Genomic DNA, 56,636 nt, shown 5'->3' on the forward strand with positions numbered 1-56,636 from the left:
GCTGGTGCCGGCCGCGCGGTTGCCGCCGTTGGCGGTGGCGATGTCCTGCAGGGCCTGGAGGTGCTTGTGCACGTTCGTGCCCTTGACCTGCTGGACGAGCAGCTTGGCGAACGCGTCGTCCAGGCCGCCGGCGTTGGCCGGCGCCGCCATGGCCAACGGTAAGGCGAGCGCGGTCATGAATGCGATCACGATTCTGCGCATACGGGTACTCCCTGTGAACAGAAAAGCGAGGAATGTCCCCCGAGCCTCGCCGAACGCGAAACTAACCCGGCGCCGTGCCGCTGAGAAGACCTACCAATGCGGCAATATCAGGACATTTACTCCACTGCGCGGCGTGCGCGAGCCGTGCCGTCGCCACGCGACTGCCGCGAGCTGGGTGCCGAACTCATTGCCCCATCTGCAGGGCAATGAGTTCGGTGAACCCCGCGGCCCGAGTCCCCGTTGAGGGGTAAGGAGGTGCTGCGGATGGTGATCACGAGACGTGACTGCCTGGCGGGACTGCTCCTCGCCGGCCTGTCGGCGGGGTGTGGAACGACACCCGCCACCCGGGCCCAGCGCGCGGTACGGTCTCCACGAGTCATCGCTCCCGCCCCGATCAAGGGACGAGTGGGGCATCGCGCCCTCTGGACCGGGACCGAGATGCTCGTCTGGGCCGGCCTCACCCGCGAGGATCAGGCCATACAAGTGCGAGCCGTGACGGACGGCGCGGCCTACGACCCGGCGAGCGACAGCTGGCGGCGCATCGCCGACATGCCGCTGTCCGGGCGCGAAGGCATGGCGGCCGCCTGGACCGGACAGTCGGTCCTGTGCTGGGGCGGCAGGGCGATCGGCGAGCGCGAACAGCTCTTCGGCGACGGCGCCGCCTACGATCCGCAGACCAACCGATGGACCTCGCTTGCCGAAGCTCCCATAGGAGCTCGCACGGGCGCCGCCGCGGCATGGACCGGACGCGAGATGGTGGTGTGGGCGGGCCAGGGTGAGAGCACCGAGACACACGCCAAGGACGGCGCCGCTCATGACCCGGCCACAGGCTCCTGGCGGCCCATCCCGCCCGCACCGCTGCCCGACTTCTACGAGCACGCCGTCGTCTGGACCGGCCAGGAGTTGGTGGCCTTCGTCGGCGCCTTCGGCGACGATCGGCCTGCGGTGATCGCAGCCGCGTACGATCCCGCCCGTGGCAGCTGGCGGAAGCTGCCGGCCGCGCCGGTCGCACGCGGCTCAGGAACCCCGGTGTGGGACGGTCGCCGGATCCTCCTGCTCGCGACCGGCCCCGACATGATCACCGGTGGCGAGGTGAACCCCTTCCCCACTCCCCTGGCGCCGATCGGCGCCTACGTCCCGGACACCGACTCCTGGACGATGCTCACCCGTGCCCCTGCCATCCACAACGGCAGCTTCACCTGGACCGGCAGGGCCGCCGCGTTCTGGAACGGCGACCCGACCGGCGGACTGGCCTACATCGCCGATCAGGATCGCTGGGTTCGGCTCCCGGCCCACGACGGGTCGCTTCGCGAATCCCCCAGCTCCGTGTGGACCGGCACGGAGCTCATCGTGTGGGGCGGCAACCACAGCTACGGTCCGACCGCGGACGGCCCTCTCCGACCACTGAACGACGGCGTCGCCCTACGCCCCGATCTGTCCGGCTCTTGAGCGGTGGCCATCGACAGCCGCCCAGAAATTGTGTCGACTATGCACCACTGGCGGCTGTTAGTGCGGAGGCGTGGAACCGCCGCCAGATGCCCAGCCTGATCGTGCCGCTTTCGGCGAGTTTCAGGATCATAGGTAGTCGAAGAATCGAATCCACCAGCTCGGAGGGTGCTCGGATGGGTAGTAAGAGGCGAGCCCGCTCACTCCGTCATACCTCGTCCAGAGCAGATGTTGCGGGATCGAGAGGTAGCCCAGTTCTTCGAGTTCGGCTTCGAGTTCAGGGCTGGCTGCGGCCGTGGAGCCGGATGCCCCGGATGAGGGGTGACCAAGGCCCCTGACCAGGCAGATCCTATGCGCGGACCACTGCCACCGGGCAGCGGGCGTGATGCAGCACGCCCCGGCTGACCGAGCCCAGCAGCATCGACCCCAGGGCCCCGCGTCCGTGCGAACCCACCACCAGGAGATCCGCCTGCTCAGAGGCCTCGGTGAGCGCGTCCACCGGATGCGCCGACACCGCCGCCTCGACGACACGTACATCGGGGTAGTCCTTGCTCAAGGCTTCCACCCGGTTCCTGATGATCTGCTGCTGCGCCGCACGGACCTCGTCCATGTCGTACGCGGCCTCCGGCGCGAACGCGTGCACCGGCAACTGCCAGGCGTGCACCACCCGCAGCGCCGCACCGCGCAGCTTGGCCTGTTCGAAGGCGTAGGCCAGCGCGGGCTCGCATTCAGGCGAGTCGTCCGCCCCGGCCACGACCTCGCCGTGCACGGACCGCGGCTCGCCCCGTACCACCACGACCGGGCAGTGCACGTGACCGGCCACGTGCATGCTGACCGATCCCAGCAGCGCGCCGGCGAACCCGCCCAGCCCGCGGCTGCCCACCACCACCTCGGTGGCATCCTCGGCCTGGTCGCGGAGGACCACGGCGGGCGTGCCCTCGACGTTCTGCGTCTCGACCTCGACTGTGGGCTGGCACTCGCGGGCGAGCGCCTCGGCCTCGCGCAGAACCCTCTGCCCCTCGCCCAGCAGCACATCCGGCAGGGCGACGTTGGGGTATTTGCCGATCTGGTACGGAGAACGGTCCACCGCGTGCACGATCCGCAGCGGCAGGCGCATGCGGAAGGCGTCGCCGGCCGCCCACTCGACGGCGGCTTGTGAGGGCGCCGAGCCGTCCACTCCTACGATGATCATGATGTTCTCCCTCCTGTTCCCAGACTTATCGCACCGTGCTCACGTGCGTCGGCGCGGGGTAGGAGGTCAGCGGCTCGCGGGCCGAATGGCCCCGTCCGCCGCGGGCTCGGGGCGGCATCCTGTACGCCGGATGCTTACGGCCAGCCGGCATTCGGGGCGGGCGCGGAGGCAGAGAGCAGCTTGCCGGTCCGCGGTTCCGTGGTCAGGCGACGAATGTTGTCCTCGAAGCCTTCGTCCGCGCGCCAATCGGCAACGAGCATGAAGAGCGTTCTGCCGTCTTCGCCTCCCAGCATGCAGGCGAAGCAGGGCAGGTCGAGCTCGATCCGCTGCAGGATGTCGCCGCCTTCGCGGACGCGTACGACGCTGTGCTTGTCGCCGTCCATGGCCGAACACCAGATGGCGCCTTCGGCGTCCATGCAGATTCCGTCACCCGGACGATCGGCCCACACGCGGCGATGGGACAGAGTGCCGTCGGTGGCGATGTCGAAAGCCGTGAGCCTGCGCGCGAACGACTCGGCGACGATCAGCGTCGAGTTGTCGGGCGTCACCACCATGCCGTTGGGGAAGGCGATGTCGTCGGCGACCTTGCGCACCGAGCCATCGGGGGCGACGAGAGCGATGACCCCCGGCGCGATGCCCTCACCGGGGTGGAAGTCGCACCCGCCATTGACGTAGATGTTGCCGCGGCCGTCGACGACGATCTCGTTCCACCCGTCTGCCAGCCCTCTCAGGTCGGCGTGGGTGACCATCGACCCGTCCGGTTCGCGGCGGGTGAGCTCCTCGCCGGTCATGAGCAGCCGCCCGTCGGGCAGCCAGTCGATCGACCAACCGAGCCCGGGCCGTCCCCGCCCGACGACCTCGGTCTTGCCGTCGAGATCGACCGCCAGGATCTCCTGCGCACCCCAGTGCGCGAACCACAGACGACCGTCGTGCCACCGCGGCGACTCGCCGATGACGAGTCCGGTCGCCAGCGTGCGTGGTTCAGTCATGCGGAACCCTCCCATGCCACAGAGTTTTCGCCGGCATGTGGCCGGCCTCTCAACGCCTATACGAACGACGCTGAGCCGGATCGACATTCGCGGCTTGAAAAGAAGTAGCGAACCTGCCTCGAAATTCGAGATCATCCGCCCATGTCAGACGGCACTTCAGGAGCGTACCGAGCAGGTGAGACGGCCTTGCTGGCCACGGTGAAGGAGGCCGAGCCAGTGGTCGAGCACTGGCGGCGGCGCTACGACTCCTCCGCGTCGGCCGGGATTCCCGCGCACGTGACAGTGCTGTTCCCGTTCCTGGACTTCGATCGCATCGGCGCCGCGGTGGTCGACGATCTCAGGACAGTGATCGGCGAGCACAGCCCGTTCACCGTCCGGTTCGACAGGTGCCGGCGTTTCCCTGACGTGCTCTACCTCGCGCCGACGCCCGACCGGCCGTTTCGCGCGCTGACCGAGGCGCTCGTGGCGCGCTGGCCCGAAGCACCGCCCTATGGCGGCCAGTTCGCCGAGGTCATCCCGCATCTGACCGTCGTGCATGGCCAGCTGCCTCACGTGTACGACGATGCGGAGACGGCCCTGGCCGCTGAACTGCCCGTCACCGCCGACATCTCATCGGTCAGCCTCTTCGTCAGCGACGGCACCCGCTGGCACCAACACGCCGAGTTCCCCCTGCTTGGATGATCTCCCGGTCGAGGGCGCGGTCAGCGCGCACCCCGAGGCGTTCGTCACCTTGACCGCCCACCTCCTTCGACCCGGTAAACGTCACGCCGGCGGTGGTCAGGCGTGGACGGCGACGGCGACGTTCGCGTGATCAGGAGGGTGCCGGTGATCCGGAGGGCAGCAGGGTGGAATGAACCGATGAGGCAGGTGGGCGGATTTCTCCGCTGCCACGCGGCACGAGCGTGGGGCGGATGACACGGCGGGCCGGTGGCCCGCTCCACCCGTCGATCCTGGCGAACAAGGTCTGCGCGGCGGCCGTGCCCAGGCTGACCGGATCCCCGGCGACGACGGTCAGCGGGACCGGAAGCATGTCGGCCAGCGGGAAGTCGTCAAAGCCGGTGACTGCGACGTCGCGACGTGGCCCCAGCGCACGCAGCAGGCCCTGGGTCATGAAGCCGGTGGTGGTGAAGACGGCGGTCGGGGGGTTCGGCATCGCCAGCAGTTCGCGGCCCGCCCGTTCCGCCTCGGCGACGGAACCGGTGGACAGGCGCCGAATCAGTGCCGAGTCGACCGAGCCGGCTTCGGCGCGCATGGCGTCCCGGAAGCCGCGTAGGCGCTGCGTGGTCGTCCAGCGGCTCGGCGCGACGATGGCACCGATTCGGGAGTGCCCGTACGAGAGGAGGTGCCGTACGGCCATCCGCGCCCCGGCGGCGTTGTCCAGCACGACCTCGTCGGCCTCCACTCCGGCGCCGGGGCGGTCCACGAAGACGACCGGTGTGCCGCGCTCGATCTCCGGCTGCAGGTAGCGGTAGTCCCGTCCGCCGGGAACGATGAGGAGCCCGGCCACCTGGCGGCCCAGCAGTCCGTCGATGGCGGCGCGCTCCGCCTGCGGGTCCTCGTCCGCGCTGGCCAGCACGACGGCGTAGCCGCGCGCCCGGGCCACGCCGATCACCGCCGAGGCGACGGCCGCGAAGAACGGGTTGGTGAGATCTCCGAGCAGCAGGCCGATGTCTCCGGTGCTCTGCCCGGATCGCATGCCGCGCATGCTCCGGGCCACCTCGTTGCGCCGATAGCCGGTCGCGGCGATGGCCGCCTCCACCTTCGACCGCGTCTCGCGGCTGACCCGCCCCTCTCCGTTCACCACCCGGGACACCGTCTTCATGCCCACCCCGGCGAGTTCGGCCACCTGCTTCATCGTCGGCCGAGTCACGGTCCGTCCCCCTTCCTGCGGCTTGTCGATCACTACAAGGCCGCGGGCACGTCGGCAGGGCCGGTCACGCCTCCATCCCGCGGTTTTCGCCGACGCCGCCGGTGCCGTCCGCCCTGGCGTTGAGCCCGTTACCGATCATCGTATCGGGGCCGGCACCGGCCGGGTCGCCGATCGCGGTACCGGCCGGGGCCTTGGCAGGATCGTCTGGCGGCACCTCGGCCAGCGCGCCGGTCATGGCGCCGAGCACGCGTTCCGCCGTGGCCTCCGCCCGCGTGAAGGCGGCCACGCGCCGCCCCAGCCGCAGCACCTCGATCCGATCCGCCACCTCGAAGACAAAGGGGAGATTGTGGCTCACCAGCACCACGGACACGCCCTGCTCCCGCACGGATTCGATCAATGCCCGGACGCGGCCGGTCTGGACGACGCCCAGGGCGGCCGTCGGCTCGTCCATCAGGACCAGCCGGCTCGCCCACAGCACCGCTCGCGCCACCGCGATCCCCTGCCGCTGACCACCGGACATGGTGCCGACCGTGCTGCGGGTGTCCTGCAGGCCGACGCTGAGGCGGGCGAACGCCTCTTCGGCCTGGCGCCGCATCTTCGGTTTGTCCAGCATGCCCAGCCTGCCGAGCAGCCCACCGCGCATCATCTCGCGGCCGAGGAAGAGGTTCGCGGCGGGATCGAGGTCGGAGGCGAGCGCGAGGTCCTGATAGACGGTCTCGATGCCATGGCGGCGCGGATCGAGCGGGCTGGAGAACGTGACGGGCCGGCCTTCGACGCGGATCTCGCCCTCGTCCGGCTGGATCACCCCGGAGATCACCTTGATCATGGTGCTCTTGCCCGCGCCGTTGTCTCCGACCAGTGCGACGACCTCGTTCGGGCGCACGGTGAGCGAGGCGCCCTGGAGGGCCCGGACCGTCCCGTAGTGCTTGACGATCCCGGACAACTGCAGGAGCGGGGTGTCAGGACTGCTGCTCATCAGCGCCTCCTCGGATCCCGTTCCGGCCAAGGGATGCCGGAGATCCATCGTGGGGGGTGACAACGTTGTCGCATCTGACAGTACTAGGGTAGCGTGCGCCGGCAAAGTGGTCCGGGGTGCGGATATCCCACCGCCCACCCATGACGCAGAGCCGGTTCCGCCTATCAGCCGAGGGGTGCGTTCTCTTGCCAGCTGACGTCCACGCAGCGCACTGGGCCGTTCTCGCCGAGAGCCTGGCCTCCGTGTCCTCCCGGGCGGCGGCTCGGCTGGAGGCGGAATTCGGTGCCGGTGAGATGTTCCGGCGCTGCTTCGCCAACGCCTGGACGACCACGCTGCGCGGGGACCCGGCCGAGCCCTTCGTCATCACCGGCGACATCCAGGCCATGTGGCACCGGGACACGGTCGGCCAGCTCCGGCCGTACTTGACCGGGCTGCCGGACCCGGCCGTGCTGCGTGTCCTGACCGGGGTCGTCCGGCGGATGGCCCGCGCGGTCCTGGCCGATCCCTACGCCAACGCGGTGAACGACGGGCCCACCGGCGGCCACGCGGACGAGCACGACCGGCCGGCCCCGCCCCCGGAGGTGTGGGAGCGCAAGTACGAGGTGGATTCGCTGTGCTCGTTGCTGTCGTTCGGCTACGAGCTGTGGGCGGCCAGTGGATCGGCGGCGCATCTGGACGGCGACTTCGCGGCGGCGGCCCACCTGGTCCTGCGGGTCTGGCGGGTCGAGCAGGACCATGAGCGGGCCTCGCCGTACCGGTTCGAGCGCGTGGCCGGCCCGTTCCAGGGCGACACGCTGGACCGCGGCGGTCTCGGGTCGCCGGTCGGCCGCACAGGGATGACCTGGTCGGGATTCCGGCCCAGCGACGACCGGTGCGAGTACGGCTACCTGATCCCGGCCAATGCGGCGGCCGTGGTCGCGCTCAACGGCGTCGTACGGATGTGCGACGAGGGACTGCTGGAGCCGGCGCTCCGCACCCCAGCGCTGGAGCTGGCCGTCGAGATCGCGGGCGGCATCGCCCGCCACGGGGTGGCGCAGATCGACGCCGGCCCCGTCTACGCGTACGAGGTGGACGGCCTCGGCAGCGTGAACCTGATGGACGACGCCAACGTGCCCAGCCTGCTGTCCCTGCCCTATCTTGGCTGGTGCGACCGCGACGATCCGCTCTATCGGCGGACCCGCGAGTTCGTGCTGAGCGAGCGGAACCCGCACTACTACGGGGGCCGGGCGGCGGAAGGCGTCGGCAGCCCGCACACACCCGTGCGGCACGTCTGGCCGATGGCGTTGTGCGTACAGGCCCTCACCGCCGGGTCGCGGCAGGAGTCGGCGGACGCGTACCGTGTGCTCCTGGCCACAGATGCCGGCACTGGGCTGATGCACGAGAGCTTCCACGCCGACGACCCGGCCACCTTCACCCGGCCGTGGTTCGCCTGGGCGAATTCCCTGTTCGCCGAACTGTCGCTCTCCCTGGCGGGGCTTCCGGTCCCGCGTCCGATCCCTCCTGTACCGGCCGAGGTGGCCGACGCCGTACGGGGAGCGGATTCGCCGGTGGTCCTCGGTCGGCAACAATTGGGCCACCGGCGTTGACGGCCAGCGGCGACTAGGGTTACCGTGCCTCATCCGATGTGACAACGTTGTCACCATAGGCGCACCCCATAGAGGTGAGCGATGTCAGACCTTGAGACAGCGCCGACGAACGCCGACGCCGCACGCCCGGTTGCCACCGTCGACGACGCCCGGCCGGGATCGCGGGTGTCCGGCCGGCTCCGTAACCTGCACCGGACGCAACGCAGCTGGTCGGTGCTCGTTCTGCTGGCCCTGATCATGATCTTCTCGGTGATGCGCCCGGAACAGTTCGTGTCCTGGTTCAACGCCAAAAGCATCGCCGTCGACGCCTCTAGCTATCTGCTCATAGCGGTCGGGATGACCTTCGTCATCACGATCGCGGGCATCGACCTCTCGGTCGGCTCGGTGCTCGTGTTCTCCGGCGTCGTCAGCCTCAAGGTGATGCTCGCGATCGGCGGCGACGGGCCACTCGTCCTGCTGGCCGGACTCGCCACCGCGCTGCTCTCCGGGTTGGCATGGGGGCTGGTCAATGGGCTGGTCACCACCCGCGGCGGCGTCTCTCCGCTGATCACGACGCTCGGCAGCTTCGCCGCCGCCACCGGTCTCGCGTATCTCCTGGCCGGTGGGCAGGACATGCACGGGGTGCCGCGCACGCTGGCCGACACACTCGGCTTCGGCGACTTCCTCGGGGTGCCGTACACGGTGCTGGTGGCTCTGGCGGTCGCCGCCGCCGGGGCCTTCGTGATGTCGCAGACCCGGTTCGGCCGCTACACGTCCGCGATCGGATCCAACGAGGAGGCGGTTCGCCGGGCGGCGGTCAACGTCAACCGCCACATCGTCAAGGTTTACGTGCTCTCCGGCGCGCTGGCCGGGCTGTCCGGGTTCGTGAGCCTGGCCCGGTTCCAGACAACGACGCTCAACGGCCACCAGACCGACATGCTGCAGGCGATCCTGGCGGTCGTCATCGGGGGCACGAGCCTGAGCGGCGGCATCGGCACCGTACTCGGCACCGTCGTCGGCGTCATGATCCCCTCGGTGCTCACGGACGGCTTCGTCATCCTCGGCTTCGAGCCCTTCTGGCAGCAGGTAGCGCTCGGGGCCGCCCTGGTCGCGGTCGTGATGGTCGACCAGCGCCGCCGGCGGCGCGATGCAGGAACATAGCGCGGTCTCCGCGCACGCTTGCCCGCACCACGACGCGTCCCCCACGGGACTCATCCCCGCAGGCCTCCGCAAGCCTCCGCAGGACCACGGGACCTCCACAGGATCCTCATGGACCGTCACAGGATCCATCCCGCTCACCCCCCGCGCATCTCCTCACGCCCTGCGCCGCCCACGAGGCTTCCTCCGCCGACGACGCACGTTTCACGCCATCGCCTGCACACACCGACCGTGTGCGGCCGCATCAATCAGGAGAGTCGACGATGCAGAGAACACCCATGGCATGGCTGGCCGTCGTCGCCGGTCTCGTGACCACGCTCGCCGCCTGCGGTTCCTCCGCTTCCAGCGGCACGGACACCGCTTCGAATGCCGGCGCATCGGCCGCGTCCACCGAGGCGGGCGCCAAGAAGGTCAAAGTGACCTTCATCGAAGGGGTGGCAGGTGACCCCTTCTACGAGACCATGGCTTGCGGCGCCAAGGAGGCGGCGGCGCAGCACAACGTGGACCTGAACATCCAGGGCGCCAAGAACTGGGATGTGAGCCTGCAGATCCCGATGGTCAACTCGGTCATCGCCGCCCGGCCGGACGCGATGTTCATCGCTCCCAACGACTCCGAGGCCCTGGTCCAGCCGTTGAAGCAGGCGACCGAGGCCGGTATCAAGGTGGTGCTGGTGGACACCACCCTGTCCGACACCAGCTTCGTCTCCTCAGCGATCGCCAGCGACAACGTCAAGGGCGGCCAGGTCGCCGCCGACGCGCTGGCGAAGCTCATCGGCGAGAAGGGTAGCGTCCTCCTGGTCGGCGGCCAGCCCGGGGTGACGACGGCCGAGGCTCGTCAGAAGGGCTTCGAGGAGGGGCTCAAGAAGTATCCCAACATCAAATATCTTGGCAACGTGTTCACCTCCAACGGTGTCGCGAAGATCTCCCAGCTGGTCTCCGCCCAGCTCGCGGCCCATCCCGACCTGGCCGGCATCTTCGCGCTCAGCACGGACCAGAGCCAGGGCGCCAATAACGCGGTGAAGGCGGCGGGCAAGGCCGGCAAGATCAAGCTGGTCGGTTTCGACGCGGGACCCGCACAGGTCGAGCAACTGCGCGACGACGTGGTCCAGGCCCTGGTCGCTCAGCAGCCGGCGCAGATCGGCGCCGACGGCGTCGCCCAGGCCGCCGCGGCGGCGCGCGGCGAGCAGGTGCAGAAGCAGATCGGCACCGACTCCACCGTCATCACCAAGGAGAACGTCGACGACCCCGAGGTGGCGAAGTACCTCTACACCACCACCTGCAACTGACATCGGCTTCACCACCGGCGTCACAACGGCCGGAAACCCCTCGCACGGGTTTCCGGCCGTTCCGGCTCCAGCCACCGCCCGATATTTCAGGGCGGCGGGGTCACCGCCACCGGGCATCGGGCTTCGGCCAGCGCGGTCTGAGTGACCGGTCCCAGCAGGAGACCAGGGGGTGCATCGGTTCCCCGATTGCCGAGCACGAGCAGCGTCGCGTCCTTCGTCGCGTCGATCAGTGCCCGCTGTGGTCGCTCGGCCACGAATTCTGTAGTGACAGAAACCCTGGGGTGTCGGGAGGTCAGATGGGACGTCACTTCGTGGAAACGAATCTCCGCTCCCTTTCGGATCGCCCGGGAGTCGACGAATGGCTGCCAGTCCGGCCCGGCCGGTGGCCCGTAGTCTCGCCAACAGCAGATGGCTGTCACGGCGTCGCCGCGGAGCGCGGCCTCCTCCAAAGCGAAACCGAGCGCCGCCAGGCTGGCGGGCGAACCATCCACACCGACCACGATCCGCGCTCCGTCACCAGCCGGCATCGCGTCAGGCCGGACGACGATGACCGGCCCGGCACTGTGCGCGGGCACCTGCACGGCGGCCGATCCCACCTGCAGGTCTTCGAAACCACCTTGCCCCCGCGAGCCGAGCACTGTCAGCTCAGCCTCGCGTTCGGCCTGCAGCAGCACCGTTGAGGCCGTCCCCCTCGCCAATCGCGGCCGGACGTCCACGTCGGGGGCCAGGCTCTGAGCACGGCGTACACCCTCCTCCACCACATGGGCGGCAACCTGCCGGATCTGTGCCAGGACCTCCTGCTCCACAGGCCGCAGCTGATACGGCCAGTGCCAGGCATGACAGACCAGAACAGAGGACTCACGTAGGCGCGCCTCCTCGACCGCCCAGCGCAACGCCAGTGTGCTCGCGGGTGACTCGTCGTAGCCGACCAGTATGGGCCGTCCCATCATGCCTCCCCGGTAGAAGGGTTCTCCCTTCTAGTCGCATGGGCTTTTCCCCGGCCTACGAGACGAGACCATGGGTGATGAAATCTTGGTGGTCCCCTGGCGTTTCCAGCCCTAATGATGACGAGCCGCTGATCGCATACTTCGCTCCGATAGGGCAACGGCGGTCAAGGGTGTACGTGGATGGCGCTCATGGTCGGGGGAACCGAGAACGGCTCCCTAGCGGACGATCGCAACCGGGCAGGGTGCATGTCTCAGCAGGGCTGCCGTCACGGAGCCGAACCGTCCGTGCGGGCTCCCGACGACCACCAGGGTCGCGTCGGGGACGGCGGCGAGCGCCTCGCCTGCTCGTGACTGCGGCGTACGCACCTCGATGGCGACCTTCGGGTGCTTCTCCCGCCACGGCACGAGGACTTGGGTCAGCCACTTCTCGGCAGCGTTGTGCACGGCCAGCGGATCCATGGCTGGCTGCGCCATGCCTCCCCAGGCCGCCGGAGGCTGGTGCCAGGCGTGCACGACGGTCAGCGGAAGGCCGCGCATGGCCGCTTCCGTAAAGGCGAATCCGAGCACCGCATCAGCCTTGTCGTCGTTCGCCAGACCCGCCACGATCGGCCCCGGGTGGGACCTTCGTGGCAAAGCACCCCGACCGCGGACGACGATGACCGGGCACTGCGCGTGGGCCGCCGTATGCGCCGCCACGGACCCGATGATCGCCCGGGCCATCGCGCGCAGTCCGCGGGAGCCGACCACGAGCAGTCCGGCATCGGCCGACAGTTCCTCCAAGCGCGTGGTCGTCGAGCCCTCGTACAGGTCGGTTCGTACGTGCAGCCCAGTGGAACTGGCTCGTGCGCAATCGGCGCCGTGCCACAGCACGTGCTCGGCCGCGCGGCGCAACGAGTCACGGGCCGCCTGATCCCCGTCGTCGTACGGCCACTGCCACGCGTGGCACATGGTGAGCGGCAGCTTTCGGAGCTCGGCCTCGTCCATCGCCCAGTCCAGAGCCTGCATCGCGTGGTCGGAGCCGTCATAGCCGATGACCACGCCCAATGTCTCGTTCACAGGGTCACTCTCCGCAGATCGCAGCGCAGCCTGGCAGGACACAATTGTCCGATCTTGAAGCTTGCACATTTGCTGGCCAGATCTTTGGCCGGACGCCGACGAAAATCGCGCCAGGCGAGCGCCTCCAGGAAACGGCCATCAGCCATCCTCCCCCGCCCGCGCCCGGGCAAGTTGGGCCGGGCGAAGGGCTCGCATGGCGGAGCCGGTCAGGGCCGGACCACGACGACGGGCACATGTGAATGATGGAGCACGGCATGAGCGATACCGCCCATGCCGACCCGGGCCGAAGCCCCACTGTGCGCCCCGATGACGACCAGGTCCGCTTCGGCCGAGGCGTCGATCAGCGCTCGTGCCGGATGCTCGTGGACGACGTGCTGAACGAGCGTGACGTCCGGGAACTTCTCCCGCCAGCCGGCGATGGCCTCCGCGAGCAGGACGGCCTCCTCCTGGTTCACTTCGTCGACGTCGTAGACGAGAGGCTCCATGTCCCCCGGCCATCGCGTGGCGGGATGCACCCAGGCGTGGACGGCCCGCAAGGTGGCGCGGCGCAGCGCCGCCTCGCGGATGGCGAAATCCAGCAGAAAGTCCTGGCCGGACTTTCCGCTGACGCCCACGACGATCTCGCCGCGATCGCCGGCGTGCGGTTGCCGGATGACGGCCACCGGACACGGCGCTCTGGCCACCACGTCACGGCTGACCGAGCCCAAGAGCAACTCGGCGAAACCGCCACGACCGCGGTTTCCCACGACCAGGAGCTGCGCTTCTTCGGCCGCGGCGACCAGCGCGTCCGCTGCCCGGCCGGCGATGATGTCGGTGGTAACGCTCAGATGCGGCCTGCCTGCTCTGGCGTGAACGGCCGCATGGCCCAGCATCTCCCTTTCCGCAGCCTCCGCCCCTGTTCCCCAGCTGCGCGGCTGGTGCGCGAGCGGTACGTCGTGGGTCCACCGGGGCGCCGCGTACAGCATGTGCAGCGGGGCGTCGCGAATGGCGGCCTCCCGCCCGGCCCAGTTCGCGGCCTGCAGCGAAGGCGCTGATCCGTCCACGCCGACGATGATCGGCCTTGTCATGGGTGCCGCCTCGCACGTTGGTGATGCGCGCGGGAGGTCGTCCCACGCCAGGCCCGCCTGTCTCACGCCAGGCTAGGCGCAACGTGAGTGGCGCAGGCGCAGCCAGGCCAGCCCCCTCACGAGCTTGGGAATCTGCTGGCCCAGTCATGACCGCCACGTGATGGCTGCACCGCTACGGCGGTGCCCCTCGATGTCGCACATGCAGCGGCGACGGCCTTGGCCCGCATGCCGCTGACGCAGCCACAGCTCCGTGTGAGTGTTCATTGAGTGCACATCTCGCCGATGACAGCCTCCGCTGGGACGCGCACGAGGCCCGCTCGTTGTGGAGACGGCTCCCTGGTCGGGGGGAGCAGCAGTGGCGGCGGGTGGCCCGACCTTTACGCACTTCGGGTGACAAGGTCGGCGACGCTTGGCCGGCGCGGGGTAGGAGGACCGGGGTGGGTGCTTCATCGACGCGTTCAGGAGGCGACCGATGAAGGTAGAGGAAACCGGGATGAAAGCCCGGGACGTGATGCATGAGGGAGTTCAGTGCATCGGCGAACACGAGAGCCTGCGTGTCGCCTCACAGATGATGTGCGACCTCGGGGTCGGTGCACTACCCATCTGCGGAGACGATGACCGGCTTAAAGGAATCATCACTGACCGTGACATTGTGGTCCTGTGCTGTGCCCACGGCAAGGACATCGACCGGACGACCGCTGGGGAACTCGCTCGTGGACTGGTATGGGTGGACGCCGATGCCAGCATCGAGGAGGCACTGTTCGCGATGGAGCAGCACCACATCAAGCGCCTCCCCGTGATCGAAAAGCACCGTCTCGCCGGCATCATCAGCGAGGCCGATCTCGCCAAAGAGTTGCCCGACAGCAAACTCGCAGAGTTCGTTCACCGCGTTTATGCGCTCGACTGACACACGCGCCCCGTGGACGTGGTCGTTTACCTCGCCTTTGGAACGTCGCGCCGGGTTGACGTGTGCTCTCTGACGAGCCATTATGAACACACATTCATGAACAGTCGTTCATGTCGATGATGGGGAGGGGTTTCGGTGGCAGGCATCGTCAACACCGCGCAGGCGCAGGCATGGAACGGCTATGAGGGCGAGCATTGGGCCGCCCACGATGACCGCTATGACGCGGTGAACAGCGGATTCAACAGGTTCTTACTGGAGGCGGCCGGGATCGGCGAACGCGATCGGGTACTCGACGTCGGCTGTGGGAACGGCCAGCTGACCCGGTTGGCGGCCGGTCAGGCCCCGCGCGGGTATGCATCCGGTGTCGACCTGTCAGGTCCCATGCTCGCCAAGGCGCGCGCCCGCGCGGCGGCCGAGCATGTTCCCAATGTGTCCTTCGAGCAGGGTGACGTGCAGGTTCACCCGTTCCAGGAGGGCGCCTTCGACGTCGCGCTCAGCCGGTTCGGGGTGATGTTCTTCGCCGACCCCGTCGCCGCCTTCGCCAACATCCGCCGCGCGCTGCGCCCGGCAGGTCGGCTCGCGTTCGTGTGCCTGACCGAACTCGCCGGCACCGACCTGGGCACCGTGGTCGGCGCGACGGACCCGTACCTGCCGCGTCCCACCGGCGCGGACGGCAGCGGACCCACGTCGTTGGCTGATCCCGCGCGCATCCACCGCGTGCTGGCCGATGCCGGATTCCAGGACGTCACCTGCACATACGTCGAAGCGGACCAGATCTGGGGCCGGGATGTCGCCGACGCGGCCGAGTTCCTCACCGGTTGGGGTCCGGTCAGGCACCACATGACGCTCGCCGGCCCCGAGGCCGCGGCGCGCGCTCGGGACGCGCTCACCGCCGCGCTGGGCCTTTTTGCCCAGCCCGGCGCCGTCCGGCTGCGCGGCACGGCGTGGCTGGTCACCGCTGTCGTCCCGTAACGTTCTCATGATCTGTTGTGTTCGACTGACCACCATGAGGCCGGATGTCACCCAGAAAAGCGGCGGTGCTACGTGACAGTGGCGATGGGCGAAGCCTGCGTGAGCATCTGATCGCCATCACCGAACGCATGATCTCCGCGCGGGGTACGGCGGGACTCACCGTGCGCGCGATCGCTCGCCAGGCGGGTGTCGCCGACGGTGTCCTCTACAACCACTTCGCCGATAAGGAGGAGTTGCTGGCCAACGCCATACGCGCGCATGTCCGCACCGTCGAACGAGAGCTGGGTGAACTCCCCGAACCCGGTACCGGCACCGTCGAAGCCAATTTGCGCGCCTACCTCGCCTACGGCCTGGCGCTGCACCGGGCGATCCTGCCCGCCTTCGCCGGGTTGCTCACCCAGCCCACGGTCCTCACCAAGCTGGCGGAGCTGGGAGGGCACGGCGAGGACTGGCGCGATCGACTGGCCCGATACCTGCACGCTGAACGAGACCTGGGCCGGCTCGCTGCGGACGCCCAGCTCGACGCCGCCGCGGCGATGATCGTGGGCGTCTGCCACGAGACAGTGCTGCCCGCGTTGTTCCAGCACCACGGGACAGCCGCGGCGCTACCTTCCGTCGAATCCATCGTCACCACCGTGCTCACCGGAATCGGGCAATGAGACACCAGATGCCGACAGCATCCTCATCTGCCACCGACAGCGCGTCCTACTGATCTTGGATGGCGGCACTCAACCTCAGTTGAGCGCACTCGCGTTGGTTCAGAGACGCCTGGTGCGATGCCCGATGCCCAGCACGTGTGCGCTGACCGGGTAGAGGCCGTCGCTGACCCGGGGGCGGCATCCACACTGCGCAGAACGAGGCGGCCCCGCACCTTGACGGCTGCAACGAGATCGTTAACACTCCCGAAATATGACCGAGTACACATCGCCGGGGTGCTCGGCTCCGGAATGTTAGCGCTACCATCCGGCGCACCCTAGCGCGACAGGACAGTGAGATGTCGAACATGATGCCCAGGCGCGAGGCGCTGCGGTTGGCGGTGCTGGCGGCCGCCACCCCGTCCGCACTCGCCTTGGTCCCGTCCGGTACCGCCCAGGCAGCTCGTACGGCGCTGGCCCCACCGCCGCAACACGACCCGCCGGTGCCCGGCGCGTGGATCGTGAAGCCGTTCGCCAACAGCCAGGTCACCTTGGGCGAGAGCCTGTTCAGCGTCAACCGTGACCGGATACTGAACTTCCTGAGGGCCTATCCCGCTGACCGGATGCTGGCCAACTTCCGGGCCAACGCCGGGTTGGACACGCTGGGCGCCCAGCCGCCCGGCAGCTGGGACGACGCTACGGGCAATCTACGCGGCCACTACAGCGGGCACTTCCTCAGCGCACTGGCCCTGGCCTACGCGGGCTCCGGCGACACGTTCTACAAGGACAAGGTCGACTGCATGGTCAAGGCGCTCGGCGAGTGCCAGGACGCGCTGGCTGCCAGGGTCGGGCAGCCCGCGCCTCCTCCGACCCCGGTCGCCAGGGTGGCGGGAAAATTCGGCAAGGCGGCGAAACTTGACGGTCCCCAGTACGTGTCGCTGCCCGCCGACGTCGTGAGCGGCCTCGACGACTTCACCATCGCCGTGTGGCTGAACCCGGCCGCGATCACCAATTGGTCCCGGATCTTCGATTTCGGCACCGGCACGAGCCGCAACATGTTCCTGGCCGTGAGCACGGGCTCCGCGCCGAGATTCGCCATCACCACCAGCGGCGGCAGCGGCGAGCAGCGCGTCAACGGCAACGGCCAGTTACCCACCGGCCAGTGGACGCACGTGGCGGTCACCCTGTCGGGAGGCACCGGGATCCTCTATGTGAACGGCACGCCGGTCGGCACGAACACCGCCATGACCCTCAAGCCGTCCAGCCTCGGCCCGACCGGCAACAACTGGATCGGGAAGTCGCAGTATGGCGACGCGTACCTGAAGGCCTCGGTGGACGAGTTCCAGATCTACGACCGCGCGCTGACCGAGGCCGAGATCACGGCCCTGACGACCAGCGCGGACGGCGGGCTGGGCGGCGGCAACGTCGCGTGGTACCGCTTCGATGAGGAGAGCGGCGAGAGCGCGGTCGACTCCTCGGGTAAGGGGAAGGACGCCCGGCTGATCTCCGAGTCCACCGGGCATCCCGGCCCGAGCCATCCCGGCTTCCTGGCCGCCTACCCCGAGACGCAGTTCATCCTGCTGGAGCGGTACACCACCTATCCGACGATCTGGGCGCCCTACTACACCTGCCACATGATCATGCGTGGGCTGCTCGACGCCTACCAGTACGCGGGCAACGAGCAGGCGCTCGACATCGTGATGAAGATGGGCGACTGGGTGCACAGCCGGCTGGGCCATCTTCCTCGGGAGCAACTCGACCGCATGTGGAGCCTCTACATCGCGGGAGAGTACAACGCCATGAACGCCGTGATGGCCGATCTGTACGCCCTCAGCGGCAAGGAGGAATATCTGACGACGGCCAAGTGCTTCGACAGCACCGCGCTCCTCACGGCCACCGTCAACAACGAGGACACGCTGAACAGGAAGCACGCCAACCAGCACATCCCCCAGTTCATCGGCTACCTGACCATGTTCGAGCGCAACCAGGAACGCCGCTACTTCGACGCCGCCGTGAACTTCTGGGACATGGTCGTACCCCATCGCACCTTCACCGACGGTGGCACGGCCGGACCGACGGACAACGGCGAACTCTTCGGCGCGCGCGACGTCATCGTCGGCACCTTGGGCACGAACAATGCCGAGACCTGTCCTGTCTACAACATGCTGAAGCTGAGCAGGGGCCTGTTCTTCCACACGGCGAACCCGAAGTACATGCAATATTACGAGCGGGCCCTCTACGGCCAGATCCTCGCCTCGCGCCGGAACATCGACAGCACCACGAATCCGCTGCTGACCTACTTCATCCCCATGCGGCCGGGCGCCTCCCGGAGTTACGGCAACCTCGGCACCTGCTGCGGTGGCACCGGGCTGGAAAGCCACGCCAAGTTCCAGGATTCGATCTACTTCCGGTCGGCGGACGGCTCGACGCTCTACGTGAACCTCTACCTGGCCTCCGAGCTGCACTGGCCGGAGAAGGGCTTCACGATCAAGCAGGCCACGAACTATCCGGCCGACCCTGCGGGGGTGACGACGCTCACCGTGGAGGGCACCGGCCGGCTGGCCGTGAAGCTACGCGTGCCCTACTGGGTGGAGAAGGGCTTCACGGTGCGGGTCAACGGGGCCGACCAGAATGTCAACGCCAAACCCGGCGAATACGTGACGCTCAACCGGGACTGGCGGCGCGGCGACAAGATCAGGATTTCGATGCCGTTCTCCCTGCGGGTGGAGAAGGCGCTGGACATCCCGACCACCCAGAGCATCGCGTACGGCCCCGTCCCGATGGTCGCCAAGAGCAACGAGACCACCTTCCGCGAATTCTCCTTCTACAAGGACTTCACGTTGTCCGGTGATCTCGCGCAGACCATGACGTCCACCTCGCCGATGACCTTCACCACACATGGCCTGCCGCTGGTGCCTTTCTACATCGGCGACACCGATCGTTACCACGCCTACTTCCACCGCGTCGAGCCAAAGATCGTCTTCGGGAAGGTGGACTCCGGTGTGCCGAACTACGCGCGGGCGGATTCGGTGACGTTCCTGGACGCAGTCTGGGCCAAGGCGCCCTTCGACAACCAAGGCGGCTTCGTGTCCGCAGTGGCCCGCACTGCGGACGACTGGATCGGTGCCGGGCTGATGACCTCCGCCGAGAAGAACGCGGTGGTGTCCGCGGCCGCCAGGGCCAGGCTCCGCAGGTAGGGCCGTAACCGTACGGGTTTCGGTCAGGAGCCGCGGACCAGCAGCTCGTCGAGCACGACCTCGACATGCGCCCGCAGTTCGTCAGCCGCTGCCTCCTGCCCCGCGAGCTGCCGGAGCAGCCCCTGCTGGAACAACCCGTCGAAGATCGCGTACGCCACCCCGGGTCCCACGGTCAGGGGTGCGTCTGCCAGCTCGGCGAACCGGCTGACGATCCGCCAGATCATCCGCTCCAGGCTCTGGTCGATCTCCAGCACGTCGGCCCGGAACGACTCCTCGAACAGGCTCTGATTGCGCAGGTCGTACCAGAGCCGGTGCATCGCCGCGTCCTCGCGCAGCGTCGTGGCCAGGACGTCGGCGAAGCCGTGCCGGAGCTCCTCGGCGGTGTCGGCGGTGGTGACCGTCTGGTCGTAGCGGGTCACGCACTCCGCCTTGTACTGCCGCACGCAGTAGGTGATCAGATCGACCTTGTCACGGAAGTAGTAGTGCAGCACGCCGTGGGAGAACTCGGAGTTCTGCGCGATCTCGCGCAGGCTCGTGCGGGCGTAGCCGAGCTCGGCCAGAGTGCGCAGCGCCGAGGCCGCGAGCTGCGCGCGCCGCTCGGCGAACTTGTCCACCTGCCGCCGCGCGATCCGCTCTCCCGCGCTCTCGGAGCCCTGCCTGCCCGTGACCCCTTTGTTCGCGACCTGCGCCACCGTGAGCCTTCCCCTCGGCCCTGCCTGCGCCCGCACTCCGCGAGCGCGCTCCAGTCTAACGCCCGCCGGAGCCGAGATCTTGACGAGCGTACAAGAGTCCTTTGACGACTGTCCAAGAAAGTCTTGACGACTGTCAAAACATGATTACGCTGTGCCCTACGTCACAACGCCGGGATGCCGGCGGTGCAGCGGGCGGCACCTGCCGCCGAGCTCGAGGAGGAGACCCATGAGTGTGTACGACCTGAGCGGCCGTAAGGCGCTGGTGACGGGTGGGGCGCGTGGCCTGGGCGCCGGGATGGCCGAAGCTCTGGCCCGCGCCGGCGCGGCCGTCGTCGTCGGCGACATCCGGGAGGACACCGGCAAGGCCACCGCGGATGCGCTCCAGCGGTCCGGCGCCAAGGGCGCGTTCGTCCCCCTGGACGTGACGGACGAGGCCAGCTGGGAGTCGGCCGTCTCGGCCACGATCGGGGAGCTCGGCGGCCTCGACATTCTCGTCAACAATGCCGGCATCGAGATCTCCGGCCTGGTCGCCGACCTCGACCCGGCCGACCTCCGGCGCATGCTCGAGGTCAACGTGGTCGGGGTCGCGCTCGGCCTCAAGCACGCCTTCCGGGCGATGCGGCCCGGCGGCCCGGCGGGCGCCGGCGGCACGGTGGTCAACATCGCCTCCGTGGCCGCGACGATCCCGTTCCCCGGCATCGCGGGCTACGCCGCCACCAAGTCGGCGGTGGACCGGCTGACCCGGGTGGCGGCGCTGGAGTCGGGCAAGCTCGGCTACGGCGTCCGCGTCAACTGCGTCTACCCGGGGCTGGTCCCCACCGAGATGGGCGCCAAGCTCGCCGACGACATGGCCACTCTCGGCTTGTGGCCGAGCGCGGAGGCCGCCGTCGGCGACGTCATCGGCCTGACCCCGCTCGGCCGGCTCGGCGAGGTCTCCGACATGGCCGACGCCGTGGTGTTCCTCGCCTCCGACGCCGCCCGCTTCATCACCGGCGCCGGCCTGCCCGTCGACGGCGGCATGGGAATGTGACCCCCTCCGCACCCGAAAGGCCCCATCACCCCGAAAGGCTTCGCCATGAGCACCAGCAAGCCCGTCGTCGTCTACGGCGCCTCCGGCTACACCGGCCGGCTCGTCTGTGAATACCTGCGCGAACTGAACGTCCCCTTCGTCGCCGCCGGGCGCGACAAGGCGCGCGTCAAGGAGGTGCTCGACCGGGTCCCCGGCATCGACACCGTGGACCATGAGATCGTCGAGGTCGACCATGAGGTGTCGGCGCTGACGGAGCTGTTCCGGGGCGCGAAGGTGGTCAGCAACATGGTGGGCCCGTTCATCAAGTACGGGCCAGAGGTCGTCGAGGCGAGCCTCGCGGCCGGCTGCCACTATCTCGACACCACCGGCGAGCAGGACTGGGTCCTCGATGCGCAGGCCCGCTGGGGTGCGGCCTACGCCGAGCGCTGCCTGCTCCTGTCGCCCGGCGTCGCCCAGATGTACACGACCGGCGAGATCGCGGCCAACCTCTGCCTGGAGACTCCCGGCCTCGACACGCTGGACATCCTCGTGTTGTGGAGGGGCTTCCCGACGTACGCCTCCACGCAGACGATCTTCACCATCCTCAAGGCCGACTGGTTCTATCTGGAGCAGAACGAGTTCCGCAAGTGGGACCCGAAGACGACCTTCGAGGTCGCCGTGCCCGGGCAACACGAGACCGCCCTGGCCCTGCCCTGGGGCGGCACCAGCCACCCGGTGTGGTTCAAGGACGACCCGCGCGTGGCGACCTGCAAGGTCGCCGGCGGCGTGTTCGACCGGGCCGTCATGCAGGGCGTCGTCGAAACCGTGAAGCTGGTCGAGGACCAGATCAAGCCCCTCCCGGTCGAGCAGCGGGAGGCCGCGCTGGCCGAGATCGCCGCTTCGGTGCAGGCGGGCATGCCGCCCCGGGAGAACCCGCGGGTCAACGCCTCGGTGGACTCCGTCCACGCGTCCGGGCCGCTGGGCCGCGCCCACTGTGTGATCTACGGCAACTGCAACTACAAGCAGACCGGCCTGCTGCAGGCGTACGCCGCGTACTCGCTGCTCCAGCAGGCACCGCACCGCACCGGCCTGGCCTCGGCCTGCCAGGCGTTCGGCCACCGGCAGTTGCTCGGCGCGCTCAAGAGCTTCGGCCTGGTGCGCGAGCCGATCCTCACCGTCCACGGCTGAGCGCCCATGCGTCTCACCGACTATCTCGACAAGGGCGCGTCCCTCGGCACGGACGCGCCCTGCCTGACCATGGACGGCCGCACCCTGACGTACGGCGAGGTCCAGGACCTGTCCTGGCGGGTCGCGCGGGCGCTGGCCGGCTCCGGGGTGCGCCCCGGCGACAAGGTGGCCATCCTGTCGGCGAACGATCCCGTCGCGTTCTCCTGCGTGTTCGGCATCGCGCGGGCGGGCGCGGTGTGGTGCCCGACCAACCCGCGCAACGAGGCGGCGGAGAACCGCGACCTGCTCGACCTGTTCGACTGCGTCTGCCTCGTCTTCCAGGAGGCGTTCGCGCCGCTCGTGGAACGGATCCTGCCGGAGCTGCCGCAGCTGAAGACCGTGGTGTGCCTCGACGGGCCGACCTCCACGGCCGTGTCGCTCGAGGACTGGCTGGCGAGACCGGTCGCCGAACCGTCACCGGCCTCCGGCGACCTCGCCATGATCGTCGGTACCGGCGGCACCACGGGCCGCCCCAAGGGCGTGATGCTGACCGACCGCAACCTGGAGACCATGTCGGCGCTCACGCTGATGAGCTACCCGTTCGGCGAGCGGCCGGTGTATCTCGCCCTCGCCCCGCTCACCCACGCGGCCGGCGTGCTCTGTTTCCCGATCATGACGCTGGGCGGCGAGATCGTCATCATGCCCGCCCCAGACCTCGGCGAGTTCCTGGAGCTGATCGGGCGGCACCACGTCACCCACACCTTCCTGCCGCCGACGATCATCTACATGCTCCTCGCCCACCCGGACCTGCCCTCCGCCGACTTGTCGTCGCTGCGCTGCTTCTGGTACGGCGCGGCGCCCATGTCCGCCGCCCGCCTGGAGGAGGCGCTGGACCGGATCGGCCCCGTGATGGCGCAGCTCTTCGGCCAGACCGAGGCACCCATGATGATCTCCACCATGGCGCCCGGGGAGCACTTCCATGCCGACGGCGCCCCTGCCCGCGAACGCTTCTCCTCCGCCGGCCGGCCGGCCCCCCTCGTCACCGTCGGGATCATGGACGAGGAGGGGCGGCTGCTGCCGCCGGGCGAACGTGGCGAGATCGTCGTACGCGGCTCCCTGGTCATGGCCGGCTATTACAAGAACCCCCTGGCCACCCGCGAGGTGTCGCGTCACGGCTGGCACCACACGGGAGACATCGGCTACCTGGACTTCTCCGGTTACCTCTTCATCGTCGACCGCGCCAAAGACATGATCATCACCGGTGGCTTCAACGTCTACTCCGCCGAGGTCGAGCAGGCCCTCATGGCCCATCCCGCCGTACACGACTGCGCCGTCATCGGCCTGCCCGACGACAAGTGGGGCGAGCGGGTCACCGCGATCGTGCAACCCCACCCCGGAGCCACGGTCCTGGCGGACGAGGTCCGCGCCTTCGCCAGAGCCCGGATCGGTGGCGTCAAGGCGCCCAAGCAGATCGAGATCTGGCCCGACCTGCCCCGTTCGAAGGTCGGCAAGATCCTCAAGAACGAGATCAAGTCCCGCATGCTCTCCCCCGCCGGCGATGCCCCTGCCTCGGAAAGCTGACTCGCATGAAGTAGAAGGGGTGGGTGCTGTCAGCCCTCAGCGAGGTCGGCCGCGGTGGGAATCGGGCCGCCACCGTCAGGGATCCAGCGGCCCGAGTCGCGCCATTTGACGGCTTCGTGGAAGCCGTGGGTGGCGGCGAACCCCTGGAACCAGCGGCCCTCGGGCGAGTGCCGGGTGATGCCGTCGAACAGCGTGGCCAGGATCTGCGTGCCATGCAGGCCCATGTTGTCGTACGCCTGGTTGATCATCAGCTTCTGCATGGCGAGCTGGTTGACCGGCACGCCCGCGATCCGGTCCGCCAGCTGCTCCACCCGCGCGTCCAGCTCTTCGGCCGGTGCCGCGTCCAGCACCAGCCCCCACTCGGCGGCGGTGCGGCCGTCGATCGTGTCGCCGGTCAGCAGCATCCGCTTGGCGCGCTCGGCGCCCAGCCGGTACACCCACATCGCCGTCGTCGGACAGCCCCACACCCGCGCGGGCATGTAGCCGATCCGGGCGTCCTCCGCCATCACCACCAGATCGCACGACAGGGCGATGTCGCTGCCCCCGGCGACCGCGTGACCGTGCACCTTGGCGATGGTCGGCTTCAGCGACCGCCACAGCGAGAAGAAGTCGTCGGTGAACTGCTTCATCATCGTGTAGTCCCGGATCGGGTCCCACACCGTGTCGCCGTCGGTGGAGCCTTGCGCGCCCTTGCCACCCTCAGCGTAGATCTTCAGGTCGTACCCCGAGCAGAAGGCCCGCCCCGCCCCCTGCAGCACGATCACGTGCACCCCTGGATCCTCGTTGGCGCGCCGGACAGCGGCCGCGAGGTCGCCGGGCATGCGGGAGTCGATCGCGTTGAGCCGATCGGGCCGGTTCAGGGTCAGGTACGCCTTACGGTCCGTCACCTCGTACAGCACGACAGCCTCGACGTCGGCGTCGGTCATCGGGATTCCTCCTCACCGGTGGGAGCGGACGGTGCGGGCGGAGCGGTGGTCAGCAGAGGGCCCACGATCTGGCCCCACCGCTCCAGCAACTGCTCCCGGTCGGCGTCCTCGCGGTGGAGCACCTCGGAGATCGCCATGCCACGCAGCAGCTGCACCGTCAGCTCGGCCACCAGCGGATAACCCGGCGCAGCCATCGCCTCAGGGCCCAGCACATCGCCGAGCACGCGGTACAGGTCACGCCTGGCCGCCCCCTCGGCGCGCCGCAGCACCTCCCGCAGCCGCGGATTGGTACGCGCCACCGCCCAGAGCTCCAGCTCCGCCCCGTAGGAGGGGCTGCGCAGCAGCGACCCCAGCACGCGCAGCGAGCGCGACAGCCGTTCGTTGTCCGCTGCCGTGACGGCCAGCTCCTTGCGGACCGCTTCCTCGTTGCGCTCCACAAGCAGTCCGACCGCCGCTCCGAGCAGGTCCTCGTGCGTGGGGAAGTGGTGCAGCAGCGCGCCTCGGCTGACGCCGGCCCGCCGCTGCACCTCCAGGGTCGTCGTCGCCGCGACCCCCTTCTCGATCAGCGATTCCACTGCCGCGCGGAGAATCCGGGCACGCGTCTCCCGGCGCTGCTCCTCCCGGCTGACCATGTCACCTCATCCATTCACCGTCAGCTCTGACTGTAGGGGGAGCATTTCACAGTCACCATTGACTGCGAAAGGGGCTCAGACGCGTGTGGCCGGTAGCAGTGATGGCAGCCGTACCAGCAAAAGGGCAAGCCTCGCTGAGCGGCCGTCGCGGCGGTATCGGTTCGTGCCCCTGTTGACCTTGGACAAATCGCCATAAACAATGGCGGCACCGAAAATCCAACCGCGAGCACCGGATGAACCCCCGCCGGCGCAGGGTTGTCGTGCGAACGCATGTCGGCGCGGCGAGTCCGGTCCGACACACAGCGAGGTCGTTTTGTCTGAAACGCCGGTGCCGACGTCGAGATCATGGATACCGCGCGGGCATCCGCTGTCGTGGGCAACGCTCGCGGTGACCACTGGCGCGATCCTGATGACCGCCGTGGACGGCGGCATCCTGCCCGCTGTCCTGCCCGCCATCCAGCAGGAGTTCGGGCTGAACTCCACGCAGGCGGGACTGGTCAACTCGGTGTTCTTCGGCGGCCTGATCGTCGGCGCCCTGCTGTTCGGCTGGGTCTCGGACCGGATCGGCACCGGGTACCGGCGGACGTGGACGTGGAACGTCGCGATGCTGCTTGCCATCCTGGGCGGCGCCCTGACGTTCGGATTGGCCGGCAGCTTCGTGGCGTTCCTGCTGCTGCGGATCCCGATGGGGATCAGCCGGGGCGGCTCCGAGCCGGTCAATGTGGCGCTGGTGAGCGAATGGTGGCCCAAGGAGCACCGCGGCTTCGCCGTCGGCGTGCACCACACCGGATTTCCGCTCGGCCAGTTCCTCACTGGTGCCCTCATCGCCGCCGTCCTCGGGTTCGCCGGCTGGCGTGAGGCCTTCCTGCTCATCCCGCTCCTGGGGATCCCCATCATCGTGGCGCAGGCGCTCATCGGCACCAGACGCAACCAGGCGAAGGTCTACGACTGGATCGACCGCCGCGGACTCACCCGCCCGATGCCCGAGCTGTCCACCCGGCTGCCGGGCAGCATGCTCGCCCCGGTCAAGCAGGCGCTGAGCAACGCCAACGTGCGGTGGTCCGTTGTGTTGATCTTCCTGTTCCTGTGGGCCGAGGCGGGTGCGGTGACGTTCCTGGCCGTGCAGCTCACCCAGCACGGCATGGGGTTCGCCGAGGCTGCGTTCCTCTCGGGCGTCTCGGGGCTGACGGGGTGGCTCGGGCAGGTGGTCTGGGGTACGTGGTCGGATCACGCCGGCCGCAAGTTCGCCATCCGCTTCCTGGTGATCGGGTGGGCCCTGACCCTGCTGGCCATGATCTTCATCACCAGCGCGGCGACCGCGTGGATCATCCTGCTCGCGTGGGGGTTGTTCCGCAACGCGCCGTTCCCCGTCACGTACGCGTTGCTCATCGACTCGGTGCCGAAGGCGGCCGGCACGGCGATGGGCATCATGATCGGGATCGCTCTGGGGGTGTCCGGGGTGCTCGCTGCGGCGGTGTCGGGCTGGATCATCGACCAGTCCGGGTTCACCGTGCACTACATCGTGCTCGCCGCGATCTGCCTGCTCGGCCTGATCCCCCTGTCCCGGATGACCGAGACCGTGGGGAGGCACGCACCGGTGGCGGCCGACCGCGAGGAGCAACAGGCCTGATGCCGGCCTGGAGGTGTTGTCGCCGGCGGAGCTGCACCACCGGGTGTCCGACGGCAGCCTGCAGCGCGTCCACCGGGCCGACTTCCACACCATCGCCCTGATCACCTGAGGCAGCGGGCACCACACCGTCGACTTCGTGACTACTTGTGGGTACGGCCGGGCCAGCTGCAGCGCTCCGACCGCGACCCCAGGCCGGACGGCCTCGACGGCACGCACGTGCTGTTCACCGCGGCCTTTCCACCGGCCTTCGGCGGCGTCGGGCGGTTGCGGGCCGACTGGGTGGAGCCGGTGTGCCGGCAGCTGGGCGCCGACGCCGACTCCCCGCAGGGTGGTCAGACGCTGCGCAGGACCGAGACCACGATGCCCAGCACCACAGCGTGGTCGCCATCCATGACGTCGTAGACGGGATTGCGCGGTTCGAGAAAGACGTGCCCGTTACGTCGGCGGTACACCTTGACGGTGGCCTCGCCGTCGATCATCGCGGCGACGATCTGGCCCGAGTACGCCTCGGGCTGCTGCCGCACCACGACGATGTCGCCGTCGCAGATCGCGGCGTCGATCATCGAATCGCCCCGTACACGGAGGCCGAACACGTTGCCACGCCCGGTGAGGTCGCGTGGCAGCGTCAGCGTACCGTCCGCATGCTCGTCGGCCGGGATGGGAGCGCCCGCGGCGATGTCTCCGACCACGGGCACGGTCACCAGGTCGCCGGCCGGTTCGGGCGCCGAGGCCCGCAGGAACAGACGCACGTCGATCGGCCGGGTCATCGTCGTGCCCCGGCGAAGGAACCCCTTCTCCTCCAGGCTCCTCAGGTGCTTCGACACCGACGAGGACGACCGCAGGCCGACTGCTCGGCCGATCTCGCGTGTGCTCGGAGGGTAGCCGTACCTGACCACCCAGTCGCGGATCGCGGCCAGGATCCGCTGCTGCCGCTGCGGCAGGGCCGAGAAGTCCAGATACTCGAACGCGTCGGGATCGTCGTAGGCGGTCACCTGCGAATGCTAGAGGGATGTCGTCCTCCGCCGCGAGCGTCCCGAGCGCGACGATGGTCGGCGAGATAGATCATGACGCCCTCGGGGTCCATCCCGAAGGTCGCCGCGACGAGTTTGGGGTCCATGGTGTTGACCAGGTTCGACCAGGCGGGTGGAGCGAAGCATCCGGGGCGGGACGCCGCAGGCGTCCAGGACGTGGCTGACGAAGGCGGTGGAGGCCGGGGATCGGCCGGCCTTGGTGCCCTTGGTGACCATCACGTGCGGGGTTGCTGGTGCGCTGGGCTGTGATGTCGGCGCGGGGCAGCGTTCCGGCCCGGCGGGCGCGCTCGCGGGAGCGCAGCAGGAAGGTGTTGAACGCCTCCGCCGCGGGCCGCAGCGGTCCGGGGACGGCGTCGATCCGGCGGCGACGGCGGCCGGCGGCCAGCCGTTCGGTCGGTGGCCCGCCCCAGCCCAGTCCTGTCGGTGGGGCGACCGGCGCCTCGATAGATGAGCTGGTTCAGCAGCAGGAACGCCGACAGGCCATCGGGCAGCGGGAAATCGCCGGCCGCCATGATCTCCTGGCGCAACGTGGCCGAGTTCGCCCAGACGACGAAGGACTGCAGGGCAACGGCGAAGCCACCGGGCGGCAGGAGGGGCAGGGCCGCCTCGGGGCTGAGGTGCTGTCGGGCCTTGAGCGTTCGCTGCCTGGAGCGTGCCGCGCGACCACGGACCCGGTTACTTGCGGCCCAGGGCGCGAAGTCGGTCCAGGCTCACGGAGGTGACGTTCTGGTCCACTGGGCTGTCGGTGTACTGGTGGATGGTCCACGTCTTCCACGGTGCGGGCGGCAGGACCGTGCCTCTTGCCTTGCTGTAGTGGGCGACCCACAGCGGGTACTGGCCGAGGCCTTGACCATATCTGCTGGCGAAGTTCCAGCCGGAGTAGAACAGCGGGGTGATGCCGGTCTTGGCCCTCACTCGCTCCAGCCACTTCTTGGCCCAGGCGTTGACCTGGGCTACGGACTTGCCGTCGGTGGTCTCCAGGTCCAGGACGAGGAGGTCACCGCTCCTGGCCGGCTGCTTGTTGACCACGGATAGGAAGAAGTCGGCCTCGGCGACGGGGTCGTTGGCCGGGTGACCGTAATGGTAAGCGCCGCGCACCATGTTCTGCTTGGCCATCTCGGCCCAGTGACGGGCGAAGGCACGGTCTCTGAAATCGGCGCCCTCGGTCGCCTTGACGATGCCGTACTTGGCGCCGCTGGCGGCCCAATCGTGCGTCGGCTGGTAGTTGGAGACGTCCTGGCCGTAGACGAGCGTGTCGCTGTCGGCGTGCGCGGGACTGGCGACGCTCGCACCCGCCACGGCGGTGGTCACGGCCAGCAACCCGGTGACCGCGGACTTCAGCAAGATGCCGGGGGTGGCCATGCGGTTGGCCATTCGGGTGACGCTGGTCTTCGGGGCAGGGGTAAGACGATGGTCGGCCATCGGTAGGGAGTTCTCCTTGCTTCCATACCGCTTACCGGGTTAGCTGACGGGTTCGGGCATGGAAGCTGCCCTATGGCACCTCGGCGCCAATTCACCCCAAGTTCGAACGACTGGGTCCCCGGTTCCGCCCGAAGGCGGATTCAGCGGTCACAGACAGGACTGTGATGTCATGCGATGGTCAATGCAACAACCGGATAAACCGGACGTATGGCGCATAACATAATGTATCAACCAAAAGGTTTACAAGTGGACAAACCGGTGGTCGGCGAGTTCCTCTCCTGGTGACGGCTCAGGAGCCCCGCTCGGCTAGGAATTCGCCGTCTCGGTGAGCAGGCTCATGTTCAGAGACCGGTCCGGATGGCTTGACCTGCGCTTGATAGAACGTTTAAGGCAGGTTGAAGCATACGATCTGCGATCGCCCCGGGAGACGGCACGAGGAAGGTCGAGGACTTCTCGGAGGCCAGCTTGTGAACGCCATCTACCATTTAGCGATCTTGAATTCGGAAGAATGTCGATGGGTTTGAGCACCACGACAGTGTTGATCATCCCGCCAGGTGACCATCGGGTGCGAGCAGGGACGTGCGGAGGCATGGAGGGCGTGGAACGTCGTTAAGCGCTCCTCGACCTGGGCCGAAAAGGACATCGGCACCCCTTATCGTCCCAGGCGAGGAGCGCTTTTCTGTGGTTGCCGAACCGGTCGCCCACCCCACGACGCACATTTTCGGGGCTAGTTGAGCAAATCCTCAGGGCTAGCCGAGGATGGGAATCCCGTGCTGGCCCCCCACATCTCCGCGAACCGGCCATTGTCGATGCGAAAGATCTCGAACAGCATGGGCTGGGCGTCGCCGTCTGGGGCCGCGATCCCCTCGACGGTCGAGCGGACGGCGGCCTTGTCGCCGTCAACCAGGATGTCCTGGGCGACGACGCGTATGCCAGGAAACCGGGTAACGAGTGTGCGCCAGGCGTCTTTGCCCGCCTCGAACCCTGTGGTGCCGAGCGGATGGCTGAAGAAGCCGGGGGTGTGCAGGTCTGCGGCCTGGTCGAATTGCCGGCTGTTGAAGCACTCCTGCATTCGCTTTACCAGGGCGCTCACGTCCTCGGCCGCGGCCGCCGAACTCTACGTGGGCGTGTGAGCACGACAGGGCTCAGGAGGAAGCGCGTTCACGGACGACCATGGGCCTCCACGATCTTCATGCGCTGGCTGCTCTCGGACCGTGCCTTCGACGCCGTCATCCGCCGCGCCTTCGGAGTCTGACCCTAAAAGACTTCGACAAGGAACACCTGTCTCGCGGACCGTGATGGGGTCGGAGTGCCGGGTGATGGCTTTGTCCTCATACGATCACCTTCATCACCTATACGTACGCTCGGTGGGCATCGATGCCCAGAACTCCCCGGACATCCGAACTCCCACGGAGACCTATCTACATGGACCTCGCCACGCGCCGGCGCCGGCAGGCGCTGTTCCTGTTCTTCTTCCTCCCAGGAGTCGCGATGTCGTCATGGGTGACCCGCACCCCGGACATCCGTGACCGGCTGGAGGCGTCCACCGGCCAGATGGGCTGGGTGCTGTTCGGCCTGTCGCTCGGCTCCATGATCGGAATTCTGTGCTCCGGACGTCTCGTCTCCCGTTACGGGACCAGACCCGTCATCGGCGTGGGAACCGCACTGGTCATCGTGAGCATGGCCGTCATCAGCGCCGGCACTCTCCTCTCGTCCGCGCCGCTGGTCATGGCGGGCCTCTGTGTGTTCGGCGCGGGCATGGGAGCAGCTGACGTCGCCGTCAACGTCGACGGCGCCGACGTCGAACGGATCAGTGACACGACGACGCTGCCCACCCTGCACGGTTGCTGGAGCCTGGGCACCGTCATCGGCGCCTGCGCGGGCATCGCCGCCACGGCCGCCCGCCTCCCGGTGCACTGGCATCTGGCAGCGGTCACCCTGATCGCGGCCGCGACCTTCTGCTACGCCATCCGCTCCATCCCCGCAGGCACCGGAGTCCTCGCAGCAGACCAAGCCGGCACCGGCGCCGACCATGCGAGGCCGAGAGTCTGGAAGGACCGCAAACTCCTCCTGATCGGTGTGATCGTGCTGGCGATGGCCCTGGCCGAGGGAGCTGCCAACGATTGGCTGCCGCTGCTCATGGTGGACGGGCACGGCCTGGACGCCACCTCCGGATCCCTGGTCTTCACCGGGTTCGCCGCCGCCATGACCATTGGCCGCTTCAGCGGCACGTTCTTTCTCGACCGCTTCGGCCGGACCACCGTCGTGCGGGCCAGCGCCGTCTCGGGAGCGCTCGGCCTGCTCCTGGTGATCTTTTCGGACAACGCCGTGCTGGCCGGAGCGGCCGTCCTGTTCTGGGGACTCGGCGCATCACTGGGCTTCCCCGTCGCGCTGTCGGCCGCGGGAGAGTCGGGACCGGAACAGACCGCCCGCGTGAGCCTGGTGGCCGTGATCGGCTATGTCGCCTTCCTCGTGGGCCCACCCGGCCTCGGCTTCCTCGGCGAGCACTGGGGCCTGCGCTCAGCCATGCTGGTGGTGCTCGCCTTCGTCGCCTCCGTCGCCTTCCTGGCACCTGCGGTCGACACACGCCGCCGTTCCGCTACGGCAGCAGCCGTACACGCTGACGACACTCCCTGAACCACGCGGCGGACAACTACCACAAGCGTGCTCCTGCTGGGGCGATAGCTGCCGTCGTCTCCTTCCGGCATATGCATGAACGTTCGCTCTCATTGAGTGATCCGTGCCAGCGTGAAGTCGATCTCGAAGGAGCGGTTCCAAGGAAACGTGACGTCGTCGATCGTCCAGTCCGGGTCGAAACCGTGCAGGATCGGCTCGAGCCTTTCGCGGGCCGCGGTGGCGTCCGGGCCGGTGGCGCGGACGAGCGCCTGGTAGCCGTAGTCCTCAGTGAGGCGGTGCAGGAGGAGGCGCCGGGCGGCTGTCCGGTCGAGGGTGTTCTCCCTGGTGCCGACGACGGTCGCCACGGCGGCCGCCACCACGGAGCCGATCGTGTTGCCCGCCGTGTTCCAGCCGCCGTAGGCCACCAGGTCATCCACGAGGCCCTCCGCCCGCAGCGTCTCGACCAGGCCAGGATCGCCGCCGTTGGTGTGGCGGACGTCGGCCAGGGCGACCGGGGCGCTGGATTCGCGGATCGCCCGGACCGTCGCAGCGACCGCGGCGGGGTCCGGGCTGGGCGGGTTGCCGAACCAGTCGGTACGGCCGGGGTCGGGGGTGTGGAGGACCAGGGCGACGTCTGCGTCCTGGTCGTCCTCGGCCACCTGAGCACCGGCGGCGAGGATCTGCCTGCGGGCACCCGCGCCGGTGGGCAGGTTCTCGAAGGCGGCGACGACGTCCAGGCCGTTCGGATCGCCGCTGATCACGCTGATCCGGATCGGGCGGCCGTGTCGTGCCGCGAGCGCGCGGGCTACCAGCACCGCGCCGACCTCGTCGGCACCCGGGTACATCAGCAGCGTGCCCGCCGGATCGAGGGCTCGCGCCCAGTGCCGGAGCCAGCCCTGCTCGACCGAGCCCGCCGAGTGCACGGCCGTGTCGTCGGCGGTGATGAGCAGCGGGTCGACGACGCCTTCCGCGAGGAGCCTGAGCGCCTCCAGGTTGACGACGTGGTTGCGCAGGCGGCGCAGCTCGAAGTCGATGCGGACCTCCGTGGGGATCTTGCCCGTGAGGCCGTCGGCGGGCGCCTCGGAGCCCGTCACATCAGCCACGTGCGCGCGATGGAGCAGCCCGCCGTACGCGTGCAGCTCGCGGCCGAACCGCGGCCAGTACGCCGGCTCCTCGTCGCCGTGGTAGCTGTCACTGGCCCTGGTGACCAGCGAGACGGCCGAGATGGGCAGGCCGGGCCTGGCCAGGCGGAGCCGGCGCAGCACGTTGAGCCGGTCGAGGACGGTCAGCGTGTCGTCGGCGCTGGTCCTGGAGGGGATGAGGCCGCCGTGCACCAGCGTCTCCACACAGACCACGGTCGCGTCCATGTCCTGGTCGAGCAGCCATTCGCCGAGGGGCCCGGCCTTGCCGGGAGTCCGCATGGACGGCAGCAGCCCGGCATCGGGCAGTCTGAGCCGGGCGCCGGCGATGGCCGCGACGTCGGCGGGCAGGCGGGTGTTGACCGGGCGCTCGTCGAGGGGTAGCAGGGCGATGTGCATGCGGCAGGACTTCCTACTGGGGGTCGCGATAGATGGTGAGCTGGTAGGAGTAGCGATCTCCCCGGTAGAGCGAGTCGGCGCGCTCGATGGCCCGGCCGCGGGCGTCGAAGCCGGTGCGTTGCACGAGGAAGGCCGGGGAGAACGGTGGCGCGCCGAGGGCCCGCGCGTCGTCCGGATCCAGCACGGTCGCCTTGATCGTCTGCTCCGCCCGGTGCAGGGTCAGCCCGTATCGCGCCGACAGCACCTCGTACAGCGAGCCGTGGAGCTCCGGCCCCAGATCGTCGGGCACGAGCTCGGCGGGCAGATAGCTGTGCTCCAGGCACATGGGCTCGTCGTCGGCGGTGCGGACCCGGCGGATGTGCAGGACCTGCGACGACGGGCTGATCTGCAGCGCGTAGCCGATGTCGGCGCCGGCCGGGATCCGCTCGCTGCTGACCTCGAGAGACCCGGGGCGCAGGCCGCGTGAGCGCATGTCCTCGCTGAAGGAGGTCAGCTCGACGGACTTGTGGATGCGTGGCTCGCTCACGAACGTGCCGGAGCCCTGGACCCGGTAGACCCGCCCCTCCCGCTCGAGCTGGTCCAGCACGCGCCGCACGGTGAGCCTGCTGACCGAGAACTCCTCGGCCAGGCTCCGCTCCGTGGGCAGCCGCTCGTGCGGAGCCAGCTCTCCGACCAGGAGGTCCGCCAGGTGCCGGCGGAGTTGCTCTGACTTGGCCGGAGGGCGTTCCGTCTTCATGGCTCAGGAGTGTAGCTCAAAATTGGTGTACTCCAATATCTTGACCTTTCCTCCTTCGCTGGCCTATACCAATCACAGCAATTCCGGCATTTTTCGAGGAGCTGGTGATGAAGATCGTCAAAATGGGCATGCCCTTAGTGTTCATCGCCGCACTGGCGGCCTGCTCCGGCAACGCCGGCGAATCCGGCGGCAAGACGACGATCACGTTCTCCTACCTCTGGTCCGGGCCGGAGGGTGAGGCGATCGAGAAGCTCATCGCCGGCTTCAACGCCAGTCAGAACAAGATCGTGGTGAAGGGTGTGTCGAGCCCGGACACCCAGAAGCAGCTCGCCTCGATGTCCAGCGCCAACGGAACCTTCGACATCTCCGACCACTTCGGCAATACGGTCGGCTCCTGGGCGGCCAAGGGCATCCTGGCCCCGCTGGACGACGTGCTCAAGGGCCAGGGAGTCGATACGAGCGCGTTCGCGCCCGCCGCCATGGACCAGATGCGCTACAAGGGGCAGACGTACGCGCTGCCGATCGCGGTGCACACGTTCCAGCTCGTCTACAACAAGAAGCTGCTCGAGGCGGCCGGGGTCGAGCCGCCCACGACCATGGACGAGCTGGCCGCGGCCATCCCCAAGCTCACCAAGACCGACGGCAAGGGTGCCATCACCCAGCTCGGGCTGGGCAACCCCGACCTGCCGACCTCGCTGACGACACTCGGCTACGCCTTCGGCGGCAACTGGGACGGCACCGACCCCGCCACCCCGGCCCCGACCCCCGGCGATCCGGGCAACCTGGCGGCGCTGAAGTTCTGGCAGGACAACATCACCAAGAAGTACGGCGCCGACAAGGTGAGCGCGTTCAAGGCCGGGTGGGGCCAGTACATGTCGGCCCAGGACCCGTTCTACACCGGCAAGGTCGCCATGGTCATCGACGGCGAGTGGCAGGCCGTGTCGATCCCGAAGAACGCGCCCGGACTGGAGTGGGGCGTCACCCCGATCCCCGCCGCCCGGCCCGACCTCGACGGCACCACCCAGTTGACCGCGAGCACGCTGTTCATCCCGGCCAACTCCAAGCACCGGCAGGAGGCCGCCGCGTTCATGAAGTACCTGGTGTCAGAGAACGCGGCACGCGAGCTGAGCCTCGCCCTGGGCAACCTGCCCGCCCGCACGGGCCTGGCCGACGACCCCGTGTACGCGAAGATCGCGAACTTCGACGCCTGGCTCAAGGCCATGAAGTCACCCAAGGTCCGCTCGCTGTCCAGCGCGCCGTACGCCGCCGAGTACGCCACCGACCTCGCCAGCGCCTTCGACTCCGTCGCGAGGGGCACGGCGACGCCGGAGGAGGCGATGGCCAAGGTCGCCGGCAGGGCCTCGGGTTATGCGAAGGGCTGACGGGAGGGGGCTGCTCAAGGGGCTGGCGTTCGCCTCGCCCTTCCTGATCGGATTCGCGGTGTTCATCGCGTACCCGATCCTGGCCTCCTTCCGGTACAGCTTCACCGACTTCAACCTGTTCCAGGACCCGCAGGGCGTCGGCCTGGACAACTACGCCAGGATGCTGGGCGACGAACGGCTGTGGCAGAGCCTGGGCAACACGCTCTACATCACCGGCCTCGGCGTTCCGCTGACCATCGTGATCGCGCTGGCCGGGGCGCATGTGCTCAACCTGCCGGTGCGTGGCCAGCCGCTGTTCCGCGCGCTGGTGTACCTGCCGACGATCGTGCCGGTCGTGGTCGGCGGCTACCTATGGAGGTGGCTGCTCAACGCCCAGTACGGCTTCGTCAACTGGGGGCTCGGCCTGATGGGGCTGCCCGCCCCGCTGTGGCTGGAGAGCCCTGACTGGTCGCGACCCGCGATCGTGCTGATGTCGATGTGGACGGTCGGCGGCACCATGATCATATATCTGGCGGGGCTCAAGGACGTGCCCGCCGAGCTGTACGAGGCGGCGGCCATCGACGGGGCCGGAACGTGGCGCCGGTTCTGGCACGTCACGTGGCCCATGCTGTCGCCGATCACGCTCTTCCAGGTCATCGTCACCTTCATCGGATTCCTGCAGATCTTCGCGCAGCCGTACCTGCTCACCCAGGAGCGGCTCAACACCAGCAGCGGTGGCCCCGAGGACACCATGCTCAGTTACTCCATGTACCTGTTCCAGAACGCGTTCGTGTTCCTGAAGATGGGCTACGCCTCGGCCATGGCGTGGGTGCTCTTCCTCGTCACACTGATCATCACGGCGCTGCTGCTGCTGAGCTCGCGCAGGTGGGTGCACTATGGTTCGCGCTAACGGGCGGCGGCTGCTGGTCGCGGGGCTCGTACTGCTGTTCGTCTTCCCGTTCCTGGCGATGCTGAGCACGGCGTTCAAGCTGCCCGGCGACATCTTCCACGCGCCGCCCCGGCTGCTGCCGGCCGAGTGGACGTGGGACAACTTCGCCGCCGCTTTCGAGCAGATCCCGATCTGGCGCTATCTGGGCAACACGTTGTTCGTCTCGGCCGCCAACGTGATCGGCACGCTGCTGGCCTGCCCGCTGGTCGCGTACTCGCTGTCCAAGCTGCGGTGGCGGGGGCGCAGCGCGCTGCTGGCCGTGGTGCTCGCCACCATGATGCTGCCTCCGCAGGTCACGATGATCCCCGTCTACCTGCTGTGGAACGGGCTGAACGCGGGCGACACCTACTGGCCGCTGATCGCCCCGGCCTTCTTCGGCACGCCGTTCCTCATCTTCATGATCCGTCAGTTCCTGATGAGCGTGCCGAACGACCTGATCGCCGCCGCCCGCCTCGACGGCGCGAACGAACTGCGCATCTACTGGTCGATCGTGCTGCCGCTGGCCCGTCCGGCGCTGGTGACGTCCGCGGTCTTCCAGTTCGTGTGGACGTGGACGGACTTCCTGAACCCGCTCATCTACCTCAACGACAGCGAGAAGTACACCTTGTCCATCGGTCTGTACGCCTTCTTCGCCGAGCACGATGTCGCCTGGGGGCCACTGATGGCCGCCTGTGTCCTGTTCACGATCCCCGCCCTGCTGATCTTCATCATCGGGCAGCGCTACTTCGTCGGCGGCGTCTCCACGGGGGCGCTCAAATGAAGCAGCTGCGTGGCGGGCTGATCGTCTCGTGCCAGGCCCCGGCCGGGCACCCGTTACGCGATCCCGAGGTGATCGCCCGCCTGGCCGAGTGCGCCGTGCTCGGCGGGGCGGCCGGGCTGCGGGTCAACTCGGCCGAGGACGTCGCCGCGGTGCGCCGCCGTACGAAGGCGCCGGTGATCGGCCTGCACAAGGTCAGGCACGGGCACCGGGACGTGATCACGCCGACGCTGGACCTGGCGGCCGGGCTCGCCGAGGCCGGCGCGGACATGATCGCCGTGGACCTCACCCCCGAGACCCCCGGGCCGGGATTGAAGTTGATCGAGCAGATCCACGCGCTGGGCATGCCCGTGATGGGGGATGTCTCGACCCTCGACGAGGGCGTGGACGCGTGGCAGGCGGGCGCGGACGTCGTCGGCACCACGCTGTCCGGCTACACCGCGCGCCAGCTGCCCACGCCGCACGATCCCGACCTGCACCTGGTCGGCGCCCTCGCCTCGCGCGGGGTGCGAGTGATCGCCGAGGGCCGCTACCGCACCGAGCACCAGGTATGGCAGGCGTTCGCGGCAGGCGCGTGGGCCGTGGTCGTCGGCGGCGCGATCACCGACCCGATCTCCATCACCCAGCGGCTGGCCGCCGCCGCACCGCGATGACGCCGCTCGCACTGGCTGTCGACATCGGCGGCACGAAGATCGCGGCCGGGCTCGTGGCGCCGGACGGCACGCTCAGCGAACGGCGCAGGACGCCCACCCCTGCCGCGCCGGCGATCCTCCGGGCCGTCTTCGAGCTCGCCCGGCCGCTGGTGAAGCGGGCCGCGATCTGCGGCATCGGCACCGCCGGGACCGTCGATGCGCTGGGCCGCATCGCCTCGGCGACCGATCTGCTCACCGGCTGGGCGGGCACCGACGTCAAGGGCGCGGCAGAGTCCGCTCTCGCACTCCCGACGGTCGTGCTGAACGACTGCCATGCCGCCGGAGCCGCCGAGGCGCGGGTCGGTGCGGCCCGCGACGCACGCACGGCGCTGATCGTCGCCATCGGGACGGGCATCGGCGGGGCGGTGTGCGTCGAGGGCCGGGTGCAGGCCGGAGTCTCGGGGACCGCGGGGAGCATCGGCCACCTGCCCGCCCCGACGGACGCGGGCGTGCGCTGCTCGTGCGGAGCGCTCGATCACATCGAGGCGCACGCGGCCGGCCCGGCGATCGAGCGTGCCTACCTGGAGGCGACCGGGCAGGCGCTGCCGCTGGCCGAGATCGGCCGGCTCGGCTCCCACGTGATCACCGACGCGGCGACGCTCATGGGCCGGGTGCTCGCCGGCGCCGCCAACCTGATCGACCCCGACGCGATCGTCATCGCGGGCGGGGTCTCCATGCTCGGCCCGGCGCTGCTCCGGCCGATGAAGGCCGCCTACCGCGCCGAGGCCCTGCCGGGCCCGTCCGCCGCACCGCTGCTCCCGGCCTCTCTCGGGGAGGACGCGGGGCTGGTCGGCGCGGGCCTGGAAGCCCTGTCCCATCTCGAGAACGGATCATGATGCGCCGCGTCCTCACCGTCTTATCCCTCGTGGCCGGTCTGCTGGCCGTCGCCCCACCCGCCGGTGCGGCGGCCGCGTGCACCGCCACGCCGCGCTTCGCCGGGTCGTTCCTGCAGCCCGGCCTCGGCGACACCTGGACCTCGGCCACCTGGGACCAGGAGCTCGGATACCTCACCCGGGCCTGCATGAGTGAACTCGTCCTGCAATGGACAGCCGACAGCAAGGCCAGGACGGCCGTCTACCCGTCCGCGCTCTACGGCCAGTCGACGCGGACCGACGTGGTCGGGTCCGCGCTCTCCGCCGCCGACCGCGCGGGCATGTCCGTCTACCTGGGCCTCCAGGTCAACGACGACTGGTGGAACACCTACGCCAACGACCCCGCCTGGCTCGACAACGAGGCCAATGTCGCCAACAGCCTGGCCGACGACCTGTGGGCGAAGTATCGCACCCACGCCTCGCTCGCCGGGTGGTATCTGTCGTTCGAGGTCGACAACTGGAACTTCACCACGTCGGCCAGCCAGAACGCGATGGCCGCCTTCTACAAGAAGGTCGCCGACCACCTGCACGCCCTCAGCCCCGGCAAGCCCGTCGTGATCTCCCCCTTCTTCAACACCGCCGGCGGGCTCACCACCGCGCAGTGGCAGAGCATGTGGACCACGATCCTTTCCACGAGCCCCATCGACGTGATCGCACTGCAGGACGGCGTCGGCGCGGGGCACGCCACCGTGGGCCAGCTCGCCGCGTGGTTCTCCGCCACCAAGAACGCGATCGCCGCCGCCCGACCGGCCACCAAGCTCTGGGCCGACACCGAGACCTTCAACCTCGACTTCCAGCCGATGGCGATCAAGGGCGTGGTCGACGACATGCGGGCCGTACAGCCGTACGTGAGCTCGTACTGGAGCTTCTCCTACGATCACTACCAGAGCCCGCTGCAGGTCGCGCCGATCCACGACCAGACCTACCGCGACTACGCGGCTACCGGATCCGTGGAGTCGACCCCGCCCACCACGCCCTCGGGCGTGACAGCGACCGCCACCGATCCGCTGACCGTCAAGCTCTCCTGGACCGCCGCGACCGACGCCGTGGGCGTCGCAGGATATCGGATCACCAGGAACGGCACGCTGGTCAAGACGTTGTACGGCACGGCCACCACCTTCACCGACGCGGGGCTCGACCCGTCCGCGGCCTACACCTACACGCTGAAGGCCTTCGACGCGGCCGGCAACCAGTCGGGCGCGAGCACCTCGGTCTCGGCCACGACCCCGGCCGCCCCGAACAACCCGGTCAACCTGGCGGCGGGCCGGCCGTACACGATGTCGTCTGCCCCCTCCTCGTCCTACCCCGACAGCGGCGGCGAGCTGACCAACGGAACGTACGGCACGGTGTCCTACGGCGATGTCGCCTGGCAGGGGCGCAACACCGGTGCGCCTTACTCGATCACCGTGGACCTGGGCGCGCAGAAGCCGATCAAGGAGCTGCGGAGCAACTGGCTGCAGACCAAGAGCGTCTACATTTTCCTGCCCAAGAAGGTGACCTATGAGGTGTCGGCCGACGGATCGTCGTACACGACGGCCGGCTCTGTCCTCGCTCCGGCGGCCGGGGACGCCGACCAGCCCCGCACGTACCGCATTCTCGGTCTGAACACCACCGCGCGCTACGTCCGGATCACCGTCGAGCCGGCCAGCAGCGCGTGGTCGTTCACCGACGAGGTGGAGGTGCGCACCATCTTTTAACTGGCCGTTCTCCTGCCATAGGGAACGGCCAGCGATGTTGTCGGGCACACGCGACTCATCCGGTCATTCCCGGATCTTCCCGAACTACTGGGGATCTTGATTGGCTTCGGGGGCGCCTTCGAGAGTTTCCGGCGTGATCAGCTCTACCTCGTTCTCCGTCAGCGCGTCCAAAAGATCAGGCGGCGGGGTGGAGTCTGTGACGAGGTAGTCGGCGCCCCCGAGTTCGGACACCTGGGCGAAGAGCCGGCGACCGAACTTGGACGAGTCAGCCAGGATCGCCACGCGCGCCGCCCGAGAGATCATCTCTCGCATCATCGCCGCCTCGGCGAGGTTGCTCGTCGTGTACCCGGCGGCCGCTGAAACGGCGCCGACCCCGATCAACGCCAGATCGCAGCTGATGTCCAGCTCGCTTCCGTCGGACGCCTGGAAGCTGACGGGGCCGATGGTGGTCAGCGTGAGAGTGCGGACTGCGCCGCCGAAGAAGTACACGTCACGGACGGCTGAGGGCGACAGCGCCGGGGGCACGAGCAGACTGTTCGTCACCACTGTCAGGTCCCGATGGTTGCGCAGGTTCCGGGCCACGGCAAGAGTGGTCGTACCGCCGTTGATCATGACGACTGACCCATCTTTGACCAGCGACGCGGCAAGTACCGCAATCTTCTCCTTCTCGTGTTCTTCCATCTTGAGCCGCACGTCCACGGCCCGGTCGACCCGGGAAAGGGTCGACTGACTGACCGCTCCGCCATAGGTGCGGACCAAGACGCCGTCGGCGCTGAGCTGGTCCAAGTCCCGCCGGATCGTGTCGATGGAGACGCCGAAGCGCTCTGCGAGTGCGCTGACCGTAACCTCCCCGGTCTCTGCGACGTATGCCGCCAGTTGGGCTCTACGTCCTGCAGGTAGACGACGCTGCCGGTCCTCTTCGTCAAGGGTCACTAACCCTCCCATCTCTGCGGTAGCTGCGCTACGGATCAACGCAACCGAGAAGTGATACAGGCCTAGAACTGCAGACTACCGCACAAGACTGCCTCTTCCAGGCAAGATGCCGCCTCCCCCGAGGGCCCGGCACTGGGTGTCTCTCACATCAGTGCGCCCATTCCGGTTGCGTGCCGAACTGTGCGGTTTCTAGCTGGGTGTTGCATTACTAGGTCTTGTGAGGTGGCGTCATGCGTTGTTAATGTGGCGGAAACCAGCAAAGAGCGGTAACACCTGCACAGCAAGGAGGTCGCGATGACCGGAGGCAGCACCCGGTTGCAGGGCCGGACGAGGCGACTACTCGGGGTGATGGCGGTGGCGATGATCGGCGCCACCGCCGTGGGGTGTGGTTCCAACTCGGAATCAAGCGCGGGATCAAGCGGGGACGGGACCGTCACGCTGGAGTTTGCGCAGTGGTGGGCGCCGGAGCTACCGGCGGGATCGTTCGACAAGCTCATGTCGGAATTCACGGCGCAGAACCCGACCATCAAGGTCAAGCTGTTGAGTGGTCCGTACGCGTCCACGAAGCAGCAGCTGGTGTCCGGAGCGGCGTCGAGGACGCTGCCTGATGTTGTGGGCCTCGACGGTGCATGGGTGAGCGACTTCGCCAAGCAGGGTGCCATCGCTGACCTGTCCGCGCTCATGGCAGCTGCGAAGTACGACTCAAGCCAGCTCGCGAGCCAGATACAGGTCAAGGGGAAGACCCACATGATCCCCGTGGTGAACTTCGTCTACCCCCTGTTCGTCAACAACGATCTGCTCTCGAAGGCGGGGGTCAAGACGCCTCCGAGCACGCGCACGGAGTTCTTGGAGGCGGCCAAGAAGATCAGCGCGCTCGGCGGCAACGTCAAGGGCTGGGCCCTGCCACTCGACACCGCCGTTCCCAACGGCGTCCAGAATGACGTGATGTCATGGCTGTGGGCATCGGGCGGCAGCATGCTCACCAAGGACGGGAAGCCCGACCTGACCGGCCAAGGCGTCAAGAGCACCGTGGAGTACGTCAAGAGCCTGAACGACGCGGGCGTCATCGCGCCCGGAGCACTCACCATGAAAGAGCAGGACAAGGTCGAGAAGTTCTCCACGGGTCAGATCGGCATGATGATCGATTCCTTGGCTCACATCACGCTGATCAAGAAGAACAATCCAAAGCTGAACTTCACGGTGGTGCCGATCCCGGCCGAGGACAGCTACACCGGCAAGCGCGGCATCCCGTACGCGTCCTGGGGTATCGGCGTCGCAGAGTCCTCGGAACACAAGGCCGAGGCGTTCAAGCTGGTCGAGTTCTTGATGAACAAGCAGGCGAATGCGCAGCTGAGCACGTTGGCGAACGGCTTCCCCGGCAACAAGACGGCCGAGCCGGACTTCAGCACGAGTGACCCGCTGTTCAAGACGGCCTTCGACATCTACAAGGCGGGGTATCCCGCCAACGAGTTCGTGGGGTTGCCGAAGTCCGAAGACCTGATGCGCAGCTTTGATGAGCAGCTACAGCTCGTGCTCACTGGCAAGCAGAGTGTCGACAACGCCCTCAACAATGCGCAACAGGCCTGGGTGCCGGTGCTCTGACCGTCCGTACTTCGTGGGCCGCGCCGACCGTGCGGCGCGGCCCCGAACCAAGGAGACATCGATGGAAACCGCGAAACTCGATCCCGCGGCCTCCCCGGGAGCCGCAAAATCGGCATCGGAATCCTCTGCGGACCGAAGGAGAAGGACGCGGCCTTTCCCCGTGCAGCGTGTCGTCCCGTACGGCTATCTCTCGCCGACGCTGATATTGATCTTTGTTCTGATGATCATCCCCATCGCGATGGTGGTCAGCTATTCGTTCAAGGACAACGTGATCGTCGAGCAGAATCCGGTCTTCGCCGGCCTCGCCAACTACACCACGGTGCTTACCGATCCCGACTTCCTGGCAGCGCTGAAGAACACGTTCATCTTCATCACCGTGAGCACTCTTGCCCACCTCGGCCTCGGGCTGGCCTTCGCGACGATGCTCAACACGCCGTTGTTGAGCGGAGTGACGAAAGCCATCTTCCGCATTGTCTACATCCTGCCCTGGCTGTTCACGGTCGCCGTGATCGCGGTCATCTGGCGGCTCATGCTGGACCCGTCCGGGGTGGTCAACTACATCCTGGCCACGATCGGCGTGATGCGAGAGGAAGTGAGCTGGCTCTCCGACCCGAACATGGCGCTCTGGGCATTGACATTCATCAACATCTGGGCCGGCTTCCCCTTCTTCATGATCAGCATCCTCGCCGGGTTGCAGGGAATCTCGCCCGTTCTGTACGAGGCGGCCTCCGTGGACGGCGCAAGCACTTTCCGCCAGTTTCGCAATGTGACGATTCCGCAGCTGAAACCGGTACTCCTCAGCATGGCCGTGCTCGATCTCATCTGGACCTCTCAGCAGTTCGCCCTCATCTGGATGACCACCGGTGGTGGCCCGCTGAATGTCACCGAGATGCTCAGCACCTACACCTACAAGCAAGCCTTCAGCAGTTACGAGTTCGCCACCGCGTCCGCCGCCGCCGTCATAGTCCTGCTGCTCACCATGATTCTGGCCTTCTTCTACGTTCGCCTGCAAAAGGAGAGGTGATCACCCGTGCTCACCCGCAAAAGGCGGCGCCTCGGCGCGAAGATCGCCGTGCTCGCAGGCTTGTGCATCGGCGCGGCCTTCGCCGGCCTTCCAGTCGTGTGGATGCTGTCGACGTCGTTCAAGACCAATGGGGAGGTCTTCCAGGTTCCGCCGCGGCTGATCACCGAGAACTTCTCGTTCGACGCCTACGGAAAGATCCTGGGCGACGAGACCCAGTTGAGGTTTTTCATCAACAGTTACATCGTCGCGCTGGCGGTGACAGTATTGACATTGTTCGTGGCGATCCTCGCGGCGTATGGATTCAGCCGCTACAACTTCCCGCTGAAACGATCCATCAACGCCGTGATCGTCACTGTTCAGGCCGTGCCGCCGATCACACTCGTCATTCCCTACTTTGGTCTCGTGGTGGCGCTCGGCCTGTATAACACTTATCCGGGGTTGATCCTCACGCACATGGTGTTCACCTTGCCCTATGCGATCATCATGATGACCGCGTACTTCAACACCCTGCCCCGGGAATTGGATGAATCCGTCAAGGTGGACGGGGCGTCGAGCTGGACGGCTCTCTGGCGGATCCTGGTGCCCATTTCGGTTCCTGGGCTGGTCGCCGTCGGCGTCTACACCTTCATGATCTCGTGGAACGAATACCTGTTCGCGCTGACCCTCACTCGTACCGACGACATGCGAACCGTTCCCATCGGTATCCAGCTCCTGATGGGCCAGCACTCCTACGAGTGGAATCAGATGATGGCCATGAGCATCCTGGGGTCCATCCCGGTGCTCGTGTTGTTCCTCCTCTTCCAGCGGCGATTCATCGGCGGCCTCACCTCCGGCGCAGTCAAGGCCTGACACATCATCCCCGCCCCGAGCGATGATCTACTACTCAGAAGGAGAAATACAGCAATGCTGACGACCGGCAAGGTGCTCTTGGCTGTCGCGAATGAAAGAAACTTCGCCGTACCCGCCTTCAACATCAGCGACTACGCCATGTTCAACGGCATCGTGGACATCAGCGAAGAGAAGAACGCGCCGCTTTTCATCGGGATCCATCCCGACGAGGTACGGCACATCGGAGCGGACGTGATCGCCGCGATGACGCAACGAGCCCATCGCTCGTCCGTGCCGATCGCGATTCACTGGGACCACGGCGCGACCTATCGGGAGATGCTGACCGCGATCCGGATCGGCTTCACCTCGGTGATGATCGATGCCTCGATGCAGTCCTTCGAAGACAACATCGCGCTGTCCAAGAAGGTCGCTGACACCGCGCACGCGGTCGGCCTGTCGGTCGAGGCGGAGTTGGGGACGATCGGCAAGACCGACAGTGAGGCCGAAGACGGCAGCGACGCGATCATCTACACCGACCCGGCGGACGCCGTGACCTTCGTGCAGGCAACGGGGGTGGACAGTCTCGCCGTGGCCATCGGCACCTATCACGGCATCTACCCGAAGACCCTGAAGCCGGAGCTCAAGCTCGACCTGCTGAAGGAAATCAAGGATCGGGTCAAGATCCCGCTCGTGCTGCACGGCGGCTCGGGCAATCCTGACGACGAGATTGCACAATCGGTCAAGCTCGGTATTAACAAGATTAATATCTCCAGTGACATCAAGCTGGCCTACCACATGAAGATGCGCGAAGTCTTGGCCGATGAGAGCCTGCGTGAACCGCTCTCCATCCAACCGCCATGCATCGATGCGATGAAGGCGGTGGCCGGGCAGAAGATTGACCTCTTCGAAGCGGCCGGCAAGGCATCTCTGTACTGACATGACCAGTCATGTAGTCCTGGGCTTGGGGGGATGCGTCGATTACGAACTCAAGCTGTCCTCGTCGATCTTGGAGCAACTTGTCGGCGAGTACCAGATCCACAATGCCGAGCTGACTTCATCGGTCACCGTGACCAACGAGCGCGAACTTGTCATTTCGATTCTCACCTATCTCAAAAAGGGCGGAGGAGGCGAGCACTTCGTCGCCTCCTCCGAATGCCTGAGCGCATTCGCAAGGCGGTTCCCCAGACGAACAACTCTGGGTGGAACCTCCGTTCGAGCGGCGATGGAGATGAGCCGGCTCGGCGTACCATCCACCCTGCACCTGGTCAGTCTCAACGACATCGTCCGCCGCCTGCTGCCGGCAAGCTGCGACTACATCTGTAGCGGCGACGATGACACCCTCTATCCGCACCTGATCGTGCAGTACGACCAGGACATGCGGGTTCGAGCAGGTGACATCGACATCCGTGCGCCATTTCCGAACAGATTGATCTACGTCAACGACCCGGCGAACGAGTCCATGCTGCTGAGTGGTGAACTGGGGTCGTTGCTTCGCGACGCACGGGTCTTTCTGATCTCGGGATTCAACGCGGTACGAGACCAGCGAACACTTGACCGGCGTCTGTCCACGCTGAGAAGCCACATGCGACAACTTCCACCCGAGGCGGTCGTCTACTACGAGGATGCCGGATTCCACGAGCCGGCCCTCAGCCAACGGGTCCGCGACGCGCTTCTGGAAGTCATCGACATTTACGCACTGAACGAAGACGAGATGCAGGCGCACCTGGGCTACGCCGTCAACCTGCTCTCCGTGATGGAGGTGGGACGCGCCCTCGAATCGCTGCAAGCTCTCATCCCCGTGACGACCCTGGTTGTGCATACCAAGTATTGGTCGGCAGCATTCGGCGAGAGAGCCGGCGAGTACGCAGAGCCGCTGAACGAGGGCATCGTGATCGCCAGCACCCGCTACTGCCACGGCGATGAGTACACGAACCACCACTACGAACTCATGCGGAACCGGCCGAGGCGAACGGAGGCGGTGGAGTTCGCCGCGGCCCTGGAAGGCCGAATGGGCGGGGTTGTTCGTTGCCTGCCTGGATTCGATCTTGACGTTGCCGCGCCCACGACCATCGGGCTCGGCGATGCGTTCGTCGGCGGTTTCCTCGCCGCAGTCTCCCTGGGCGGTTCAAGCAGTCAGCGCATCACGTGAGATGATCCGCGCCCGCGTCTACCGGCCGTATGCCCGCCTGCTACTGGACACCGCGCGAGATGCGGCACAGCTTCGTCTCGCTGCTCTCCGACTCCGGAGTCCCCCTGGAGGACGTCGGGACGACAGGTCCGCAGGCAAATCAGCACTCAGGCCATGGGGCAGCCCGAGGGCATCGTCCCTCGGGCTACCCGGCCGGCGGTCTCAACCCCCGATCGCGGGCATGCTCTCGGGAACGGTCTCCGCCGCCGTGTCCGGTCTCGAAGTCGCGAGAAGCTCCACCAGGTGATCCGCGATCGCGGAGATGGTGGGCTGCTGCCACAGCAGGGTCGCGGGGAGACGGCAGCCGAAGCGCTTCTCCAGGCGCCGCCGGACCATGACGGTCATCACCGAGTCCAGCCCCTGCTCGACAAGGGGACGCCGGATCGCCAGGTCCTCAGGGGCCAGCCTCATCACGGCCGCGATCTCCCCGCGGACCTCGGGCAGGACGCGCTCGTGCAGGTCCTCGGGCGCCAGGCCGGCGAACGACTCCGCGGGCTGCCGGAGATCCTCCTCGGCCGTGGCGGGCGCGTCGATCACCGGGTAGCGGAGTCCCGTGAGGTGTCCCATCACCCGGCCGTCCACGTCGGCCAGGAGCGCCCGCACGGTGTCGTCGGCGGCCGGGTCCACGGCCGCGTCGATGATCACTGTCGAGGGCGGCGTGCCGGTCAGCACCACCTCGTCGATGTGCACGACCATGCGCAGCACCGGATCGCCGGGGAACACGCAGGGCGCCACGGACATCGCCGCGTCCAGCGCCGAAGCCCAGCTCCCCGGTTCCTCGGTGCGGACCGTGGCCCGCAGCACGCCGTCTCCGCTCAGCAGCGTCTCAATCGTCCAGTCGAAGCCCGTCGAGGGCACGCCGACGGTGGCCAGCCGCTTGTGCACGAACCCGGGGTCGATCGGTGTGAGAGCGCCGGCGTCCGGCAGCACGTCGGGCTTCACCTGGCCCGGAGCAGCCACGTCCGCGGTGACGTGCACCAGCCAGGCGGGTTCGGGCTCGTCGGGGCCGGCCGGCGTACGGGCCGCGAGCCGTACCGCCGGAGGCTCGTGCACGACCTGGATCTGCCTGCGTTCCGCGGTCATCAGCGGATGCATCATCTCCACGTCGGTGAGCGTGACGTCCTCGTCCTCGACGGCGTGCAGGAAGGTGTTGACCAACACGGCGGCGGGCACGATCTCGACCCCGTTGAGGGCATGGCTGCCCGGGTAGGGCCGGTTGGCATCCTCCAACCCGGTCCGCCACACCCGGGTCCGGCTGCCCGCGAGGCTGGTCCCGCCTCCGAGCAGGGTGTGGGAGTGCACGTCGTGCCCTCGGTTGTCGTCCTCGGTGTAGGACTCGCGCCAGTGGCGGCGGTGCTGCCAGGCGTACGGCGGCAGATCGGCCAGGCCGCCGGACGGCTGCAGCCGGCTCCAGTCCACATCGACGCCGTGGCAGTGCGCCGTGCCCACCGCGATGAGGAAGGTCGCCGGCTCCGGCTGGTTCCGGCGCAGGGACGTGCCGACGAACACGTCCTCGAACCCGTTCTCCGAGAGCGTCTCGGTGACGGAGTGCGCGACCACGGGGTGGGGGGAGATCTCCAGGAACACGCGGTAGCCATCCTGCGCCGCGGCCGTCGTCGCCGCGGCCAGCCGCACGGGTTCCCGGAGGTTCGCCGCCCAGTACGCGCTGTCCAGGACGGGCGTCGACCGCGGGTCCGCCAGCGCGGTCGTGTACATGGGGATGCGGGGCGCGCCGAACGAGAGGTCGGCGGTGGCGGCGGCCAGTTCGACGGCCAGAGGCTCCATGTGCGGGCTGTGGAAGGCGACGTCCGACGCCACCCGCCGCACCACGATGCCCTTGGCCGGCCACTCGTTCGCCACCTCCTCGACCGCGGCGACGTCGCCGGACAGCACGGTGGAGCCGGGCGCCGACGAGATCGCCGCCACCAGGTCGGTACGGCCGGCCAGCCTCTCGGCCGCCTCCTCGAAGGACAGGTCGACCATCACCATGGCCCCCTTGCCCTCGGCCTGGCGCAGCAGCCGGGAGCGGCGGCAGATCAGGCGGGCGCCGTCGGCGACGGTCATCGCGCCGGCCGTCACCGCCGCCGCGATCTCGCCGACGGAGTGGCCGATGACGGCCTTCGGAGCGACCCCGTACGCGTTCCAGAGCCTGGCGAGGCCCAGCTGCATCACGAAGATCATGGTTTGCACGCGGTCGATCGTGTCGAGATCGCCGTCGGCCAGGACCTGCCGGGGAGAGAAGCCGATCTCCTCAGCGAAGATCGGCTCCACCTCGTCGACCAGGGACGCGAACTCCGGCACCGCGAGTAGCTCCCGCCCCATCCCGCGCCACTGGCAGCCCTGCCCGGAGAAGACCCAGACCGGCCCGGGACCGAGCTCGGGCAGCACGTCCCCGGTGAGGACGGCCTCGCCCGGCACGTCCTCCGCGAGCCTGCGCAGGTTGGCCGCCAGCTCGTCCCTGTCCGCCCCGATCACGACGGCGCGACGGGCGAGATGGGTGCGCCGGAGCGCCAGCGTGTGCCCCGCCGACGCCAGGTCGAGCCCTTCTCCGAGGTGATCGGCGAGCTTGCCCGCGTACTGCCGCAGAGCCTTCTCCGACGCGGCCGACAGCGGGAACAGCCGCTCCCCCGTCCCCTCGCCCCGGGGCGCCTCGTGAAATGCCGCGACGGCCGGAGGAGCCTGCTCGAGCACGATGTGCGCGACCGTGCCGCCGTACCCGAAACTGGAGACGCCCGCCCGGCGGGGGTGGTCGCGCTCCGGCCAGGCCGATCGTTCGGTCACCACGCGCAGGCCCGAGGCCTCCCACGGGATGGCCGGGTTCAGGGTGGTCAGCACGCTCGGGGGGATCTCACCGCGGTCGAGGGCGAGCACCGCCTTGATGACGCCGGCGATGCCGGCGGCGCCTTCGAGGTGGCCGATGTTGGACTTGACCGAGCCGATGAGGCACGGGTCGCCGGGGGCCCGCCGCGTGCCGTACACGGAGGAGAGCGCCCCCGCCTCGAGCGGGTCGCCCAGCCGGGTCCCGGTGCCGTGCGCCTCGATGTAGTCGACGGTGGACGGCGCGATGCCCGCCTGCCGGCAGGCCCGGATCATCACGTGTTCCTGGGCCTCCCCGCACGGCGCCATGATGCCGTTGGTGTGACCGTCCTGGTTCACGGCGCTGCCGATGACGAGCGCGAGGATCCGGTCACCGTCGCGCTGCGCGTCGGACAGCCGCTTGAGCACGACCACGCCGCAGCCCTCGCCGCGTCCGTAGCCGTCGGCCGACGCGTCGAACGACTTGGACCGCCCGTCGGGGGCCAGGGCTCCGGCGGTGCCGAGCGTGAGGGTCTGGCCCGGGGTGACCAGCAGGTTGACGCCGCCGGCGAGGGCGACGTCGCTCTCGCCGAGCCGCAGGCTCTGCGCGGCCAGGTGCAGCGCGACCAGCGACGCCGAGCAGGCGGTGTCGATCGCCATGCTGGGCCCGCGCAGGTCCAGGGAGTAGGAGATGCGATTGGCGACGGCGCAGGTGGCGGCGCCGATCCCGGTCCACGCCTCGATCTGGGGCAGGTCCTCCAGCAGACGGCTGCCGTAGTCGGCGGTGCAGACCCCAACGAACACTCCGGCGTCGGTGCCGGCCAGCTCGTGCGGCGGCAGGCCGGCGTTCTCCAGGGCCTCCCAGGCGGTCTCCATCAGGATCCGCTGCTGCGGGTCCATCAGCTCGGCCTCGCGGGGCGACAGGCCGAAGAACTCCGCGTCGAAGCCCTCGATGTCGCTCAGGAAGCTGCCGTGACGCACGGCGTCGCGCAGCGCGGCGGCGTGTTCGGGGCTCCGGTTCTCGTACCGGCGCCAGCGTTCGGCGGGCAGCGACCGGGTCGTGTTCCGGCCGGCGCACAGCAGGTCCCAGAACTCGTCCGGTGAGTGGACCTCGCCGGGAAGACGGCATCCGATCCCGACGACCGCCACTGGTTCCACCCTGGCTCCGCGCGGACTGTCGACCATCTGCGTTCGTTTCCCTTCGATTTCAGGCCCATTGAGGAGTGTCGATGATCTTGATCACGGCGCCGGAGACGGTCACTCCCGGCCCGGTGCCGAGCATCAGCATGTGGTCGCCGGGGCCCAGTTGCCCGGTCATGAGCAGGTGGTCGAGGGAGAGGACCTGGTCGCTGGCCCCGCAGTGGCCGATGGCACGGCCGTAGTCCCAGGTCGAGCGGGACATGGGCAGGTCGAGCACGGCCATGCACCGCTGTTCGACGATCTCTTCGGAGTAGTTCATGAACGCCACCCGGGTGAGATCGCGGGCCTCGATCCCGCTCTCGTCCAGCGCGCGTTCGACGACCTCCATGAGCGCCCGCTGGATGTTGAACAGCGCCGCGGTGGCCTCGCCCTTGGGCATGACCTGCTGCCGGAACTGCTCGTTCCTGGCCGCGAAGCTCATCCGGCGCCCGACCGTGACGCCCGGCGGGAACAGGGGTTCGCTGCCCCGGTGCAGTTCCTCGGCCTCGGCCACCGTCGTCGTGCAGACCGACATCAGGCGCGCGAAACCTCCCTCCTTGGTGAGCACGAGCGCGCTGGCGGCGTCCCCGCCGATGTAGCCGGGGCCCATCCGCCACCGGTCCATCAGCGGGGTGCCGTAATTGTCGGAGGCGACCAGCAGGGCGGCCTGCCGGCCGGGAGCGGCGTGCAGGTAGCCGGCCGCGAGTTCCAGGGCGATGAACATCCCGTTGCAGCCCTGCCGGATCTCGGTGGCCAGGGCGTTCCCGCCGACGAGATGGCGCTGCAGGTAGGAGTGCGGGGGCCAGCCGTCCGGCCCCTGGTGCCAGGTCGAGGCGTACAGGAGGAGATCCAGGTCGGCCGACGTCCGCCCGCTGCGCTTGAGCGCGCTCTGCGCCGCGTGCAGGGCCATCTCCGGAGCCGGTACGTCACCGGCCACCACCGTCCCCGCCAGGTTGTGCAGCTCGGCCTCTTCGGCCGGGTACCAGCCTTTGGCGACGGCCTTCTCGACGCTGACAACGGTCCGGGGAAGGAAGGCTCCCACTCCGCTGATGTACGTGTCCGCCCACTGCATGACTCTGCCCCCGCTAAACGGATTCGAGTTCTCTGACCATCGTCACGATGGTCACGACGTCCCTGAAGTTCTCGGGGTCGAGCTTCGCGGCGGGGATCCGGACGCCGATGTCCCTCCGGATGAAGTTCAGCAGCCGCGCCGTCCGCAGGGAGTCCAGGAGACCCGACACGAGGAGCGGGGTCGTCTCGTCGACCTTGATGTCGTCGCCGTCCAGGACGAGGTTCTCCTGGATGAAGTCGACCAGCTTTTGCGTGATCAGGCTCTGCGTGATCTCGGTCATGAGACCTCCTTCGTCGGCCTCATGACCAAGGTGCTGTGTCTATTGATGACCTCGACAAGCTCGGTCATGAGCGTGCCCCTCTCGTGACGGGAGAGGTGGACAGGATCCTGAACGCCGCCGCGGCGACGGACGTTCCTGAGCCGAACCCGACCATGAGCAGGTGATCGCCGGCCATGAGCCCGCCGGTCGCGATCAGATGCTCGAAGGCGATGAACTGGTCCACCGCGCCGCAGTGGCCGACGCGCCGCCCGTAGTCCCACGTCGTCTGATCTTCGTCGATGCCCAGCCAGGACATCTGCCCGTCCAGGTCCTCGCGCCGGCCGTGCGGGAACGCCACCCGCGTGATGTCGGCAAATCCGATCCCGGCCTCGTCCAGGGTCCGTTCGACCTGCTGCATCATCGTTTTCTGGATCGTCAGGTGGATCCCGGTTCCCTGCGCCTTGAGCAGCCGCTGGCGGAATTCCTCGTGCCGGTCTCCGAAGCTCAGCCCCCTGCCGATGGTGGCGTCCGGGGGGAACAGAGGGTAGGCGCCGTCGTTGACCGCGTCGGCCTCCGGGATCACCGTCACGTTCACCGATAGGAGCTCGGCCATGCCGTACTCCTTGCCGAGGATGAGCGCGGCCGCGGCGTCGCCGATCAGCGCCCCGGGGGTCATCCGCCAGCGGTCCACCAGCGGGGTGCCGTGGTTGTCCGAGGAGACGACCATGGCCGTCTCCCGGTCCGCGTCGGCCTGCAGGTAGCTCGCCGCCAGCTCGAGGGAGCTGATCATCCCTACACAGCCGCTCCGGATCTCGAACGCCGGCACGTTCCCGCCAAGGAGGTGCATCTGCAGGTAGTGCTGGGGCTGCCAGCCGTTCGGGCCCTGGTGCCAGACCGACGGGTAGAGGAGAAGGTCGAGATCGCGCGGGGAGGACTCACCCCAGCGGTCGTACGCGTCCAGGACCGCGAGCCGCGCCATCTCGGGCGCGGGCATGTCGCCGGCCACCGCCGCGCCGATCTGATGGAACTTCTCGGCCTCCTCGGCCGGGTACCAGCCCTCACGAACCGCCTGCTCGACGCTCACGCTGTCAGGCACATAGACGCCGAGGCTTCTGACGAACATGTTGGATGTACGCACACGTCCCCTAACTCGTCGACGATCCCGGACAACGGCCTTCAGCAGGGGAAGGCGGCTTATCCGATATATTTCGGGTCCCGGGATATCAAGCGACCCCCGGCCGGTCAATGAAAACAACGTGAAATAAGCCGGCGAGCTGCCAGAGGCAAGGATAGGGGCGGCCCATCGGCTGAAGCAATATCAACATCCGAAATCTGGTCGGCGACATTCCGTGATCAAGGTTCGACGGAACGTGTTGAATTCTGGAAATGCGTCTTTCCGCTTCACGCCGCGGTTTCTCCGAATGCAACGGGCTGGAATCCGGACGACGGGAGAACGGCGCCGGGCCGTCGCCATTCGGCTCAGGCCCGGCGCGCGTCGTCTCAGGCGGGCACTCTCGTGCAGACGATGTTGTTGAGTTTGAACTGGGCCGGAATGTCGTTCGTCCCGGTGGCGGTCGCCGAGAAGCCGAGGCTCTGGCTGGAGCCGGGGCCGATGTAGGAGTTATGGCCGGCGTCGCGTGCGGCCACCTCGGCGCCGGTCTGGGTCACCGTGGCGTTCCAGGCGCTCGTGATCTGCTGGTTGCCCGGCCAGGTCCACGTCACGGTCCAGCCGCTGATGGGGGTCGTGCCGGTGTTCCTGATGGTCACGCTGCCGTTGAAAGCGCCGTTCCAGGCGCCGGTGGAGTAGGCGACCTCGCAGGAGGTGCCCATCTTGAGCCCGCTGCGCAGGAAGGTCGCGAAGTTGGCCCAGGTGGGATTGAGCGTGCCGGTACCGACGGTCTCGGTGCAGTCGGTGGTGGTGCGGACGGTCTGCATACCGTACTGGGCGGGGTCCATGACCTGGGGCATCATGTGATCCGCGCCGGGTACCGACACGAACGTGGCGTCACCGCACTGGGCCTTGATCCTGTTGTAGAGCAGGACGCTCTGCCCGTGCGGCACCAGGAAGTCGGCCTGGCCGTGCAGGAACATCAGCGGCGGGTCGTTGCTGTCGACGTAGGTCATCGGATTGGCCTGGGCCACCGTGGCCGGGCAGGTCTGGATCGGGCAGCCGACCAGGAGGGATTCCGGGGAGGCGGGAGAGTCGTGGTCCAGCCCGCCGGTCGGCAGGTTCTGCGCGTTCATCTGCAGGAAGTCGGTCGGACTGTAGAAGGCGAGCCCCACCTGCACGGCGCTGGAGACGCCGGTCGTGCCGACGGTGCCCTCCAGCGCCGTCACGCCGCCGGACAGGGTGGCCATCTCCGTCAGCCAGCCGCCCGAGGAGTCGCCCATGATCGCGAAGCGATTGGGGTCGAGCTGGTACGTGGCCGCGTTCGCGCGCAACCAGCGGATGGCCGCCTTGATGTCGTGCACCTGGGCCGGGAAGATCGCTTGAGCGCTGGACCGGACACTGACGCCGGCAACGGCGAAGCCCAGAGGGTTGAAGATGTCCGCGATCGCGTCCGTGCCGGCCTTGCCGTCATCGCTCGTCCACGCCGAGCCAGTGTGCCAGATCAGCAGCGGCCGGGGCGTGATGCCGGTGGACGGCAGGTAAAGGTCCAGCATATGCCCTCTGCTGCCGGCCGGCTGCGCGGGCGCGTAAGCGATGTCAGTGATCACCTGCGTGGCGTGAGCCGGCGGCGCGAAGGCTGCTGACACACCGACGGCCGCCAGCATGGTCATCACCATGCTGACGATCATGGCCGTGCTGATTCGAGCTTGCATGGTGCGACTCCGGTTGGTCGGATGATCGCCGCTTCCCCGGTGGCCGTCCGTGTCTCCTCCGGTGCCAGGGCAGCCGCGATCAGCACGACGACCGTAGCGCCTGCGAGAACAACGTCCTGTTCGAGTGTCGCGGCTCACATCGATATGGGCGGGGAGACGATATGACACGTAAGTGACGATGGTCAAAGTTTTCTTCGTATCGTTCCAATCGAACAGGAAAAGCGGCATAAATCGTACTTTATGGGCGCAAAACGCGACGACAGTCTCAGATCATCCATGGCGTGCACACGCAGTCGGATACGCACCCACGAGGTCGTCAAAGCCGCCCGCTCTGGAATTGACAGCAGCTGGAACTCTCGAAAACAGGCGACCCGGGAAGTAACACCGGCGTTACCGGCGGTAAACACCAGTGAAACATGCGCCGCTCCATCGACAACGCCGATGAAAGTTTCATCGCCCCCCGCGACTGATTCGGGCACGACAATCCCCCTGGCGCGTAGTGAGTGATAATGTCCACCGTCATGATCTCGCCAGTCACAGGAGGACGAATGCGAAAGGTACGCGCTGTTCTCGTCTCGGCCGTTATGGTCCTCGGAGTGTCGTTGACGATCGGCGCCACCCCGGCGCACGCCGAGAAGCTGGTCGGCGTCTTCAGGGACTACTCGGAGTGCCAGCGGATCGGGAGCCACGGCGTCACCCAGGACTGGTGGGACGCCTATTCATGCGAGTGGGAGGGCCGGTACCGCTACTACTTCCTCTACGCGTGACCCCGTGAAGCACACGCGCCCCCGGGCCTGAGGGGTCGAACCGGGGGCGCGGGCGCTCTAGTACAAAGCCGGGTGCCTGACCGGCGCCCGGTCCGCGCCCCCAGTGGTGTTCGCACCAACGGGACAGCATCCGGCGGGGCGGTGGCCCAAGAGCCGCACTCCCTCCAGGAATGCGAAGTCACGCCCCGACAACGCGGCTCTCAGCCACGGTCCGCTCGGGCATGGCCGGAGATCCTTCGTCGTGCGGATCAGAGGTCGAAAGGGTTCCAGCCGTCCGAGCCGGCGAGGTACTTCTGTGGGGTGTAGTTCTCCGCGTCGGCGTCGGCCAGTTGAGGACGGTTGCCATGGACGGCAGCCCCGGGTCCGGTGTTGCGGTACTCGAAGAACCGGGCG

The 56,636-nt window shown here is 68.0% G+C and carries 49 protein-coding genes, 1 pseudogene and 1 riboswitch (1 of these 51 running past the window's edge); of the genes and pseudogenes, 27 read left to right on the forward strand and 23 right to left on the reverse strand.

The genetic code is table 11. From position 1 onward, the window contains the following. Positions 1-201 (reverse strand): annotated as a pseudogene (locus ACTWPT_RS48460) (aminopeptidase); the annotation flags it as partial. A 264-nt stretch (positions 202-465) separates the two neighbouring features. On the opposite strand from ACTWPT_RS48460, the gene ACTWPT_RS48465 reads away from it, so the two are divergent. Beyond that, positions 466-1,650: a Kelch repeat-containing protein gene (locus ACTWPT_RS48465; RefSeq protein WP_443184323.1), complete on the forward strand. Its 1,185-nt coding sequence runs from the start codon at positions 466-468 to the stop codon at positions 1,648-1,650. 346 nt (positions 1,651-1,996) lie between these two features. Here the strand turns inward: ACTWPT_RS48465 and ACTWPT_RS48470 are convergent, their stop codons facing one another. Next, positions 1,997-2,839, reverse strand: a complete 843-nt coding sequence (locus ACTWPT_RS48470; RefSeq protein WP_443184324.1) for a universal stress protein — start codon at positions 2,837-2,839, stop codon at positions 1,997-1,999. 134 nt (positions 2,840-2,973) lie between these two features. Next, a complete protein-coding gene (locus ACTWPT_RS48475) occupies positions 2,974-3,828 on the reverse strand; it encodes an SMP-30/gluconolactonase/LRE family protein (RefSeq protein ID WP_443184325.1) in 855 nt (284 codons plus the stop codon). A 141-nt stretch (positions 3,829-3,969) separates the two neighbouring features. On the opposite strand from ACTWPT_RS48475, the gene ACTWPT_RS48480 reads away from it, so the two are divergent. Continuing rightward, the gene (locus ACTWPT_RS48480; RefSeq protein ID WP_443184326.1) at positions 3,970-4,509 is read left to right on the forward strand and encodes a 2'-5' RNA ligase family protein; all 540 of its coding nucleotides are present in this window, start codon (positions 3,970-3,972) and stop codon (positions 4,507-4,509) included. A gap of 130 nt (positions 4,510-4,639) precedes the next feature. On the opposite strand, the gene ACTWPT_RS48485 is transcribed toward ACTWPT_RS48480, so the two are convergent. Together ACTWPT_RS48485 and ACTWPT_RS48490 are read right to left on the reverse strand one after the other, a co-directional pair. Beyond that, positions 4,640-5,698, reverse strand: a complete 1,059-nt coding sequence (locus tag ACTWPT_RS48485; protein WP_443184327.1) for a LacI family DNA-binding transcriptional regulator — start codon at positions 5,696-5,698, stop codon at positions 4,640-4,642. Positions 5,699-5,762: 64 nt separating this feature from the next. After that, positions 5,763-6,674, reverse strand: a complete 912-nt coding sequence (locus tag ACTWPT_RS48490) for an ATP-binding cassette domain-containing protein (protein ID WP_443184328.1) — start codon at positions 6,672-6,674, stop codon at positions 5,763-5,765. Positions 6,675-6,859: 185 nt separating this feature from the next. Here ACTWPT_RS48490 and ACTWPT_RS48495 point away from each other — a divergent pair, with 185 nt between their 5' ends. From ACTWPT_RS48495 to ACTWPT_RS48505, 3 genes are all read left to right on the forward strand, one after another. Next, complete coding sequence (locus ACTWPT_RS48495; protein ID WP_443184329.1) at positions 6,860-8,260, forward strand: glycoside hydrolase family 125 protein; 1,401 nt, start codon at positions 6,860-6,862, stop codon at positions 8,258-8,260. 81 nt (positions 8,261-8,341) lie between these two features. Then, a complete protein-coding gene (locus ACTWPT_RS48500) occupies positions 8,342-9,400 on the forward strand; it encodes an ABC transporter permease (RefSeq protein ID WP_443184330.1) in 1,059 nt (352 codons plus the stop codon). 260 nt (positions 9,401-9,660) lie between these two features. Next, the gene (locus tag ACTWPT_RS48505; RefSeq protein WP_443184331.1) at positions 9,661-10,683 is read left to right on the forward strand and encodes a substrate-binding domain-containing protein; all 1,023 of its coding nucleotides are present in this window, start codon (positions 9,661-9,663) and stop codon (positions 10,681-10,683) included. 86 nt (positions 10,684-10,769) lie between these two features. On the opposite strand, the gene ACTWPT_RS48510 is transcribed toward ACTWPT_RS48505, so the two are convergent. The 3 genes from ACTWPT_RS48510 to ACTWPT_RS48520 all read right to left on the reverse strand — a co-directional run bounded on the left by ACTWPT_RS48510 (position 10,770) and on the right by ACTWPT_RS48520 (position 13,753). After that, positions 10,770-11,633, reverse strand: a complete 864-nt coding sequence (locus ACTWPT_RS48510; protein WP_443184332.1) for a universal stress protein — start codon at positions 11,631-11,633, stop codon at positions 10,770-10,772. 213 nt (positions 11,634-11,846) lie between these two features. Continuing rightward, complete coding sequence (locus tag ACTWPT_RS48515; RefSeq protein WP_443184333.1) at positions 11,847-12,686, reverse strand: universal stress protein; 840 nt, start codon at positions 12,684-12,686, stop codon at positions 11,847-11,849. A 206-nt stretch (positions 12,687-12,892) separates the two neighbouring features. Continuing rightward, positions 12,893-13,753 carry a universal stress protein gene (locus ACTWPT_RS48520; protein ID WP_443184334.1) on the reverse strand — a complete coding sequence of 287 codons (861 nt, stop codon included), beginning with the start codon at positions 13,751-13,753 and terminating at the stop codon, positions 12,893-12,895. Positions 13,754-14,225: 472 nt separating this feature from the next. On the opposite strand from ACTWPT_RS48520, the gene ACTWPT_RS48525 reads away from it, so the two are divergent. From ACTWPT_RS48525 to ACTWPT_RS48540, 4 genes are all read left to right on the forward strand, one after another. Next, positions 14,226-14,660, forward strand: coding sequence for a CBS domain-containing protein (locus ACTWPT_RS48525; protein WP_443184335.1), 435 nt, complete (start codon positions 14,226-14,228; stop codon positions 14,658-14,660). A gap of 135 nt (positions 14,661-14,795) precedes the next feature. After that, the gene (locus ACTWPT_RS48530) at positions 14,796-15,632 is read left to right on the forward strand and encodes a class I SAM-dependent methyltransferase (protein WP_443184336.1); all 837 of its coding nucleotides are present in this window, start codon (positions 14,796-14,798) and stop codon (positions 15,630-15,632) included. A 44-nt stretch (positions 15,633-15,676) separates the two neighbouring features. Next, on the forward strand, positions 15,677-16,291 hold the full coding sequence (locus ACTWPT_RS48535; RefSeq protein WP_443184337.1) for a TetR/AcrR family transcriptional regulator: 615 nt from the start codon (positions 15,677-15,679) through the stop codon (positions 16,289-16,291). 335 nt (positions 16,292-16,626) lie between these two features. Then, positions 16,627-19,464, forward strand: a complete 2,838-nt coding sequence (locus ACTWPT_RS48540; protein WP_443184338.1) for a beta-L-arabinofuranosidase domain-containing protein — start codon at positions 16,627-16,629, stop codon at positions 19,462-19,464. 23 nt (positions 19,465-19,487) lie between these two features. On the opposite strand, the gene ACTWPT_RS48545 is transcribed toward ACTWPT_RS48540, so the two are convergent. Continuing rightward, positions 19,488-20,156 (reverse strand): TetR/AcrR family transcriptional regulator, encoded by a 669-nt coding sequence (locus tag ACTWPT_RS48545; RefSeq protein WP_443184339.1) that lies wholly within the window; start codon positions 20,154-20,156, stop codon positions 19,488-19,490. Between the two features lie 226 nt (positions 20,157-20,382). Between ACTWPT_RS48545 and ACTWPT_RS48550 the strand changes: the two genes are divergently transcribed. Genes ACTWPT_RS48550 through ACTWPT_RS48560 form a run of 3 tightly spaced genes read left to right on the forward strand, consistent with a single transcriptional unit; the run spans position 20,383 to position 23,913 of the window. After that, on the forward strand, positions 20,383-21,186 hold the full coding sequence (locus ACTWPT_RS48550; RefSeq protein WP_443184340.1) for an SDR family NAD(P)-dependent oxidoreductase: 804 nt from the start codon (positions 20,383-20,385) through the stop codon (positions 21,184-21,186). A gap of 45 nt (positions 21,187-21,231) precedes the next feature. Next, complete coding sequence (locus ACTWPT_RS48555; protein WP_443184341.1) at positions 21,232-22,353, forward strand: DUF5938 domain-containing protein; 1,122 nt, start codon at positions 21,232-21,234, stop codon at positions 22,351-22,353. A 6-nt stretch (positions 22,354-22,359) separates the two neighbouring features. Then, the gene (locus ACTWPT_RS48560) at positions 22,360-23,913 is read left to right on the forward strand and encodes an acyl-CoA synthetase (protein WP_443184342.1); all 1,554 of its coding nucleotides are present in this window, start codon (positions 22,360-22,362) and stop codon (positions 23,911-23,913) included. A 29-nt stretch (positions 23,914-23,942) separates the two neighbouring features. Here the strand turns inward: ACTWPT_RS48560 and ACTWPT_RS48565 are convergent, their stop codons facing one another. Both ACTWPT_RS48565 and ACTWPT_RS48570 read right to left on the reverse strand, forming a co-directional pair. Further along, on the reverse strand, positions 23,943-24,839 hold the full coding sequence (locus ACTWPT_RS48565; protein ID WP_443184343.1) for a crotonase/enoyl-CoA hydratase family protein: 897 nt from the start codon (positions 24,837-24,839) through the stop codon (positions 23,943-23,945). Further along, positions 24,836-25,471 carry a TetR/AcrR family transcriptional regulator gene (locus ACTWPT_RS48570; RefSeq protein WP_443184344.1) on the reverse strand — a complete coding sequence of 212 codons (636 nt, stop codon included), beginning with the start codon at positions 25,469-25,471 and terminating at the stop codon, positions 24,836-24,838. The genes ACTWPT_RS48565 and ACTWPT_RS48570 overlap by 4 nt, the downstream gene beginning before the upstream one ends. Before the next feature lie 388 nt (positions 25,472-25,859). Between ACTWPT_RS48570 and ACTWPT_RS48575 the strand changes: the two genes are divergently transcribed. Together ACTWPT_RS48575 and ACTWPT_RS48580 are read left to right on the forward strand one after the other, a co-directional pair. Beyond that, positions 25,860-27,101 (forward strand): MFS transporter, encoded by a 1,242-nt coding sequence (locus tag ACTWPT_RS48575; protein ID WP_443184345.1) that lies wholly within the window; start codon positions 25,860-25,862, stop codon positions 27,099-27,101. 144 nt (positions 27,102-27,245) lie between these two features. Further along, positions 27,246-27,503 carry a hypothetical protein gene (locus tag ACTWPT_RS48580; protein WP_443184346.1) on the forward strand — a complete coding sequence of 86 codons (258 nt, stop codon included), beginning with the start codon at positions 27,246-27,248 and terminating at the stop codon, positions 27,501-27,503. Here ACTWPT_RS48580 and lexA read toward each other — a convergent pair. From lexA to ACTWPT_RS48595, 3 genes are all read right to left on the reverse strand, one after another. After that, complete coding sequence (gene lexA / locus ACTWPT_RS48585) at positions 27,434-28,093, reverse strand: transcriptional repressor LexA (RefSeq protein WP_443184347.1); 660 nt, start codon at positions 28,091-28,093, stop codon at positions 27,434-27,436. The genes ACTWPT_RS48580 and lexA overlap by 70 nt on opposite strands. Before the next feature lie 714 nt (positions 28,094-28,807). Then, the gene (locus ACTWPT_RS48590) at positions 28,808-29,554 is read right to left on the reverse strand and encodes a glycoside hydrolase family 25 protein (protein WP_443184348.1); all 747 of its coding nucleotides are present in this window, start codon (positions 29,552-29,554) and stop codon (positions 28,808-28,810) included. A 13-nt stretch (positions 29,555-29,567) separates the two neighbouring features. Beyond that, positions 29,568-29,710: riboswitch (cyclic di-AMP (ydaO/yuaA leader) on the reverse strand. Positions 29,711-30,281: 571 nt separating this feature from the next. After that, positions 30,282-30,647 carry an ester cyclase gene (locus ACTWPT_RS48595; RefSeq protein WP_443184349.1) on the reverse strand — a complete coding sequence of 122 codons (366 nt, stop codon included), beginning with the start codon at positions 30,645-30,647 and terminating at the stop codon, positions 30,282-30,284. A gap of 332 nt (positions 30,648-30,979) precedes the next feature. Here ACTWPT_RS48595 and ACTWPT_RS48600 point away from each other — a divergent pair, with 332 nt between their 5' ends. Next, complete coding sequence (locus ACTWPT_RS48600; protein ID WP_443184350.1) at positions 30,980-32,191, forward strand: MFS transporter; 1,212 nt, start codon at positions 30,980-30,982, stop codon at positions 32,189-32,191. A gap of 89 nt (positions 32,192-32,280) precedes the next feature. Here ACTWPT_RS48600 and ACTWPT_RS48605 read toward each other — a convergent pair whose 3' ends face one another. Both ACTWPT_RS48605 and ACTWPT_RS48610 read right to left on the reverse strand, forming a co-directional pair. After that, the gene (locus ACTWPT_RS48605; RefSeq protein ID WP_443184351.1) at positions 32,281-33,708 is read right to left on the reverse strand and encodes a DUF4127 family protein; all 1,428 of its coding nucleotides are present in this window, start codon (positions 33,706-33,708) and stop codon (positions 32,281-32,283) included. A gap of 13 nt (positions 33,709-33,721) precedes the next feature. Further along, positions 33,722-34,444 carry a GntR family transcriptional regulator gene (locus ACTWPT_RS48610; RefSeq protein WP_443184352.1) on the reverse strand — a complete coding sequence of 241 codons (723 nt, stop codon included), beginning with the start codon at positions 34,442-34,444 and terminating at the stop codon, positions 33,722-33,724. 107 nt (positions 34,445-34,551) lie between these two features. Between ACTWPT_RS48610 and ACTWPT_RS48615 the strand changes: the two genes are divergently transcribed. The 6 genes from ACTWPT_RS48615 to ACTWPT_RS48640 are packed head-to-tail and all read left to right on the forward strand — an operon-like array spanning position 34,552 to position 40,772. After that, positions 34,552-35,826, forward strand: coding sequence for an ABC transporter substrate-binding protein (locus ACTWPT_RS48615; protein ID WP_443184353.1), 1,275 nt, complete (start codon positions 34,552-34,554; stop codon positions 35,824-35,826). Continuing rightward, positions 35,813-36,715: a carbohydrate ABC transporter permease gene (locus ACTWPT_RS48620; RefSeq protein ID WP_443184354.1), complete on the forward strand. Its 903-nt coding sequence runs from the start codon at positions 35,813-35,815 to the stop codon at positions 36,713-36,715. Before ACTWPT_RS48615 ends, ACTWPT_RS48620 begins: the two co-directional genes overlap by 14 nt. Next, the gene (locus ACTWPT_RS48625) at positions 36,702-37,514 is read left to right on the forward strand and encodes a carbohydrate ABC transporter permease (RefSeq protein ID WP_443184355.1); all 813 of its coding nucleotides are present in this window, start codon (positions 36,702-36,704) and stop codon (positions 37,512-37,514) included. The genes ACTWPT_RS48620 and ACTWPT_RS48625 overlap by 14 nt, the downstream gene beginning before the upstream one ends. Then, the gene (locus ACTWPT_RS48630; protein ID WP_443184356.1) at positions 37,511-38,164 is read left to right on the forward strand and encodes an N-acetylmannosamine-6-phosphate 2-epimerase; all 654 of its coding nucleotides are present in this window, start codon (positions 37,511-37,513) and stop codon (positions 38,162-38,164) included. Before ACTWPT_RS48625 ends, ACTWPT_RS48630 begins: the two co-directional genes overlap by 4 nt. Continuing rightward, the gene (locus tag ACTWPT_RS48635) at positions 38,161-39,039 is read left to right on the forward strand and encodes an ROK family protein (protein WP_443184357.1); all 879 of its coding nucleotides are present in this window, start codon (positions 38,161-38,163) and stop codon (positions 39,037-39,039) included. The genes ACTWPT_RS48630 and ACTWPT_RS48635 overlap by 4 nt, the downstream gene beginning before the upstream one ends. Continuing rightward, on the forward strand, positions 39,036-40,772 hold the full coding sequence (locus ACTWPT_RS48640) for a DUF4434 domain-containing protein (RefSeq protein ID WP_443184358.1): 1,737 nt from the start codon (positions 39,036-39,038) through the stop codon (positions 40,770-40,772). Before ACTWPT_RS48635 ends, ACTWPT_RS48640 begins: the two co-directional genes overlap by 4 nt. Positions 40,773-40,856: 84 nt before the next feature. Here the strand turns inward: ACTWPT_RS48640 and ACTWPT_RS48645 are convergent, their stop codons facing one another. After that, positions 40,857-41,705 (reverse strand): DeoR/GlpR family DNA-binding transcription regulator, encoded by an 849-nt coding sequence (locus tag ACTWPT_RS48645; protein ID WP_443184359.1) that lies wholly within the window; start codon positions 41,703-41,705, stop codon positions 40,857-40,859. Positions 41,706-42,053: 348 nt separating this feature from the next. Between ACTWPT_RS48645 and ACTWPT_RS48650 the strand changes: the two genes are divergently transcribed. From ACTWPT_RS48650 to ACTWPT_RS48670, 5 genes are all read left to right on the forward strand, one after another. After that, positions 42,054-43,307 carry an ABC transporter substrate-binding protein gene (locus ACTWPT_RS48650; protein WP_443184360.1) on the forward strand — a complete coding sequence of 418 codons (1,254 nt, stop codon included), beginning with the start codon at positions 42,054-42,056 and terminating at the stop codon, positions 43,305-43,307. Between the two features lie 61 nt (positions 43,308-43,368). Beyond that, positions 43,369-44,331: a carbohydrate ABC transporter permease gene (locus ACTWPT_RS48655; protein WP_443184361.1), complete on the forward strand. Its 963-nt coding sequence runs from the start codon at positions 43,369-43,371 to the stop codon at positions 44,329-44,331. 6 nt (positions 44,332-44,337) lie between these two features. Continuing rightward, positions 44,338-45,180 (forward strand): carbohydrate ABC transporter permease, encoded by an 843-nt coding sequence (locus tag ACTWPT_RS48660; protein ID WP_443184362.1) that lies wholly within the window; start codon positions 44,338-44,340, stop codon positions 45,178-45,180. 54 nt (positions 45,181-45,234) lie between these two features. Then, positions 45,235-46,095 carry a ketose-bisphosphate aldolase gene (locus ACTWPT_RS48665; RefSeq protein ID WP_138718018.1) on the forward strand — a complete coding sequence of 287 codons (861 nt, stop codon included), beginning with the start codon at positions 45,235-45,237 and terminating at the stop codon, positions 46,093-46,095. Between the two features lies 1 nt (position 46,096). Next, positions 46,097-47,308: an ADP-dependent glucokinase/phosphofructokinase gene (locus tag ACTWPT_RS48670; RefSeq protein ID WP_443184363.1), complete on the forward strand. Its 1,212-nt coding sequence runs from the start codon at positions 46,097-46,099 to the stop codon at positions 47,306-47,308. Between the two features lie 201 nt (positions 47,309-47,509). Here the strand turns inward: ACTWPT_RS48670 and ACTWPT_RS48675 are convergent, their stop codons facing one another. The 5 genes from ACTWPT_RS48675 to ACTWPT_RS48695 all read right to left on the reverse strand — a co-directional run bounded on the left by ACTWPT_RS48675 (position 47,510) and on the right by ACTWPT_RS48695 (position 55,476). Continuing rightward, on the reverse strand, positions 47,510-51,301 hold the full coding sequence (locus ACTWPT_RS48675; RefSeq protein ID WP_443184364.1) for a type I polyketide synthase: 3,792 nt from the start codon (positions 51,299-51,301) through the stop codon (positions 47,510-47,512). 49 nt (positions 51,302-51,350) lie between these two features. After that, entirely contained in the window at positions 51,351-52,394 is a 1,044-nt protein-coding gene (locus ACTWPT_RS48680) for a ketoacyl-ACP synthase III family protein (RefSeq protein ID WP_443184365.1), read from the reverse strand. 13 nt (positions 52,395-52,407) lie between these two features. Next, positions 52,408-52,674 (reverse strand): acyl carrier protein, encoded by a 267-nt coding sequence (locus tag ACTWPT_RS48685; protein ID WP_443184366.1) that lies wholly within the window; start codon positions 52,672-52,674, stop codon positions 52,408-52,410. 64 nt (positions 52,675-52,738) lie between these two features. Continuing rightward, positions 52,739-53,776 carry a ketoacyl-ACP synthase III family protein gene (locus ACTWPT_RS48690; RefSeq protein WP_443184367.1) on the reverse strand — a complete coding sequence of 346 codons (1,038 nt, stop codon included), beginning with the start codon at positions 53,774-53,776 and terminating at the stop codon, positions 52,739-52,741. Between the two features lie 377 nt (positions 53,777-54,153). Continuing rightward, positions 54,154-55,476, reverse strand: a complete 1,323-nt coding sequence (locus ACTWPT_RS48695) for a cellulose binding domain-containing protein (protein ID WP_443184368.1) — start codon at positions 55,474-55,476, stop codon at positions 54,154-54,156. Positions 55,477-56,072: 596 nt separating this feature from the next. On the opposite strand from ACTWPT_RS48695, the gene ACTWPT_RS48700 reads away from it, so the two are divergent. Next, complete coding sequence (locus ACTWPT_RS48700) at positions 56,073-56,243, forward strand: hypothetical protein (RefSeq protein ID WP_443184369.1); 171 nt, start codon at positions 56,073-56,075, stop codon at positions 56,241-56,243. A 248-nt stretch (positions 56,244-56,491) separates the two neighbouring features. Here ACTWPT_RS48700 and ACTWPT_RS48705 read toward each other — a convergent pair whose 3' ends face one another. Beyond that, positions 56,492-56,636, reverse strand: partial view of a pectinesterase family protein gene (locus ACTWPT_RS48705; RefSeq protein ID WP_443184370.1) — the 3' portion only. The gene runs 854 nt beyond the window's last position; 145 of the gene's 999 nt are visible here — the last part of the coding sequence; the start codon falls outside the window, past its right edge; it ends in the stop codon at positions 56,492-56,494.

Source organism: Nonomuraea sp. 3N208 (genome assembly GCF_052245935.1).
In the GTDB taxonomy this organism is placed as follows: domain Bacteria; phylum Actinomycetota; class Actinomycetes; order Streptosporangiales; family Streptosporangiaceae; genus Nonomuraea.

What these genes read in the sequence shown, in the direction of transcription:
- ACTWPT_RS48465 (WP_443184323.1), top strand. Translation starts at nt 466, where the DNA reads ATGGTGATCACGAGACGTGACTGCCTGGCGGGACTGCTCCTCGCCGGC.
- ACTWPT_RS48470 (WP_443184324.1), bottom strand. Translation starts at nt 2,839, where the DNA reads ATGATCATCGTAGGAGTGGACGGCTCGGCGCCCTCACAAGCCGCCGTC.
- ACTWPT_RS48475 (WP_443184325.1), bottom strand. Translation starts at nt 3,828, where the DNA reads ATGACTGAACCACGCACGCTGGCGACCGGACTCGTCATCGGCGAGTCG.
- ACTWPT_RS48480 (WP_443184326.1), top strand. Translation starts at nt 3,970, where the DNA reads ATGTCAGACGGCACTTCAGGAGCGTACCGAGCAGGTGAGACGGCCTTG.
- ACTWPT_RS48490 (WP_443184328.1), bottom strand. Translation starts at nt 6,674, where the DNA reads ATGAGCAGCAGTCCTGACACCCCGCTCCTGCAGTTGTCCGGGATCGTC.
- ACTWPT_RS48500 (WP_443184330.1), top strand. Translation starts at nt 8,342, where the DNA reads ATGTCAGACCTTGAGACAGCGCCGACGAACGCCGACGCCGCACGCCCG.
- ACTWPT_RS48505 (WP_443184331.1), top strand. Translation starts at nt 9,661, where the DNA reads ATGCAGAGAACACCCATGGCATGGCTGGCCGTCGTCGCCGGTCTCGTG.
- ACTWPT_RS48510 (WP_443184332.1), bottom strand. Translation starts at nt 11,633, where the DNA reads ATGATGGGACGGCCCATACTGGTCGGCTACGACGAGTCACCCGCGAGC.
- ACTWPT_RS48520 (WP_443184334.1), bottom strand. Translation starts at nt 13,753, where the DNA reads ATGACAAGGCCGATCATCGTCGGCGTGGACGGATCAGCGCCTTCGCTG.
- ACTWPT_RS48525 (WP_443184335.1), top strand. Translation starts at nt 14,226, where the DNA reads ATGAAGGTAGAGGAAACCGGGATGAAAGCCCGGGACGTGATGCATGAG.
- ACTWPT_RS48535 (WP_443184337.1), top strand. Translation starts at nt 15,677, where the DNA reads ATGTCACCCAGAAAAGCGGCGGTGCTACGTGACAGTGGCGATGGGCGA.
- ACTWPT_RS48540 (WP_443184338.1), top strand. Translation starts at nt 16,627, where the DNA reads ATGTCGAACATGATGCCCAGGCGCGAGGCGCTGCGGTTGGCGGTGCTG.
- ACTWPT_RS48550 (WP_443184340.1), top strand. Translation starts at nt 20,383, where the DNA reads ATGAGTGTGTACGACCTGAGCGGCCGTAAGGCGCTGGTGACGGGTGGG.
- ACTWPT_RS48555 (WP_443184341.1), top strand. Translation starts at nt 21,232, where the DNA reads ATGAGCACCAGCAAGCCCGTCGTCGTCTACGGCGCCTCCGGCTACACC.
- ACTWPT_RS48560 (WP_443184342.1), top strand. Translation starts at nt 22,360, where the DNA reads ATGCGTCTCACCGACTATCTCGACAAGGGCGCGTCCCTCGGCACGGAC.
- ACTWPT_RS48565 (WP_443184343.1), bottom strand. Translation starts at nt 24,839, where the DNA reads ATGACCGACGCCGACGTCGAGGCTGTCGTGCTGTACGAGGTGACGGAC.
- ACTWPT_RS48570 (WP_443184344.1), bottom strand. Translation starts at nt 25,471, where the DNA reads ATGGTCAGCCGGGAGGAGCAGCGCCGGGAGACGCGTGCCCGGATTCTC.
- ACTWPT_RS48590 (WP_443184348.1), bottom strand. Translation starts at nt 29,554, where the DNA reads ATGGCCGACCATCGTCTTACCCCTGCCCCGAAGACCAGCGTCACCCGA.
- ACTWPT_RS48600 (WP_443184350.1), top strand. Translation starts at nt 30,980, where the DNA reads ATGGACCTCGCCACGCGCCGGCGCCGGCAGGCGCTGTTCCTGTTCTTC.
- ACTWPT_RS48605 (WP_443184351.1), bottom strand. Translation starts at nt 33,708, where the DNA reads ATGCACATCGCCCTGCTACCCCTCGACGAGCGCCCGGTCAACACCCGC.
- ACTWPT_RS48610 (WP_443184352.1), bottom strand. Translation starts at nt 34,444, where the DNA reads ATGAAGACGGAACGCCCTCCGGCCAAGTCAGAGCAACTCCGCCGGCAC.
- ACTWPT_RS48615 (WP_443184353.1), top strand. Translation starts at nt 34,552, where the DNA reads ATGAAGATCGTCAAAATGGGCATGCCCTTAGTGTTCATCGCCGCACTG.
- ACTWPT_RS48620 (WP_443184354.1), top strand. Translation starts at nt 35,813, where the DNA reads ATGCGAAGGGCTGACGGGAGGGGGCTGCTCAAGGGGCTGGCGTTCGCC.
- ACTWPT_RS48625 (WP_443184355.1), top strand. Translation starts at nt 36,702, where the DNA reads ATGGTTCGCGCTAACGGGCGGCGGCTGCTGGTCGCGGGGCTCGTACTG.
- ACTWPT_RS48630 (WP_443184356.1), top strand. Translation starts at nt 37,511, where the DNA reads ATGAAGCAGCTGCGTGGCGGGCTGATCGTCTCGTGCCAGGCCCCGGCC.
- ACTWPT_RS48635 (WP_443184357.1), top strand. Translation starts at nt 38,161, where the DNA reads ATGACGCCGCTCGCACTGGCTGTCGACATCGGCGGCACGAAGATCGCG.
- ACTWPT_RS48640 (WP_443184358.1), top strand. Translation starts at nt 39,036, where the DNA reads ATGATGCGCCGCGTCCTCACCGTCTTATCCCTCGTGGCCGGTCTGCTG.
- ACTWPT_RS48650 (WP_443184360.1), top strand. Translation starts at nt 42,054, where the DNA reads ATGGCGGTGGCGATGATCGGCGCCACCGCCGTGGGGTGTGGTTCCAAC.
- ACTWPT_RS48655 (WP_443184361.1), top strand. Translation starts at nt 43,369, where the DNA reads ATGGAAACCGCGAAACTCGATCCCGCGGCCTCCCCGGGAGCCGCAAAA.
- ACTWPT_RS48665 (WP_138718018.1), top strand. Translation starts at nt 45,235, where the DNA reads ATGCTGACGACCGGCAAGGTGCTCTTGGCTGTCGCGAATGAAAGAAAC.
- ACTWPT_RS48670 (WP_443184363.1), top strand. Translation starts at nt 46,097, where the DNA reads ATGACCAGTCATGTAGTCCTGGGCTTGGGGGGATGCGTCGATTACGAA.
- ACTWPT_RS48680 (WP_443184365.1), bottom strand. Translation starts at nt 52,394, where the DNA reads ATGCAGTGGGCGGACACGTACATCAGCGGAGTGGGAGCCTTCCTTCCC.
- ACTWPT_RS48685 (WP_443184366.1), bottom strand. Translation starts at nt 52,674, where the DNA reads ATGACCGAGATCACGCAGAGCCTGATCACGCAAAAGCTGGTCGACTTC.
- ACTWPT_RS48690 (WP_443184367.1), bottom strand. Translation starts at nt 53,776, where the DNA reads ATGTTCGTCAGAAGCCTCGGCGTCTATGTGCCTGACAGCGTGAGCGTC.
- ACTWPT_RS48695 (WP_443184368.1), bottom strand. Translation starts at nt 55,476, where the DNA reads ATGCAAGCTCGAATCAGCACGGCCATGATCGTCAGCATGGTGATGACC.